Here is a 56,048-nt window from a genome sequence, read left to right as displayed (position 1 = left end):
ACATGAACCGGATCACCGTGCCGGTGCTGATCACCTGCGGTGAGCATGACGAGCTGACGCCCGCCTGCGCGCTGCGCATGAAGCTGGCGCTGCCGAATGCCCGGCTGCACGTCTTTCCGAACTCCAGCCACATGCCCTTCTACGAGGAGCCGCACGCCTACTACCCGGTGCTGCTGGATTTCCTCGAGCAGAACCGGGGCGCCTGATGCCCGCCCGCCGCCCGGGCTGACCGGTGATGCATCGTTTCCGATTCGTCCTGACCCGCCCGCTGCAGCTGATCCCGGTGCTGTTCGGGATCAGCGTCATCACCTTCGTGCTGATCCGCTCGATCCCCGGCGATCCGGTGCGGGTGCTGCTGGGCACCAAGGCGACGCCGGACGCGATCGCGCGGATCCGGGCCCAGTTCGGGTTGGACGAGCCGCTGTGGACGCAATACGGCCTGTTCCTGCAGAACCTGGCCCATGGCGAGATGGGGCGGTCGATCCTGTACAAGGTGCCGGTGCTGGGCCTGATCGCCGAGCGGGTCCAGCCGACCCTGCTGCTGGTGTTCGGCGCCGTGCTGCTGTCGCTACTGATCGCCGTGCCCTTCGCCGCCATCGCCGCGCGCCGCCGCGGCCGGCTGGCCGACCACGCCATCCGCATCGTCTCCACCACCGGTCTCGGCCTGCCGCCGTTCTGGCTGGGGATCATGCTGATCATCCTGTTCAGCGTGACGTTGGGGCTGTTCCCGGTGGCGGGCTATGGCGACGACTGGGCCGACCGGCTGCACCATCTGGTGCTGCCCTGGCTGACCGTCGCCCTGGCCCTGTCGGCGGTGCTGACCCGGACCCTCAGGGCCGCGATGATCACCGAGCTGCGCTCCGACCAAGCCACCGCGGCGCGGGCGCGCGGCCTGCAGGAGGGGATGGTGTTCTGGCGCCATGTCGTGCCCAACGCCATCGTGCCGACCATCAACCTGCTGGCGGTCAACATCGGCTGGCTGATCGGCGGCACCGTGATCATCGAGAACGTGTTCTCCATCCCCGGCATGGGCCAGCTGCTGGTGCGCGGCATCTTCACCCGCGACTACATGGTGGTGCAGGGTGTGGCCATGGCCTTCGCCGTGGCCAGCGTCACGGTGAACTTCCTGGCTGATATCCTGACCGTCGCCCTCGACCCGCGGGTGAAGCTGTGAGCGCCGTCGCCGGAACCGTCGCCGCCCGGCCGCGGCTCAGGGTCAGGCTGCCGCGGGTTCCGGGCGCGCTGTGGTGGGGGGCCGGCATCGTCGGCTTCTTCCTGCTGGTGGCGCTGCTGGCGCCGGTGATCGCGCCCTACGACCCGATCCAGCAGGACACGGCGAACGCGCTGCTGCCGCCCGGTCCCGGCCATTGGCTCGGCACCGACAATTTCGGCCGCGACGTGCTCTCCCGGCTGATCTGGGGCACCCGATTCGACCTGATGATGGGCGTGTTCGGCGTGCTGATCCCCTTCATCCTCGGCACGGCCGTGGGCTGCATCTCCGGCTATTTCGGCGGCTGGGTCGACATCGTGGTGATGCGCATCGTCGACATTGTCATCGCCTTCCCCTTCCTGGTGCTGATGCTGGCGATCATCGCCATTCTCGGCCCCGGCCTCGGCAGCTTCTTCATCGCCATGGCCCTGGTCGGCTGGGTCTCCTACGCCCGGCTGGTCCGCGCCCAGGTGCTGGTGCTGAAGGCCAGCGACTTCGTCACCGCCGCGCGCAGCCTGGGCTACAGCCACCTCCGCATCATGGCCCGGCACATCCTGCCGAACGCCATGGTCAGCTCGATCGTGTTCTCGATGTCCGACGTGGTGCTGACCATGCTGCTCGGCGCTTCGATCAGCTATCTCGGCCTCGGCGTGCAGCCGCCGACGGCGGAGTGGGGCATCATGGTGGCGGAAAGCCAGAACTTCATCATCCGCGCCTGGTGGATCGCCGCCTTCCCGGGCATGGCGCTGGCGGTGATCGCGCTCGGCTTCAGCCTGCTCGGCGACGGCCTCGGCGAATGGCTCGGCCAAAATGGCTCGAGGTGAAGGAATGACCGCGCCGCTGCTCGATGTCCGCGACCTGTCGGTGGCCGCGACCCGGGACGGGGTGGAGGCGATTCTGGTCGACCGCGTCTCCTTCAGCCTGGAGGCCGGGCAGGTGATGGGGCTGGTGGGCGAGAGCGGGTCGGGCAAGAGCGTCACCTGCCGGGCGCTGATCGGCCTGCTGCCCGGCGGCCTGCACATCGCCGGCGGGTCGGTGCTGCTGAAGGGCCGCAACCTCACGGCGCTCGGGCCGGAGGCGCTGCGCCGGGTGCGTGGGCGCGAGATCGGCATGATCTTCCAGAACCCGTCCAGCCATCTCGACCCGGTGATGCGCATCGGCGACCAGATCGCCGAGGGCATCCGCCTGCATCGCGGCGCCTCGAAGCGCGAGGCGCGGTCGGCGGCGGTGGAGCTGCTGCGCCAGGTCGGCATCCCGGATCCGGAGCGGCGGGCCGGCGGCTATCCGCACGAATTCTCCGGCGGCATGCGGCAGCGGGCGATGATCGCCACGGCCCTGGCCTGCGACCCGGAGGTGCTGATCGCCGACGAGCCGACCACCGCGCTGGACGTCACCGTGCAGGCCCAGATCCTGCGGCTGCTGCTGGAGCTGCGCGACCGGCGCGGCCTGGCCATCATCCTGATCACTCATGATCTCGGCGTGGTGGCGCAGAGCTGCGACCGCGTCGCCGTGATGTATGGCGGGACCCTGTGCGAGGCCGGCGGCAAGCGGGCGGTGCTGGCGGCGCCGCGCCACCCCTACACGGCGCGGCTGATCGCCTGCCAGCCGGCGTCGCATGCCGATGGCGGCCACCTGCTGCCCTTCATCCCCGGCCAGCCGCCGGCCCTGGCCGACCTGCCGACCGGCTGCCGCTTCCACCCGCGCTGCGATCGCGCCTTCGACCGCTGCAAGGCGGCGCGGCCGGAGCCGTCCTGGCCCGAGCCGGGGCACATGGCCGCCTGCCACCGGGCGCTGGGGGACGCGGCATGACCCTGCTCGACGTCCAGGACCTGGAGGTGCATTTCCGCGCCGGCGGGGGGCTGCCGCTGCCGGGCCGCCAGCCGCGTCTGGTGCGGGCGGTCAACGGCATCTCCTTCACCCTGGCGCCGGGCGAGGCGCTGGGCCTGGTCGGCGAATCCGGCTGCGGCAAGAGCACGCTGGGCCGCGCCATCCTGCGGCTGGGCGAGATCACCGGCGGCGCCATCCGCTTCGGCGGCGACGACATCGCCGAAGGCGGCCGGGCCGGCCTGGCCCGGCTGCGCCGCGAGACGGCGATGATCTTCCAGGACCCGTACAACGCGCTCAATCCGCGTATGGCGGCGGGCGAGGCGATCGCCGAGGTGCTGCGGGTCCACCGCAAGGTGCCGCGCGATCGCGTCCCGGCCCGGGTGGCGGAGCTGCTGACGCTGGTCGGCCTCGGGCCCGAGCATGCTTCCCGCCGCCCGGCCGAGCTGTCCGGCGGCCAGTGCCAGCGCGTCGGCATCGCCCGCGCCCTGGCCGTGGAGCCGAAGCTGATCATCGCCGATGAATGCGTCGCGGCACTCGACGTCTCGATCCAGGCGCAGATCATCAACCTGCTGATCGAGCTGAAGGCCCGGATGAACCTGGCCCTGATCTTCATCGCCCACGACCTGGCCGTGGTGCGGCGGCTCTGCGACCGGGTGGCGGTGATGTATCTCGGCCGGATCGTGGAGGAGGGGGCGGCCGAGGCGGTGTTCGCCGCGCCGCAGCACCCCTACACTCAGGCGCTGATCCGCGCGATCCCGGAGATCGACCCCGACCGCGCGCTGCCGGCGGACCTGCTGGGCGGCGAGCCGCCGAGCCCGCTGGACCTGCCGCCGGGCTGCGCCTTCCATCCGCGCTGCGCCTTCGCCATGGCGGAGTGCCGGGCCGGGGCGCCGCCGGCGCTGCGGCCGGTCGAGGGGCGCTTCACCGCCTGCCATCTCTATCCCGCAATCCCCGCCCGCAGCTGAGGCGGGGCAACAACCGGAGGCTCACGATGACACGGAAACATCTCGGTATCGCCACGGCGGCGTTCCTGGCGGCGCTGGTGGCCGGCGGCGCCGCGGCGGAGGCGGCGGGCGTGCTGACCATCGGCCGGCGCGAGGATGGCACCACCTTCGACCCGATCAAGACCTCGCAGAACGTCGACTACTGGGTGTTCTCGAACGTCTATGACGTGCTGGTGCGGGTCAGCAAGGACGGCACCAAGCTGGTCCCCGGCCTGGCGGAGAGCTGGACCGTCTCCGACGACGGCACGGTCTACACGCTCAAGCTGCGCGACGCGAAATTCTCCGACGGCAGCCCGGTCACCGCCGCCGACGCCGCCTTTTCGCTGCTGCGGGCGCGCGACAACCCGGGGTCGCTGATCGCCGACAACTACAAGGTGATCAAGACGGCGGAGGCCAAGGACGACCACACGCTGGTGATCACGCTGAACCAGCCGGCGGCGCCGTTCCTGGCCAGCCTGGCGCTGCCGGGCGTGGCAGTGCTGCCGCAGAAGATCGTGACCTCGATGGGCGAGGACGCCTTCGCCGAGAAGCCGATCGGCTCCGGCGCCTTCACCATGGAGGAGTGGCGCCGCGGCGAGAAGGTGGTGCTGAAGAAGAACCCGAATTTCTGGGAGGCCGACAAGGTCAGCCTCGACGGCGTCGAATGGATCTCCGTCCCCGACGACAACACCCGGATGCTGAAGGTCCAGGCGGGCGAGCTCGACACCGCCATCTTCGTGCCCTTCGCCAAGGTCGCGGAGCTGGAGAAGGACCCGAACCTGACCATGCACAAGGACCCCTCGACCCGAGAGGACCACCTGCTGATCAACCATTCGCACCCGCCGCTGGACAAGCTGGAGGTGCGGGAGGCGATCGACTACGCCATCGACAAGAAGGCGATCGTCGACACCGTGACCTTCGGCATCGGCACCGTCGCCAACTCCTACATCCCCAAGGGTGCGCTGTTCCACACCGACGACAACGGCGCCCGGCCCTACGACCCGGAGAAGGCCAAGGAACTGTTGCAGAAGGCCGGTGTCGGCCCGATCACCCTGACCTATCTGGTGCAGACCGGCGACACGGTGGACGAGCAGGTGTCGGTGCTGGTGCAGCAGCAGCTGGCCAAGGTCGGCATCACCGCCAACCTGCAGAAGGTCGACCCGAGCCAGAGCTGGGACATGGAGGTCGCGGGCGACTACGACCTGGCGATGAACTACTGGACCAACGACATCATCGACCCGGACCAGAAGACCACCTTCGTCCTCGGCTATGACGCCAACCTGAACTACATGACCCGCTACAAGAACGACGCGGTGGTGGCGCTGGTGGCCAAGGCCCGGGTCGAGACCGACCCGGCCAAGCGCGAGGCGATGTATGTCGACCTGCAGAAGATGGCCAAGGCCGACGTCAACTGGATCGACCTCTATTACATCCCGTATCTGACGGTCTCGCGGAAGACCATCGAGGGCTTCGGCCAGACCCCGCTCGGCCGGTTCTATCTCGAGGACGTCAAGAAGAACTGAGGATTGTCGGAATGGCTTCCATCATCGTGATCGGCGCGGGCGTCATCGGCGCCTCGGTGGCGTACCGTCTGGCGCAGGCCGGCCTGGCACGGGGCGGCGCGTCGGTCACGGTGCTGGAGGCGACGCGGATCGGCGCCGGCACCTCCGGCACCAGCTTCGCCTGGGTCAACTCCCACGGCAAGACGCCGCGGGCCTATCACGACCTCAACGTCGCCGGGATGAAGGCGCATGCGGCGCTGCGCGGGGAGTTCGCGGCGACGCCCTGGCTGCACCTGAACGGCAGCCTGGAATGGGCCGATGAGGCGGGACAGGCGGCGCAGCGGGAGCGGCTCGAGCGGCTGCGCGGCTGGGGCTACGCTGCCGAATGGATCTCCCCGGCCCGGCTGCGCGAGCTGGCGCCCGACATCGATCCGGCTGCCGTGGGCGACGCGCCGGTGGCCTGGTTCCCGGAGGAGGGCTGGGTCGATCCCGTGGTCTACGCCCAGGCCATGCTCGCCGCCGCCCGCCGGCTCGGTGCGCGGGTCGAGATCGGCGCCCGGGTGGCGCGGGTGGCGCTGCGGTCCGGCCGTGTCGGCGGCGTGGTCACGGCGGATGGCCGGACCTACGGCGCCGACATCGTGGTCAACTGCACCGGCCGCTGGGCCGATGATGCCGGCCTCGACCCTGCTCTGCGCATCCCGTTGGCGCCGACCGCGGGGCTGCTGGCCTTCACCCCAACGGTCGCGGTCGGGCTCGAGCGCCTGCTGAAGGCGCCGGGCTGCGACATCCGGCCGGACGGTGCCGGGCGCCTGCTGGTCTGCCGCAACGATGACGAACGCGATCCGGCCACGGCACCGGCGCCGAGCCCCGATCTGCCGGAGATGCGTGAGCTGGTCCGCAAGGCGCAGGCGATTCTTCCCGCCATGGGGCCGGTGGAGCCGGAGGCGGTGCGCCTGGGCATCCGCGCCATCCCGAAGGACGGCTACTCCGCCGTCGGGCCGCTGCCGCAGGCTCAGGGCTACTACGCCGTGGTGACCCATAGCGGCGTCACCCTGGCCGCCTTCCTCGGCGCCGCGGTGGCCGACGAGGTCTTGCACGGCGCCGTCCGGCCTGAGCTGGCAACGTTCCGCCCGGCACGGTTCTTCGCTTAGTTGCGTTGCCTCTCCCGCCCGCGAGACTTTTTCATAGCGCCAACCCCTTGCCGTCATTGCGAGGAGGCGAAGCCGACGAAGCAATCCAGGGGCCGGCTCGCATTGGCCCCTGGATTGCTTCGCTGCGCTCGCAATGACGGTTCTGGGAATTCTGAAAGAGTCTCGCAAGCGGGTGATGCCACGCGAAGCGGGACCGAGATGTAAGCAAGCAGCTTCTCCGAAACACTCGGCGCGCGGCTCCGGCCGTCTTATGCTGCCTCCATGACGGGGAGGAACGAACGCGTGGCGCCGGGAGCGGGCGGTGGCTGACTGGCTGCTGTGGCTGATCGCGCTCGGCTATCTCGGCCTGCTCTTCGCCGTCGCCTTCCTCGGCGACCGCAGCCCGGCCTATTGGCGCTCCGGCCTGCGCGAGCCCGCGGTCTATGCCCTGTCGCTGGCGGTCTACTGCACCTCCTGGACCTTCTATGGCGGCGTCGGCCGCGCCGCGTCGCACGGGCTCGACTTCACCCTGATCTATGTCGGGCCGATCCTGGTGATCACCGTGGGCTTCCCGATGATGCGGAAGATCACCCGGGTGGCGCGCGAGCAGAACATCACCTCAGTCGCCGACTTCATCGCCGCCCGCTACGGCAAGAGCCGGGTGATCGCCGCGGCGGCGACCCTGATCGCGCTGGTCGGCGTGCTGCCCTACATCGCGCTGCAGCTGCAGGCCGTCTCGCTCAGCTTCGGCGCGCTGGCGACCGGGCTGGACGGGCGGGGCAGGGCACCGGTGTGGACCGACACCGCCCTGCATGTCGCCCTGACCATGGCGGTCTTCGCCATCCTGTTCGGCGTCCGCCACGTCCAGGCGAACGAACGTCACCAGGGCATGATCCTGGCAATCGCCTTCGAATCCCTGGTCAAGCTGGGGGCGATCCTCGCCGCCGGGGCTTTCGTCACCTTCGGCATCTTCGACGGGCCGGGCGACCTGACGGCGCGGCTGCTGTCGGTGCCGGCGCTGCAGGCGCGACTGGAGGGCTTCTCGGTCGGGCCCGAATGGGTGTCGATCACGGTGATGTCGGCCCTGGCCTTCCTGTGCCTGCCGCGGCAGTTCCATGTCGGCGTGGTCGAGAGCGGCCGGCCCGCCGACCTGCGCACGGCGCGCTGGCTGTTCCCGGCCTATCTCGGCGCCATCAACGTGTTCGTGCCGGCCTTCGCCGTGGCCGGGCTACTGCTGCTCGGCACGGCCGCCGACCCCGACCTGTTCGTGCTGTCGCTGCCGATGGCGGCGGGCGACCCACTGCTGTCTCTGGCCGTGTTCCTGGGCGGGCTGTCGGCCGCCACCGGCATGGTGATCGTCGAGACCGTCGCGCTCAGCACCATGATCAGCAACGAGCTGGTGCTGCCGCTGCTGCTGCGCGGCGGCATGGCCGCGCGGGGCGACGGCGCCCTCGGCCCCACCGTGCTGCGCATCCGGCGGATCGCGATCTTCGGCATCCTGCTGCTGGCCTATGCCTATCATGCCGTGATCGGCGGCAGCCTGCCGCTGGCGTCGATCGGCCTGATCGCCTTCTGCGCCGTGGCCCAGCTGGGGCCCGCCCTGATCGCCGGTCTGTACTGGCGCCGCGCCCATCGCCACGGCGCCTTCGCCGGCATGGCGGGCGGCTTCCTGGTCTGGGTCGTGGTCTTCCTGGCGCCGACCCTGACCGGGGTGAACTGGGCATCCTCGGTGCCGCTGTTCGGGGTCGAGGGCGCGTTGTGGGGGATCGGCGACGATGTCGACACCCTGACCCGCGGCGCTTTCTGGAGCCTGGTGCTGAACACCGCGCTGCTGGTCGTCGTGTCGCGGCTGGCCTGGGCGGGCGAGCGCGACCGGGAGCAGGCGGAGGCCTTCGTCGGCCCGGTGGCCGAGGCCCGGCAGAAGCCGCAGGCGACGCATCGCGCCGCCGCCTTCGACGACCTGAAGACGCTGGTCGCCCGCTTCATCGGGCCGGACCGGGCGGAGCTGGCCTTCGGCGGGGCGGCGGCGGCGTTGCGCGACCGCGACCTGGCCGACCACACCGAAAAGCTGCTGAGCGGCGCGATTGGCACCGCCTCGGCCCGCATCATGGTCGCCGCGACGATGCGCCGGCACCGCACCGCCATAGGCCGGTCGCAGACGCTGCTGCGCCAGGCGTCGGAGGCGATCCTCTTCAACCGCGACCTCTTGAGCGCCACGCTGGACAATATCGGCCAGGGCATCGGCGTGTTCGACCGCGACCTGCGCCTGGCCGGCTGGAATCGTCGCTTCGTCGAGATCCTGGGCCTGGCCGAGCCGCAGGTCGGGATCGGCATGCCGCTGCAGGCGCTGACCGGACCGGGCGGCGGCCTCGGCCTGTCGGTGCTGCTGGAGGAGCAGCGCGACCCGGACCGGCGGCGGCGCCCGCACAGCCATGAGCGGCGGGGCGCCGACGGGCGGGTGCTGGAGCTGCAGACCAACCCGATGCCCGACGGCGGCTTCGTCCTGGTCTGCACCGACGTCACCGAGCGGGTGAAGACGCTGGATGCGCTGCGCGAGAGCGAGCGGCGCATCCGCATCTACACCGACAACGTCCCAGTGCTGATCGCCTATGTCGATCGCGAGCAGCGCTACCGCTTCACCAACCGGCCCTATGAGCAGGCGCTGGGGCTGGAGCGCGGCGAGACCGACGGCCTGTCGATCCGCACCGCTTTGGGCGAGCAGCGCTATGGCCGGCTGAGGCCCTATATCGACGCGGTGCTGGCCGGGCGGCACCAGGTGTTCGAGATCGAGTTCGCCGCGGCGGGGGCCGAGCTGGCGCGCGGCACCTACATCCCGCACCGCGACGAGCAGGGGCGGGTCGTCGGCTTCTTCACCCTGTACCAGGACATCACCGAGCAGCGCCGGGCCGAGGCCGTGCTGCGCGAGACCGCAGAGACGCTGGAGCGGCGCGTGGCCGAACGCACCAGCGAGCTGACGGCGCTGAACGAGGCGCTGGCGGCGGCCAAGGCGGCGGCCGAGGCGGCCAATCTCGGCAAGACCCGCTTCCTGGCGGCGGCGAGCCATGACCTGCTGCAGCCCTTCCACGCCGCTCGACTCTTGACCGCCACCCTGGCGGAGCGGCTGGGCCGGAAGGCCGAGGCCCCGCTGGTCGGCCATATCGACAGCTCGCTCGCCACGGTGGAGGAGCTGCTGCAGGCGCTCCTGGAGATCTCCAAACTCGATGCCGGCGCGATCGAGCCGCAGATTCGGGCGGCCCCGGTGGCCGAGATCCTGCGGCTGGCGGTGCTGCCCTTCGAGCCGATCGCCCGCCGCCGCGGCCTGCGCCTCAAGGTCGTGCCGTCCAGCGCGGCCGCGCTGACCGACCCGGCGCTGGTCCGGCGCATCGTCCAGAACCTCGTCTCCAACGCCGTGCGCTACACGCGCGAGGGCACGGTGCTGGTCGGCTGCCGTCGGCGCGGCGACGCCCTGGCGATCCAGGTCTGGGACACCGGGCCCGGCATCCCGCCCGAGCAGATCTCCGCCATCTTCGAGGAGTTCCGGCGCCTCGGCTCCGGCGGCGAGGACGAGCCGGCCGGTCTGGGCCTTGGCCTCGCCATCGTCGAGCGCATCGCCGCTCGGCTCGGCCACCGGGTGTCCGTGCGCTCCCGCCTCGGCCGCGGCAGCGTGTTCGAGCTGGTGCTGCCGCGGGCGCGGGGGCAGGCCGCGGCGCGGCCGTCCGAGGCGCCCCGGCGGCGGTCGCCGGGCACCGACCTGGCCGGTCGCCTGGTGCTCTGCGTCGACAATGATCGTGCCATCCTGACCGCGACCCGGCTGCTGCTGGAAGGCTGGGGCTGCACCGTCCTGACCGCCGCGGAGGCCGGGGCCGCGCGGGAGGCGCTGTCGGTCGCCGGACGGGTGCCGGACATGGTGCTGCTCGACTACCACCTCACGGGGGCTGAGACCGGGCTCGACGTCCTTGACGCGCTGGAGGCTGGGATCGGCCAGCGCCTGCCCGCGGCGCTGGTGACGGCGGACCGCACCGACTCGGTCAAGGCGGCGGCCCGCGCCCGCGGCCTGCCGCTGCTGCACAAGCCGCTGAGGCCGGCGGCTCTGCGGGCACTGCTGGTGCAGCGCCTCGCCGCCGCTCGGCAAGCGCCCGCCGCCTAGTGGCTGGCGGGGTCGAGCAGGCCGCTCTGCCGCACCGCGATCACCGCCTGGGTGCGGTTCTGCACCCCGAGCTTGCGGAAGATCTGCGACAGATGGGCCTTCACCGTCGCCTCGGTGATCGACATCTCGAAGGCGATCTGCTTGCTCAGCTTGCCCTCGGTCAGCAGCACCAGGACGCGCAGCTGCTGCGGCGTCAGCTCGGCCACGCGGCGGCTCAGCTCGCTGCGCTCCGGCGCGTCGGCGGCCGGGCCGGTCGCCGCCTCGGGGAACCAGACGCTGCCGCCCAGCACGCTCTCGATGGCGTCGCCGATCTCCGCCAGCGGCGTCGATTTCGGCAGGTAGCCGGAGGCGCCGAACTCCATCGCCTGGCGCATCACCGCCGGGTCTTCATTGGCCGAGACCATGATCACCGGCACGGCGGGGAAGGCGGCGCGCAGCGCGGCCAGGCCGGTGAAGCCGTTCATCCCCGGCATCGACAGGTCCAGCAGCAGCAGGTCGACCGTGCGGTCGCCGAGCAGGGCCAGCACCTCGGGGAAGCTGCCGGCCTCGATCACGGCGGGGGCGGGCGACATCACCTCGGCCAGGGTCTCGGCCAAGGCGCGCCGCACCAGCGGATGGTCGTCGGCGATCAGGACAAGGGTGGCGTCTGTCATCTTCCGCCAAAGCAAAGGCCGCGCCCATTCTGGGCGCGGCCTCGCGGTGGATACAAGCTCCAGCGTCAGTGGTTCTTCTGGATGTCGATGTGCCGGGTGTCCTTCAGGAACAAGGTGCCGATCACCAGGCAGATGCCGGCGATGATGATCGGGTACCACAGGCCGCTGTAGATGTTGCCGGTGCCGGCGACGATGGCGACGGAGATCGCCGGCAGGAAGCCGCCGAACCAGCCATTGCCGATGTGGTAGGGCAGCGACATCGAGGTGTAGCGGATCCGGGTCGGGAACAGCTCCACCAGCATCGCCGCGATCGGGCCGTAGACCATGGTGACGTACAGCACCAGCACGAACAGGATCAGCCAGACCATGAAGTGGTTGATCTGCGCCGGGTCGGCCTTGGGCGGGTAGCCGGCGGACTTCAGGGCATCACCGAGGGCCGCGTCGAAGGGCGGCTTCAGGACCTTATCGGCATCCGCCGCCGCGCCGTCATAGGAGGCGATGCGGGTGCTGCCGACGTCGATCTCGGCCTTGGACCCCGCCGGCCCGGCCTGGTTGCTGTACGGCACGCCGGCCTTGACCAGTGCCCCCTTGGCGATGTCGCAGGAGGTGGTGAACTTGGACGTGCCGACCGGGTTGAACTGCACGCTGCATTCGGCCGGATCGGCGATCACCGTCACCGGCGACGACGCCTGCGCCGCCTCCAGCGCCGGGTTGGCGTAGTGGGTCAGGGCCTGGAACAGCGGGAAGTAGGTCAGGACCGCCAGCAGGCAGCCGGCCATGATGATCGGCTTGCGCCCGATCTTGTCGGACAGGGCGCCGAACACCAGGAAGAACGGCGTGGCGACCAGCAGCGCCGCGGCCACCAGCAGGTTGGCGGTCTGGGCGTCGACCTTCAGGGTCTGGGTCAGGAAGAACAGCGAGTAGAACTGGCCAGCATACCAGACCACGGCCTGGCCCATGGTCAGGCCGAACAAGGCCAGGGCCACGATCTTCAGGTTGCCGCGGTGGGCGAAGGCCTCGGTCAGCGGCGCCTTGGATCCCTTGCCTTCGGCCTTCATCTGCTGGAACAGCGGCGATTCGTTGAGCTGCAGCCGGATCCAGATCGAGACGATCAGCAGGATGATCGAGACCAGGAACGGGATGCGCCAGCCCCAGGCGTCGAAGGTCGCCGTGTCCATCGACATGCGGCAGGCCAGGATGACAATCAGCGACAGGAACAGGCCCAGCGTCGCGGTGGTCTGGATCCAGGCGGTGTAGAACCCGCGCTTGCCCTGCGGCGCATGCTCGGCGACATAGGTCGCGGCGCCGCCGTATTCACCGCCCAGCGCCAGGCCTTGAGCCAACCGCAGCAGGATCAGGATCGCCGGCGCGGCGATGCCGATCGACTCATAGTTGGGCAGGAAACCGACCGCCGAGGTCGACACGCCCATGATCACGATGGTGACCAGGAAGGTGTATTTGCGGCCGACCAGGTCGCCCAGGCGGCCGAACACCAGCGCGCCGAACGGCCGGACGAAGAAGCCGGCGGCGAAAGCCAGCAGGGCGAAGATGAAGCCCGCGGTCGGATTCACGCCGGAGAAGAAGTTCTTGGCGATCGACGCGGTCAGCGCGCCGTAAAGATAGAAGTCATACCACTCGAACACCGTCCCAAGCGACGACGCGAATATGACCTTGCGCTCCTCGCCTTTGCTGAGCGTTCGCAATGGTGCTCGAATTTCGGCGCCTGATGCAGCAGTCATCGACGCATCCTCCCCCTGATCATTGTTGCCGGCGCGCCGATTTTGTGAGGGCGGACGCCCCTATAGTACGACGCGCTATCGTGCAACTTTAACAGCGGCGCCGTCGCGGGACGTATTCGACGTTCGTCTATGCGCCGGGGCTGCCGGTCTCCAGCACCTGTTTCAACGTCGCCAGGTCGCGCCCGACCCAGTCGGCATCACGGGCGAAGCGGGCGTCATCCATCTCCGGCTGGCGGAACAGGTGGAACGTCACCTCGCTGCCGCCGCCATTGGCCAGCACCCGGATCGGCAGAGAGATCTCCGGCCCGCTCGACGGGATCACCCAGTGGTCGGCGACGCGGAACGGGTTGGGCGGTGTGAAGCGCACCCGCATCGTCCCTTCCGGCGTGTCGGCGATCCAGCCGTCGCCGTCCCGCTTCAGCGAATCGGCAAGGCCGCTGGCCCATCGCATGAAGTTCTCGGGAACAGACAGGAAGGCATAAACGGCGTCGGGCTCGCGATCGATCCAGACGCTGAGGGTGCGGGAAGGCAGGGCTCGGCTCATGACGGACCTCCATGATCGGAACCCGCGCAGTCTGCGCCAGGTTCCGCCCCGAGCCTTGAACGGAACGGCCAGTTCCTGAATTGTTCCTTTTGCTGGACTCCTGCGAATGTTCCCTCTATGTTCCGATCATGTCGGGTCGCGGACTCGCCGCGGCCCTGGGCAGAGGAGAACCGGGAATGGCGGTCACGCGCGAGGTCCGGGAACGGGACGGCCTGAAGCTCTATCGCAACACCCTGTCGCGGCGGGTCCTGGCGGCGGAGGGCTCGGCGCCGATGCTGCAGGCGGCGATGCGGGAGTTCCCCGACCTGCTCGGCTTCGACCTGTGGCAGCACCCCTCCGGCGCCCTGATGCTGTGCCGCACCGACAACCGGCCGGCAACCCTGGCGAAGGACAAGGCCTGGGCCGCGGCGCGCCCGGACCTGCTGTTCGCCCCGGCGCCGGTGATGCCGGTCGCGGCGTTGCCGCGCGGGTTGGGCGAGGGCGCCCGGCCGGCTTTCGCCTGACGCTGTCGGGGGCTGGTCAGCCGCCCTCGGCGGCGCGCCTGCGGTCCAGGCTGGCCTTCGGCCACAGCGCCTGCGGGTCGTAAAAGACCTCGAAGGCGGGCGTGCCCTCCGGCAGCACCACCCAGGGCAGCTTCGACCGGGTGTAGATATGCGCGTCGGGCGGCAGCGCCGCCGGATCGTCCAGCGTGCCGACGCGGATGAAGCGGACCTGCGTGCGGCCGTTATAGGTGCTCCACAGCGCCGTGCGGCAGGCGGGGCAGCGATGGATGAGATGCGGGGCGCCGCTGTCGGTGGGCACGGCGACCGGCTCCGGCTCGCCCGACAGCAGCGCGACCCGGTCGGCTTCGATCAGGGCGTTGATGACGAAGGCGCTGCCGGTCTGCCGCTGGCACTCGCGGCAGTGGCAGCAATTCACGAACATCGGCGGCGACAGCAGCTGATAGCGAATGGAACCGCAGGCGCAACGGCCGTCCAGAGTGTCGGTCATCTCAGCCTCCTATCGCGCAGGGCGAGCTGTTCCTTTGTCCTTACAAGGGTATCAGGCCTCGAACCATCAGCGGTACGCCTGGTCCAGCCCGTGGCCGATCGTCAGAGGTTCCTGATCGAGCTCAGCTGCCGGCTCCAGCCTCGCCGCCATAGCCGCGCAGGAAGACGCGCACGGCCGCCGCGATGGCTGCATCGACGTCTTCTTCTGACAGAGGCGTGGCTGCAAAAGGCTCGACCGCCGTTGCGATCAGTGCCAGCAGATGCACGGCCGCTCGATCCGGATCTTCCAACCGCAGCAACCCCTGCTCGCCCAGGCGGGAGAGGTATCGGGCCAGCGCGCTCCGCACACGGAGGGGGCCGGCTTCCTGCCAGCGCTCGATCGCCGGCCGGGGAATGTGGTGCTGGTCCGCCCGGATCTGCCGGATCAGGGCGAAATGCTCCGGATGGTCGGCCCGGGACGCCAGAAGTGCCTTGCCGAAGGCGACGAGGTCGGCGTCCAGGTCGGTCACGGCGCTCAGCTGTCGCTCCATCATGGCGATCTGGGATCGGGCAACGCGGGCTGCGCTGGCCTGGATGACGGCCTCGAACAGCCCGGCCTTGGAGCCGAAATGATTGTAGAGGGTGCGGGTGGACACGCCGGCCTCGCGGGCGATGTCGTCGATGCTGGCGCGGGCGTAGCCGTCCCGGGCGAAAACGCGCAGCGCGCCGTCGAGCAGCGCCTGCCGCTTCTCCTCCAGCCGGCCCGACGGTTGGTTCCGGTCCGCGACGGTCACGGGCTTCTCACTTGGTCTGCAACGATCGTTTTACCTGAATGCAACGACCGTTGTAATCTATCCGCCGGACATCGTTTGCGGGAGCCTTCAATGATCAGGCTGGGGATCGTCATCGGCAGCACCCGGCCGGGCCGTCGGGCGCCCGTCGTGGCCCGCTGGGTTGCGGAGGCCGCCGGCCGGCACGCGGCGGCCGGATCGGGAGAGGCGAGCGTCGGAATCATCGACATCGCGGATCACGCCCTGCCGCTGTTGGACGAACCGGTGCCGGCCATCCGGGGCGACTACCGACACCCGCACACCCAGGCATGGGCGGCGGCGATCGATGCCTGCGACGGCTTCGTCTTCGTCACGCCGGAATACAACCATTCCTTCCCGGCCGCGCTGAAGAACGCGGTCGACTTCCTCTATCGTGAGTGGAACGACAAGGCGGCGGGCTTCGTCGGCTATGGTGCGCTCGGCGCGGCCCGGGCGGTCGAGCAGCTCCGCCCCGTGCTGGCCGAGGTGAAGATCGCGACGGTCCGGACGCAGGTTTTGCTCTCGAAATACACCGACCGGGCGCTCTTCACCGACCCTGAGGCGTGGTCGCCCTCGGCCGAGCAGGAGGCGGCGCTGGCCACCATGATTGGCGAGACCGTCGCCTGGTCGAGGGCGCTCCGGACGGTGCGGGCTGCGGCTGCTGCATAGACCGGACGGCGCTGATCTTGTGGCCAGCCCCGTTGCAGATGGCATGTCACCGGACGTCTGCGGGACGGCGCAAAATGGCGGTCCGGGAACGATGAAGATGGGCACTATTCCTACGCCATAGCCACCTAAGATACTCAAAAGCTCTCTTACGCCGTGGCTTTGCCAGAGCCGTCCCCGCCTTACGCCTTGGCGGCGTTCTGTGCAGCCTCGAATACATCGCGCGCGGACGTCGTGCCCGCTACGTGCTCCGTACCTTCGACTCCGAGGTCCATCCATCCTGCGTTCACGGCCTCAAACATTTCTTCGGCAGGTCCGGTGTGGCCCTTCGGGATGCCGAATTGTTCGAACGCTTCCGCCCACCCTGCACGCGGAACTGCAAAGGCTTTCACGTCGAGATTCAGGACTTCACCCAATTGCTCCGCGACTTCATCCGCGCTGACCATCGAACCAAGCTCGACGACGCGCTGTCCTGACCAGGCTGGCCCGGTCAAAAGGGTTGCGACTTCAGCACCGATGTCGTTCGTCGCGACCATGGTCGATTTCCGGTTTGTCGGATTGTAGTAGACCGGCAGCGATCCGCCCTGGGCGGCCTGCAGGCCGTAGAGGAAGTTCTCGAGGAAGCCGCCTGCGCGCACAAATGCGATTGGGGATGTCAGGTTGCGAAAACCTTGCTCCAGAAGCGATAAGGCCGTGATCATCCCGAGCCCGCCGGTCCTGTTCGCACCCATCGACGAAAGCGCAACCACTCGCGGCGGCTCTGCCTTGGTGAGCGCTTCGACATAGTTTGCAATCAGGCCCTTTGCTTCTTTGTAGTCGGGCGAGGGCGCCCAGACAGCCGGCAACATGACGAACGCGCCTTCGGTGCCTTTGAGCGCTTGTTCGATGGCTGCGGAATCATTCCAATCACCGTCTACCAGTTCCACGCCTTGGTTCGACCAGTTGGCCGCCTTCTCGCGATTGCGGACGAGCGCGCGTACCTCCTTGCCGCGCGTCAGCAGATGTTTTGCCGTAGCGCCGCCAACATTTCCCGTGATTCCCATAACTAAAAACATGCGTTTTCTCCTGATCTTGAGGGGCAGAGCACTGCCGCTGTTGGTTCAACGGATGAGCGGCAGAATGGCCCGGATTCGGGGATGGCGCGCGTAGAGGCCGCCCCATGTCATCGCGCCCAGAAGCAGGGAAACGATTTCCGGCGGCGACCCCAACTCACCAATGCGGACATGGGCGCAGATGGCGCCTCCCAGAAAGCCCGTCACTAGGATCGCGCCGAGGACAGAGGTGACTGGAATGGCGTAAAGGATGGCGCAGGCGAGGATGGTCGGACCCACGACGCGGGTCATCTCCATCGCGAACCCGGTTTCCTGCAACATGCTCGCGATCTGCGCCGGCGCGAAAAGCTGAACAGTGCCGTCTACCACCAGAGCGATAACGACAAACGCGCTCATTATTCGGCCGGCCCACAGGGCGCGATGTAAGGTCATGGTTTCAGGCGCCTGATGCAGGTTCATAGTTTCGGACACGTGTTGTCCTCCGATGAGGTCCCAATTCGGAGGCTTACTGTGTCTCTTGCGTATGATAAATGCCGGCAAAGGGAACGCACTGTTCTCTCTTTTGTGAACAATACCGAGGCACGAAAATGCGGAATCTCGAACCCATCCTCATTTTCGTGACGGTCGCGGAAATGGGGAGCTTCACCCGCGCGGCCGATAGCCTGGGCACCCAAAAGGGAAGAGCCTCAACAGCGATCCGGAAGCTGGAAGAGGATGTCGGTGTCAGGCTTCTGCACCGGACGACGCGCAGCGTGCAGTTGACGGAGGACGGACGCGCATTTCATGCCCGTGCCCGCGATCTGCTTGCTGAAGTCGATGACCTACACTCAATGTTCGCGGACGATCGTGTGGCACTTCGCGGGCGTTTACGGGTCGATCTTCCGACCGAGGTGGCGCGCACAACGATTGTGCCGGCCTTGCCGGATTTCATGGCGACCTACCCCGGGTTGGAGCTGGAGGTGTCGAGTACGGATCGGCAGGTCGATCTGGTTCAAGAGGGGTTCGACTGTGTATTGCGCCTTGGACCCATACGGGACGAGACGCTGATTGCCCGCCCGCTGGGCCTGTTGCGCATGGTCAACGCTGCCAGTCCCGCCTACCTGGCGCGCCATGGCGTCCCTCGATCGCTAGAAGATCTCCAGCGTCAGGAACATCGGACAATTCATTTTTCGACAATGCTGGGCGCAAGACCCTATGGATGGGAATACCCGGACGGCGACAGCTACGCCACGCTTCAGTTGCCAGGTGCGTTGCATGTCAACAGCGCACAGACCTACGACGCGGCTGCCGTCGCCGGCCTTGGCCTGATTCAGGCGCCACTCTTGGGGATTGGCCAATACTTGGAGAGTGGAGCGCTTGTGGAGATCATGCCCGAATTTCGTCGCCGGGCGATCGCCGTGTCCTTTGTCGTGGCGCATCGGAGCAATTTGTCTCGTCGAGTCCGAGCATTCATGAAATGGATCGAAGGTGTGTTGACGCCCTATCTGGAATAGCCAGACGAACATCTGCCGGTCGGTGGTCCGGCGATCCAACAAAATGCGACACTGAAACCGATGAGCTTTGCCTGAGAACGGCGATAACGGCGCAATGTTGCCAAAGATTCTCATCAGCAAACAGCGTAGAAAACGCCAATTCTACGATCTGGTCACCGCCGGCACGCTATATTACGCAAGAACTTGCTGGCGGAGGGGAAGGGATTCGAACCCTCGATACGGCTCAACACCGTATACCCGCTTTCCAGGCGAGCGCCTTCAACCACTCGGCCACCCCTCCGCTGGAGGCGCGACAATAGCGATGAGGGTCGGGGTCGGCAAGCGGAGTTGTATGCGGCTTCGTACGTCGCTTCCGGCATGGCCGGCGGCCAGGCCGCGGGATAGACTCGGCACCGCAGAAGACAGGGAGCGGAGACGAGAATGGCCGAGGTGTTCCGGTTCGATCGCGCCTTGGCGCGCCAGCCCGCCGCGTCCGCCGTGGACGGGTTGCGCGCCGTCGACCGGGGTGCGCCGGACATGGCCCGGTTCCGGGCCGAGCACGCCGCCTATGTCGCGGCGCTGGAGCAGGCGGGCGTGGCGGTCGAGGTGCTGCCGCCGCTGGAGGGTTTCCCCGATTCCGTCTTCCTCGAGGATCCGGCGCTGACCTTCCCCGAAGGCGCCATCCTGCTGCGCCCCGGGGCGCCGTCGCGACTGGGCGAGGCGGCGGAGCTCGCCCCCGCCCTGGCCGCGCGCTTCGGGCGGGTGCTGGCGATGGAGGCCGGATTCGCCGAGGGCGGCGACGTGCTGGTGACGCCGCGCGCCGTGATGATCGGCCTGTCCGCCCGCACCGACGCCCGTGGCGCCGGCGCGCTGGCGGCGCTCCTGGCCGAGCTCGGCCGCAAGGCGGAGATCGTGACGCCGCCGCCCGGTGTGCTGCATTTCAAGACCGCCTGCTCGCTGCTCGACAGCGAATCGGTGCTGGCTACCGAGGCCCTGGCCGGCTTCTTCCCCGGCATGCGCGTGGTGCGGGTGCCGGAGGGGGAGGAGGCGGCGGCCAATGCGCTGCGGGTCAACGACGTCGTCCTGGTCGGTGCCGCCTTTCCCCGCACCGCCGAGGCGCTCGACCGGCTCGGCTATCGGGTCGTGCCGCTGCAGGTCGCGGAGACCGGCAAGCTCGATGCCGGGCTGTCCTGCATGTCGCTGCGCTGGGGCAACCCTGCCTGACCATCCGGGCGATGGCGCGCACCCGGCCGCTGATGTAGGGTGCGCGCCCCGATCCGTCCGGTACACTCGCTGCTCGTGACCACGCATCCTCTGCCGCCCGAGACCGACGCGCTGCCCATCGACTTGGTCGATCTGCGCGGACGCACCATCCTGCAGGTGCTGCCGGCCCTCGGCACCGGCGGGGCGGAGCGCGGCTGCGTCGATGTCGCCGCGGCGATCGAGGCGGCGGGCGGCAAGGCGTTGGTCGCCTCGGCCGGGGGCGCCATGCTGCGCGACCTGGCGCGGACCGGCGCGGAGCACGTCACCCTGCCGCTCGCCGGCAAGAACCCGGTCACGATGTGGCGCAATGCGCGCCGGCTCGAGGCGCTGATCCGCGACCGCAGCATCGACCTGGTACACGCCCGCAGCCGCGCCCCGGCCTGGAGCGCGCATGCCGCCTGCCGGCGCGCCGGCATCCCCTTCGTCACCACCGTGCATGCGCCCTACAACCAGCACAATGCTGCCAAGCGGCTGTACAACTCGATCATGGGGCGCGGCGACCGGGTGATCGCCATCTCAGACTATGTCGCTCGCTATATCATCGACGGCTGCGGCGCCGACCCGGCGCGGGTCCGCACCATCCCGCGCGGCGTCGACCTGCGGCAATTCGCGATCGAGGCGGTCTCGGCCGAGCGGATGATCGCGCTGGCCCGCGCCTGGCGCGTTCCGGACGACCGGCCGGTGGTGCTGATGCCCGGGCGCCTGACCCGCTGGAAGGGCCAGACCGTGGTGATCGACGCCCTGGCCCGGCTCGGCCGGCAGGATCTGTGTTGCCTGATCGTCGGCAGCGACCAGGGCCGCAGCGGCTACCGGCAGGAGCTGATCGACCGGATCGCGGCCAAGGGGCTGGCCGGGGTGGTGCATCTGGTCGATCACTGCGACGACATGCCGGCCGCCTACATGCTGTCCGATGTGGTGGTGCATGCCTCGACCGATCCCGAGGGCTTCGGCCGGGTGGTGGTGGAGGCGATGGCGCTGGGGCGGCCGGTGATCGCCACCGATATCGGCGCCCCGCCCGAGGTGGTGGCCGAGGGCGAGACCGGCTGGCTGGTGCCGCCGGGCGATGCCGACGCGCTGGCCGCCGCCATCGACCGGGCGCTGTCGCTGACGCCCGAGGCGCGGGAATGGATGGCGGAGCGCGCGATCGCCACGGTCGCGGCGCATTACACCAAGGAGGCGATGACCGGCTCGACCCTGGTGGTGTACCGGGAACTGCTGGGCACGCCGGCGGGCTAGGGGATCCGGATGCTGCCGCTGCTTGCCAAGAGCTATGCCCTGGCCGGGGCTTTGGCCGCGCCGGGCCGCACGCGCCGGATCATGGCGCTGAAGGACCGCCATCGCGGCGAGCGCTGCTTCCTGCTCGGCAACGCGCCGTCGCTGCTCGATTTCGACCTGTCGAAGCTGGCCGGCGAGCAGTTCTTCGTGGTCAAGAAGGGCTACAAGGCCCTGGAGCGGGGGCTGCCGGCGCCGATTCCCTATTATGTGCTCAGCGACCTGCGCGGCTGGGACCGGATCAAGGCCGATGTCTCGACCCTGCCGGTCGGGACCTATCTGGTGCGCGACACCATCGCCGCGAAGCCGGAGTTCCGGCCGCCGGCCGAGCGCGTCGTGACATTCCCCAGCTATCGCGGCGGCCTGCGCAAGCAGGGCTTCCGGCGTCACCCCTGGCAGGGGTTGGGCAATGATTCGACGGTGATCCTGTTCGCCGCCCAGATCGCCTGGTACATGGGGTTCGCCGAGGCCTACATCCTCGGCGTCGATCTCGATTACTCCCAGGACACCACCTATTTCTACGCGGCCGGGCAGACCGAAACGAATCAGTATGCCCGCCCCGAGGACGAGATCTATGCGCGGGAGTTCGGCGTGCTGCGCCAGGCCTTCGAGGCGGATGGCCGGATCCTGCGCAATGTCGGCCGCGGCGGCGCCGTTATGGGGCTGGAGCGGGCCGGCTACGACGCGGTGCTGGCGACACCGCGGCCGTCGCGTGACGGGGGGCGGCCCCGGCGGTAGGACGCCGTTCTTGGCGATGCGGCGCGGGCCATCGGCTGCGATGATGGTGGCTATACTGAATTGCCACGCATCTCGACTTGGGCCCGAAAGAAACCGGCCGCAAGATTGGAATCGCTGACGCTTCATGAACCCGCTATGCTCCGCCCCGGTCGGGGAGAGGTTCAGAACAAAAGCATGGATTTTCGTCCAGCCGGGCCCGCGCGTCGGTTCGCCGTGGTCACGACCTGCAGCGCTGCAGGATATGAAGCCTATGGGCGGCGCATGGTCGAGAGCTTCGATCGGCATTGGCCGGCCGAGGTGCCGCTTCTGCTGTATTGCGAAGGCTTCGAGCCCCGGCTTCCCGAGGGCCGGATCGTCGCCCGCGATCTGATCGACAGCTCGCCTGAGCTGGCGGCGTTCAAGCGCCGTCACGCCGACAATCCGCTGGCCCATGGGCTGACGCGGCGTCCGCGCTTCCGGCTGAGCTACGACCTGGCGAAGATGCGCTTCAAGCTCGGCGAGAAGCGCTGGGGCGAAGGCTATCGCTGGAACGCGGTGCGATTCGCGCATAAGAGCTTCGCCATCTTCCACGCCGCCGCGATGGCGGATGCGGACGTGCTGATCTGGATCGACGCCGATACCCGCTTTTTCGCCGATGTCGGGTGGGAGGAGATCGAGGGCTTCGTCCCGGCCGACTGCTTCGTCGGCTATCTGCGCCGCCGGATTCATTCGGAATGCGGCTTCGTCGCTTACAATCTGAAACATCCGGCGACACGGGGAATGCTGGCGGAGTTCGAGCGGCTCTACACCCGCGACGAGATGTTCCGCGAATACGAATTCCACGATTCCTACCTGTTCGACATCGTCCGCAAGCAGACCGAGCGCCGGGGCCATCGATCCTACGACATCGCCGGCGGGCTCGGCCTCAAGGTGCCGCATGTCCTGATCAACTCCCGCCTCGGGAGATTCATGGATCACCTCAAGGGCGGACGGAAGGAGGAAGGCCGCAGCCGGGTTGCCGATCTGGTGCTAGAGCGGCGGGAGACGTACTGGCACGAATCCGGCTGATCCCGGATCCGCAGGCTGCCGCGATCATGCCGCGAGCAGCCGCGGCTGTGCCATGATATTGCCCTGCTGCTCCGCCACATCTGGGTGGTCCGGCCCCTGAAAGGCCGGAAGCCGCAAAGCGGATGTGATGCCGGGCACAGTGTGGTATTTCTCATGCCGCTAACCTGCCGGTGAGTGGTCGACCAGCAGCGGGAGATGACAGACAATCGCCGAGCTGCGCCAAAGAAAATGGGTTCCGGGCAAGACGTCATGAGCGGTCATTCACTCAAGAGATTGTCCCGATGGTTCTTGAGACGGCTGTCCTACTCTGTTCTTCTAGAGAATTTGGCTGACACCCGGGCAAAGTCCGCCGTCAAGAATTATCGCTTGAGCATTCGTGGCAATACGCCGGACATGGGGACGCCGGGAGTTCTGTTCTGCGGTTGTGACGACGGCTACTACAAGAAATTCGCGTCGAGCTTCCTGCTGTCCGCCGAGAAGCTGGCCGAACCGCTCCACATCCACATCCATCTGTATGGGCCCTGCCAGGAGACGCTCGATCACATCGACCGCATGCGCCGGTCCCTCGACCATGTGAGATTGTCGTTCACCTGGGAGGATGAGTCGTACCGCCGGCTTTCGCTCCCCGGGCCGGTCTATTTTTCGGCGGCGCGGTTCCTGGTCCTGCATCACCTGCTGCTGGCCTGCAAGGCCCCGATCCTCTGCGTCGACATCGACGGCATCGTCCGCCGGCCGCTGGACGAGGTGTTCAGGATGATCGAGCGGGCCGACGTGACGCTGCATTTCCGGCTCGGCGAGCGCAGGGTCTGGCGGCGGGTGATGGCCGGCGCTGTCGGCGTCAGCCATTCCAAGGCGTCGCTGGGTTTCTGCGAGAAGCTGGCGAACGCCATCTGGCGGGCGCTGCACATGCGGCCCACCGACCATGTCGACCAGCCGGTGATCTACTATCTCTACGTCATCCGCCGTCGGCTGAAGCGGCGGATCCGGTGGCAGCACATGCCGGCCGGCGTCGTCGATGTCGCGTTCGGCGACGACAGCTTCATCTGGTCGGCGAAGGGGGCGCTGAAGGAGGGAGTCGTCTTCTCCCGCGCGACCTCGGCGCTCGAGGCGACCTATGCGCTGAACCTCGAGCAGAGCCACGCCATCTATGCCGAGGCCCGCGGCGACGGCACGAATGGCTAGAATTTTTGTCTTCTGGGGCGTCTCGATCGGCAAGCCCGGGGCGGCGCTCGCCGAGGGCGCGGCGCGCCTCGGCACCGTCCATATGAGCACGCCGACCCGATTCGAGCCGGACGACATCGCCATCCTCTGGGCGCCGTTCCGCGGCACCTTCCGCAGCGACATCTACCGCCAGATCCGGGCGGTGGGCGGGCGGGCCATCATCGGCGAGAATGGCTGGCTGTCCCCGATCCAGGGGCGGAAGTACTTCCAGCTGGCGCTGCATGGCTGGAACGGCACCGGCGACTTCCCGGCCGGCGACGCCAGCCGCTGGCAGGCCTGGGGCGTGCCGCTGCGCGACTGGCGCCGCGACGGCGAGAGCATCCTGGTGGTCGAGCAGCGGCCGAAGGGAATCAATCTCGACCCCCGCGCCATGCCGCCCGGCTGGGCGCAGAGCGTCGCGCCGCAGACCGGCCGCAGGGTGGTGCGGCGGACGCGCTTCACCGAGGCGCCGCTGGAGCGCCAGCTCGACGAGGCCTTCGCGACCCTGACCTGGACCAGCACGGTCGCGATCAAGTCGCTGATCCGCGGCGTCCCGGCCTTCTATTGCGGGCCGCACATCAATTGCGGCGAGCTGATGCGGCGCGGCCTCGACGTCGACAACCCGATCTATCCGGACCGCGAGCCGGTGTTCCAGCGCTATGCCTGGATGCAGTGGACCGAGGAGGAGATCCGGTCCGGCGAGCCTTTCGCGCGGCTGCTGTCGCTGCCGCATGACGGCCGGCCCGAGCTGCTGCTGGACCCGGATCCGGTGCCGTCGGCCTGGACCATGGCCGGGCGGATGCGGGCCGCCATGGCCGGCCGCGGTCCGCTGGCCGGCCTGGCGCAGCGCCTGATCGGGTAGGGGGCTTGCCATTCCGCCGGTCCCGGCGGATCAATCATCCCATCTGTGCGTTATCAGGCCGCCCGTCTCGCCGAGCATTGGATGAGCCAGGGCCCTTCGAGGTTTCCTGCCGTCCATGTTGTTCAATTCATACGTCTTCATTCTTCTCTTCCTGCCGCTGACCTATGCGCTGTGGACGGTGGCGCGTCGGTTTGCCGGGGTTTCCTGGGCCATTGCTGCCCTGCTGGCCGCCTCGCTGGTGTTCTATGGAGCCTCGGCGCGGTTCGAGTTGCTGCTGCTGGTCGCGGCGATCGTCCTCAATCACCATCTTGCCGGGGTGATCCACCGCCACCGCCTGACGCCGCCCGGGCGACGCTGGATGCGGCTGGCCGTGGCCGGCAACCTGCTGTTCCTGTTCGTGTTCAAATACACCGGCTTCGTCACCCAGACGGCGGCGGACATGCTGGGCTGGCCGGCGATGGCGATCCATATCGCCCTGCCGATCGGCATCTCCTTCTACACTTTCCAGCAGATCGCCTATCTGGTCGACGTGGCCCGCGGCGAGGGCGAGCCCTGGCCGCTGCCGCGTTACGCGCTGTTCGTCGTCTTCTTCCCGCATCTGATCGCCGGCCCGATCGTCCATCACCGCGAGCTGATCCCGCAATTCGCCAGCGGGGCCAGGACGGCCCGGATCGGCGACCTGGCCCTCGGCCTGTCGATCTTCACCATCGGCCTGGCCAAGAAGGTGCTGGTCGCCGACAGCTTCGCCCTGATCGCCTCGCCGGTGTTCAATGCCGCGGCGCAGGGCGCGCAGCCCGGGCTGCTCGACGCCTGGGCGGCGGCGGTGGCCTATGCGCTGCAGATCTATTTCGACTTCTCGGCCTATTCCGACATGGCGATCGGCCTCGGCCGGATGTTCGGCATCCAGATGCCGATCAACTTCGCCTCGCCCTACCGGTCGCTGTCGATCATCGAGTTCTGGCGGCGCTGGCACATCACCCTGTCGCGCTTCCTGCGCGACTATCTCTACATCCCCCTCGGCGGCAACCGGCACGGCCCGGCGCGGCGCTATCTCAACGTCTTCACCACCATGCTGCTGGGCGGGATCTGGCACGGCGCCGGCTTCACCTTCATCCTGTGGGGGGCGCTGCACGGCGGGCTGATCGTCGCCTGCCAGGCCTGGCGCGCCAGCCGGTTCCACCTGCCGCTGCCGGCCGCCCTGGCCTGGCTCCTGACCACCGCGACGGTGATCCTGGCCTGGGTGCCCTTCCGCGCCGCCGACATCGCCACCGCCGGCCGCATCTATGCCGGCCTGTTCGGCCTCGCCGGGGAGCTGCACATGCCGGCCCTGGACTATGCCCCCTCGGCGACGCTGGAGATGATCCTCGGCGCGCTGCGCCCCGGCATCGCCTGGAATGTCTGGCTGTCGCTGGGCGCCGGGGTCGCCGGGCTGCTGGCATGTCTCTGCCTGCCCAATGTCCAGACGTTGTTCCGGCGCTACGGCGTCGGCCTGCCGACCCGCGGCTATGCCGACGGGGTCGAGCCGCCGGCGCTCGGCCGCCTGGGCGCGGCCTGGCGGCCCCATCCGGTCGCCGCGGCCGCCATCGGTCTCCTGCTCGCCGCTTGCATCCTGAAGCTGAACGATGTCTCCGAATTCATCTATTTCCGCTTCTGACGCCCGGCGCTACCTGCTGACCGGCGCCGCGGCCGCCCTGGCGCTGGTGGCCGTGATCTGCGCGCTGTCCCTGTGGGGCATGCAGCGCGGCCTGTCGGAATGGCGGGAATCCGAACTGCTGCGGTACCAGATCGACAAGATCGACGACATCTCCCAGGTCGACATCCTGCTGGTCGGCGACAGCTCGCTCGGGAATTCGATCGACGCGCGGGACTGGAGCCGGCGGCTCGGCCTTTCGGTCGTGTCGGTGCCGCTGGTCGGCACCTATGGCTTCGAGGGCACGCTGAACATGCTGCGGCGCGCGGTGCGCGAGACCCGGCCGCGCGTCGTCGTGGTGATGCAGACGCTGGACATGATGCGCCGCAAGCCGTCCTGGCCCGGCGCGCTGTATACGGCGGAGACTCTGGGCGACCTCGCTGACGTGCCGCCGCAGGAGATGCTGTCCTCGCTCGCCACCTGGGATATCCCGGCCGGCATGCTGCAGGCCGCGGCGACGGGAGGGGCCATCGACCCCGCCATCGTCCGGCTCGACTATGTGCCGCAGAACCCGGCCCGCTTCGGCGGCCCGCTCTACCCGCGGACCTATGAGCCACGCGCGGTGCGCCGGGACGCCGCCGCATCGCTGCGCCGCATCGGCGATTTCTGCCGCGGCCAAGGCCTGACCTGCCTCTATGCCAGCGGCCCGTATCTGAACCCGCAATGCAAGGAGTCCCGGGGCTACGCCGCGGCGGTCGCCGAGGTGGCGCGTGAGGCCGGGCTGATCCCGGTGGCCGGAACGCCCGTCTGCATGCCACGCTTCGATGTCGGCGATTCCGAGGACCATGTGATCCCGTCGCGCCGGCCGCAATACAGCGAGATCCATCGGGCGCTGATCATGGCGGCGATCGAGCGCACCGATGTCGGGCTCCGCCGCCGCCCCGTGTCCGGACCGGGCACCTGAGCGCCGCCGGGCTTGCCCCGGCGGGCGAGTTGTCGGATACCGGACGGTCCAATATGACAATCCGGTAAAGTCGGCGTGACGCCTCGCTTCTTCGTCTATCTGCCCCAGGGCGACCGCAAGCCGTGGCGGGAATGCATCGCCGCCTGCGAACGCTTCGGGCCGACCGCGACGGAGCTGCCGGAGCGGTTCGGGCCCGGCGACGTGCTGGTCACCTGGTCGCCCTTCCGGCTGTCCAAGCGCTGGGCGGCGTATCGCGACGTGCGGGCGGCCGGCGGCCGGGCGGTGATCCTGGAGAATGGCTGGCTGTCGCCGCCGGGCGGTGTCCGCCACTTCCAGTTCGCGCTCGACGGCTGGAACGGCACCGGCCGCTTCCCCGAGGGAGGGCCGTCGCGCTGGGCATCCTGGGGTGTGCCGCTGCAGGACTGGCAGCGGCAGGGTGGGCATGTCCTGGTCCTGGGGCAGAAAGCGCAGTCGATCGGCGATGCCCGGCGCATGCCGCCGGGATGGGCGCAGAGCCTGCGGCTGCCGACCCGGCGGCCGGTGCTGCGCCGGATGCCGGGGGCGGCGCGCCCGCTGGCGGACGATCTGCGCGGCGCCTGGTGCACCGTGACCTGGACCAGCACGGCCGCGATCCAGGGGCTGGTCGCCGGCATCCCGGCCTTCCATTGCGGCCCCAACACGCTGTGCCCGGAGCTGTCCAGGCCCGGGCTGGATGTCGAGGCGCCGATCACCCCCGACCGCCAGCCGGTGTTCGAGCGCCTGGCCTGGTGCCAGTGGAGCGCCGCCGAGATCGCAACGGGCGAACCGCTGGCGAGGCTGCTCGACCTGCCGCATGACGTCACCCCGGTGACGCTGCCGGACCCCGACGCGGTCCGCCCGCAATACACGCTGCTCGGCCGGATCCGCGACCTCGCCCTCCGCCTGCCCGGGGACCATCCGGTCCGCCGGCGGCTCGGCATGTCCTGAGCCGGGGGGCAGCCCGCATGCGCATCTTCATCGTCCTCGGCGACCCGCCGTCTCCCGGGCAGGCCAACGTCAAGCCCTATGACGAGGTGGCTGCCGGCGCGCGCCGGCTCGGCCCGGTCACGATCGGCATGCCCGACCGGGATGCGGGGCCGGACGACGTTCTGATCTGCTGGTCGCCGTTCCTGGGCACCGACCGCCTGGCGGCGCTGCGCACGATCAAGGCGGCCGGTGGCCGCGCGATCGTGATGGAGAATGGCTGGCTGTCGCCGATCGGCCCGCGGCGCTTCTTCCAGGTGGCGCTCGATGGCTGGAACGGGGAGGGGCGCTTCCCGCAGGACGGACCGGAACGCTGGCGCGGCTGGGATGTGCCTCTGCAGGATTGGAACCGGGACGGCCGCCATGTCCTGGTCATCGGCCAGAAACTGAAGGGTGCCGACCAGGACGCCCGGCGGATGCCCGAAGGCTGGGACCACAGCCTGACGCTGCCGACCCGGCGCCCGGTGCTGCGGCGCACGCGCAAGACCACGGTGCCGCTCGACGACCAGCTGCGCGAAGCCTGGTGCACCGTGACCTGGACCAGCACTGCGGCGGTGAAGGGGCTGATCGCCGGAGTGCCGGCCTTCTATTGCGGCCCGACCCTGATCTGCCACGAGCTGTGCCGGCGCGGCACCGATGTCGACCGTCCGGCCTACCCGGAGCGGGAGCCGGTGTTCGAGCGGCTGGCCTGGTGCCAGTGGACGGCGGAGGAGATCGCGACCGGCGAGCCTTTCGCCCGGCTGCTCGACCTGCCGCACGACCGGGTGCCGGTGGCGATCGCCGAACCCTTCACCCTGCCGGCGGCGGTGACGCCGCGCGGCATGCTGCGCGAGCAACTGGACCATGCGCGCCGGCGCTGGCGCCGCCGCGTGGCCCGTTGGAAGGTCTGATTAGGGACGCCGCGGCCGGGCGGCGAGACGGTCGCGGATGATGCCGGCGATGCGGCCCGCCTCGTCCAGCGGCGTGTAGGCATAGGGCTCGATCACCCCGGCGAAGGGCCGGGTGAGCCCCAGCGTCTCCTGCATGTCGCGATGGAAGCGGTGGAACTTCTCGAGATAGGGGCCGGGCGTCTCGTCCAGCGGGATCGAGAACACCGGCAGGCCGGTCGAGGCGGCCTCGCAGGTCATGGTGATCGAATCCACCGTCACCAGCACGGCATCGGCGATCGCCAGGTACTGGAAATAGGGGCTCTCCCCGGTGCGGTCCCAGACGAAGCCGCGGTCGCCGGCCAGCGCCTGCTGCAGCCGCGGCAGCACGGCGGGGTCGGACCGGCGCGAGGTCGTGACCAGCAGGCTCCACCCCTCCGCCTGCAGCCCGCGCAGCTGGGCGATGATGGCGTCGATGCGCTCCGGCGAATAGCCGTAGCCGGGGTTGGGCCCGCCGATCATCACCGCCGCGCGGCGGCCGGGCAGGGCGCCGAAGCGCTGTTCCGCCGCGGCGCGATGGCCGGCAACCGTCGCCGCGTCGACGCGATGCGGCGCGCCGACCATGGGCAGCACATCGTCGCGGCCGTCGAAGTCCGGCCGCCAGTCGTGCCGGCCGACGAAGCACAGGTCGAAGCGGTCGAAGCCGACGGTCGGGACCTGCAGATGCACCGTGAAGATCGAGCCGCCGGAGCGCCGCGTCGCGGCCATCACCGCAGGCTCCGCCTGGCGGCCGCAGGAGATGGCGAGCTCCGGCCAGGGCGGCCGGATCCGGTTGAGATGGACGTTGCGGATATGGGTCCAGCGGCGGTTCAGCCGGCGCGCCAACCCGGACTTCGCCGGGTCCGGCCGCTGCACCAGGCGCGTCTCGGCCGCGACGCCCAGCTTCTCGGCGACGCCGCGGCACTGGGCGATGGTGCCGGCCTTGCTTTCGCTGACGATCCAGCAGCGGATCGCGGACAGGTCGGCCGGGTCTGTCATCGCCGAAGGCGCCGGAGCGGTCCGAGAGATCGTTTGGAAACGGGGTGGCGTGAGTCGGCTGGTGGTGGCTTCGAGAACCGGAGCGCAGCGCACATTTGGTGCGTGAGCACCGGAAGCGGAGAAGCCGCCATCAGACGGCCGCGCCGGCCTGTTTCCAGACGGTCTCTCAACCCCAGTGCTCGGCCACCCAGGGGGTGGGCCGCACATGCTTCGACCAGCGTCCCGGCCAGTGCCCGCTGATCGCGTATTCCGGCTTCGGGTCGCCGTGGAACACCACGATGCGGGATCCCTCCGGCCGGCGCGGGGTCATGAACCAGTTGAACAGGCCCAGGGGGCCGCCGGGCATGCAGTGCTTCTTGAAGCTCACGCACCAGGCGTCCGGCCACCAGGTGATCTCGCCGATATGGTCGGAGACATAGGTCTGCGAGTTGCGGTACCGGGCGAAGATCTGGCGGTGGTTGGCGACCAGGTTGTCCAGCACGTCCTGATGCGCCCCGATGTCGAAGCGGTACACCGAGGTGTTGCCCACGCGGCGGTCCGGATGGGTCCAGTTGTGGATCACGCAGAACCGGCCCGGATGATCGAAGAACGGGTCCAGGCTGTCGACGATGACGATGTCGAGGTCGAGGAACAGCGTCGGCCCCTCGAGGTCGCCCAGCGGCTGGCCGAACAGCGTCACCTTGCGCCAGGGCAGGTTGCAGTGCGGCTCCGGCACCGGCAGCACCGGCATCGGGAAATGCTCGACATCGGGGTCGAGCCCGGTCGGGTCGTCGGTGAAGCAGACAAAGCGGTGCGGCCGCGCCAGGTTGCGGCTGACCATCGCCTTCAGCCGGTTGACGTATTCGGGGCCGTATTTCGGGCCCCATTTGGCGCAGATGACGTTGACCATCGGGAGCGTATTTCCGTTGCTTGTCCGCCGAGTTAGCATGCAGGTCCGGTCCGGCTCAAGCGACGTGCCGCCGCGCCCGGCGGGCCGGCCTCCCGCGCATGGCTGATCCTCGGGTCTGCCTTGAACTTGCCTTTGTCCGGCAACATTCCCAATTTTCGCGTAGAGCCATTCCCGATTCCCCGATTTCTTGCTGATGAGCGGACTGCCCAACAGACTGAAACGACTGCAGAAGGCGTGGCCGCGCCTGGTGCGGAGCTATGTCGTGCATCCGCTGCAGGCGGCGCTGGCCTACACCGCCTATGGCGTGCTGCGCTGCGTGCCGATCGACGTCGCCTCGGACATCGGCTCCTGGGTGGCGCGCACCATCGGCATGCGCATCGGCGCCACCCGGCACGGCGACCGCAACCTGCAGCTGGTGATGCCGGAGCTGACGGCGAAGGAGCGGCGCAGGATCCTCACCGGCATGTGGGACAATCTCGGCCGGGTGCTCGGCGAGTATCCGCATCTGCGGTCGCTCGCCCGGCGGGAGGCGCGCCGGGCCGACCGGATCACCGTCGACGGGATCGAGAACTACGAGGCCGCGCGCGCCGACGGCCGGCCGGTGATCATGGCGCTGGCCCATTTCGGCAATTGGGAGGCCGGGCCGATCGTCGCCACCCGCCACGGCGCGCCGCTGACCATCTTCGTGCGGCCGCTGAACAACCGGCTGGTCGACCGCCTGGTCCGCGGTGTGCGCCTGTCGCTGGGCACCGGCCTCCTGGAGAAGCGGATGGCCGGCAACGACGCGCGCCGCGCCCTCGGCCTGCTGCGCAACGGCGGGGTGCTGGGCGTCATGGTCGACCAGCGCTACACCGGCGGGCTGAAGGTGCCGTTCATCGGCCAGGACGCGCTGACCTCGCCGGCGGCGGTCGAGATGGCCTACCATTTCAACTGCGCGCTGCTGCCGATGCGGGTGGAGCGCACCCGCGGCGCCCGCTACCGCGCGGTGATCGACCCGCCGCTCGACATTCCCCGCACCGGCGACCGCAAGGCCGATGTGGAGGAGGGGGTGGTCCGGCTGAACCGCGTGGTCGAGGCCTGGATCCGCGCCCGGCCCGAACAGTGGCTGTGGCTGCACAAGCGCTGGCGCCTGACGCCGAAGCGGCCGATCAAGCCGCCGCGGGTGATGCGCCAGCCCGCGCCGCCGTCGCAGGCGGCATGAGCCGGCTGCTCTCCGGGCCGCTTGACAGGTCTCGCCTGCCCCTTACAGTGCCTCGCCTTCTCCGGACGACTGAACGTGGATAGACAAATGGCCGAGGTGTCGAGCCCTGGCGGCATCGCCATCACCCTGCCCGACGGCGCGGTCCGCCGCTTCGACCGCCCGATGACGGGCGCCGACATCGCCGGCGACATCTCCAAGAGCCTGGCCAAGGCGGCGATCGCCATGACCTTGGACGGCAAGCTGATGGACCTGTCGACCCTGGTCGACCGCGACGCCAAGGTCGGCATCGTCACCCGCAGCTCGCCCGAGGCGCTGGAGCTGATCCGGCACGACGCCGCGCATGTCATGGCCGAGGCGGTGCAGGAGCTGTATCCCGGCACCCAGGTGACGATCGGCCCGGCGATCGAGAACGGCTTCTACTACGACTTCGCCCGCGACGAGCCGTTCACGCCCGACGATCTGGAGAAGATCGAGGCGAAGATGCGCCAGATCATCGGCCGCAACGCCGCCTTCACCCGCGAGGTGTGGGACCGGACCGAGGCGATCGAGTTCTTCAAGGCCAAGGGCGAGAAGTACAAGGCCGAGATCATCCAGGACCTGCCGGAGAGCGAGAGCATCTCGGTCTACCGCCAGGGCGACTGGCTGGATTTGTGCCGCGGTCCGCACATGCCGACCACCGGCGGGGTGGGGCAGGGCTTCAAGCTGACCAAGGTGGCCGGCGCCTATTGGCGTGGCGACCACCGCAACGCCATGCTGCAGCGGATCTACGGCACCGCCTGGCGCGACCAGAAGGAGCTGGACGCCTATCTGCACCAACTGGCGGAGGCGGAGCGCCGCGACCACCGCAAGCTGGGCCGCGAGATGGACCTGTTCCATCTGCAGGAGGAGGCGGCCGGCAGCGTGTTCTGGCATCCGAAGGGCTGGACCCTGTACCGGACGCTGGAGAACTACATCCGCGAGAAGCTGGCCCGCGCCGACTATGTCGAGGTGAAGACGCCGCAGCTGGTCGATTCCAGCCTGTTCAAGGCGTCCGGCCACTGGGACATGTATGGCGACAACATGTTCAAGGTGGCGATCGGCCAGAAGGAGGACGGGTCGCCCGAGCGCCTGGCCGGCATCAAGCCGATGAACTGCCCCTGCCATGTGCAGATCTTCAACCAGGGCATCGTCAGCTACCGCGACCTGCCGATCCGCATGGCGGAGTTCGGCAGCTGCCACCGCAACGAGCCGTCGGGCGCGCTGCACGGGCTGATGCGGGTGCGCGCCTTCACCCAGGACGATGCCCATATCTTCTGCACCGAGGAGCAGTCGGTGTCGGAGGCGGCGCGCTACATCGCCCTGCAATACGAGGTCTATCGCGACCTCGGCTTCCCCGACGTGGCGGTGAAGCTGGCCCTGCGCCCCGACGTCCGGGCCGGGTCGGACCAGCAATGGGACATCGCCGAGCAGGCGCTGCGCGACGCGCTGGTCGCGGCCGGGCTGGAGTTCGAGGAACTGCCGGGCGAGGGCGCCTTCTACGGCCCGAAGATCGAGTTCCACCTGACCGACGCGATCGGCCGGACCTGGCAGTGCGGCACGCTGCAGTTCGATTCCGTGCTGCCGGAGCGGCTGGACGCCACCTATGTCGGCGAGGACGGGGCCAGGCACCGGCCGGTGATGCTGCATCGGGCGATCCTCGGCTCGCTGGAGCGCTTCATCGCCATCCTGATCGAGAACTATGCCGGCAAGCTGCCGCTGTGGCTGGCGCCGGTGCAGGCGGTGGTCACCACCATCACCAGCGAGGCCGACGGCTACGCGCAGGAGGTCCATGCCGCCCTGCGGCAGGCCGGCATCCGGGCCGAGATCGACCTGCGCAACGAGAAGATCAACTACAAGGTGCGTGAGCACAGCCTGACGAAGGTGCCGCTCATGCTCGTGGTCGGAAAGCGCGAGGCCGAGAACCGCAGCGTCGCCCTGCGGCGGCTCGGCGGCGAGGCGCAGGAAGTCCTTGCCCTTGGCGAGGCGCTTCATAAACTTGTGGAAGAGGCGCGATCACCGTTGACATCCGCGAGGGGGGAGGTGCAGACGGGGTCGCAGCAATTAACGGAGGCTATCCATAGCTAGACTACCTGCAAATGCCCTGCCGACCCGCGACGGGCCGAGGGTGAACCGCGAGATCGATACGGCACAGGTCCGGCTGGTCGGCGCGGATGGTGAGATGATCGGGGTCGTGCCGCTGCGCGAGGCGCTTTGGGCTGCCGAGCAGGCCGGGCTGGACCTGGTCGAGATCTCGCCGAACGCCGTGCCGCCGGTCTGCAAGATTCTCGATTACGGCAAGTTCAAATTCGAAGCGCAGAAGAAGAAGAACGAGGCGCGAAAGCGTCAAAAGGTCATCGATGTCAAGGAGATCAAGCTCCGGCCGAACATCGACGACAATGACTATAACGTGAAGATGCGCAGCGCGCGGCGCTTCCTCGAGGAAGGCGACAAGGTCAAGGTGACCATGCGCTTCCGCGGGCGCGAGCTGGCGCACCAGGAAATCGGCATGAACGTGCTGGTCAAGGTTCGGGACGAGCTGCAGGACCTGTCGAAGGTCGAGCAGATGCCGAAGATGGAAGGCCGGCAGATGATCATGGTGCTCGCGGCGAAGTAGCCGCGGGCGCGCATGATGCCTGTGTGGGTCCTGCAGCCTAGCGTGCGGGACTTTTTTCGTGACTTGACGGCCCTCGGGGGCCTGAAGACGGGCGGAGGCGGCTATGCGGATCGGCATCGATCTCGGGGGCACGAAGATCGAGGCGATCGCCTTGGATGATGCCGGGACGGAGCTGCATCGCCAGCGCATCCCGACGCCGCGCAGCTATGACGGCACGGTCCAGGCGATCCGCGACCTCGTCGGCGCGGTCGAGTCCGCCGTGGGCGAGCGCGGCACGGTCGGCGTCGGCATGCCCGGCGTGCTGTCGCCGCAGACCGGCCTGGTGAAGAACGCCAATTCCACCTGGCTGATCGGCAAGCCCTTCGACAAGGACCTCAGCGCCGCCATGGGCCGTGAGGTGCGCTGCGAGAACGACGCCAACTGCCTGGCGGTGTCGGAGGCGACCGACGGCGCCGCGGCCGGCAAGGGCGTGGTCTTCGCCGTCATCATCGGCACCGGCACCGGCGCCGGCATCGCCGTCAACGGCCGCGCCCATCGCGGCGGCAACGGCCTGGGCGGCGAATGGGGCCACAACCAGCTGCCCTGGGCCACGCCGGACGAGCTGCCGGGCCCGGACTGCTATTGCGGCAAGCAGGGCTGCCTGGAGACCTGGATCTCCGGCACCGGCTTCGGCAAGGACCATATCCGGGTGACCGGGCAGGAGATCTCCACCCATGAGGTGGTGAAGCGGGCCGAGGCGGGCGACCCGGACTCCGCGGCCACGGTCGAGCGCTACATCAGCCGGCTGACCCGCGGCCTGGCGCACGTCATCAACCTGCTGGACCCGGACGCCATCGTGCTGGGTGGCGGCATGTCGAATGTCGCGCGCCTCTATGACGAGGTGCCGAAGCGCCTGCCGCCGATCGTGTTCGGCCAGGAATGCGCCACGCCGATCCTGAAGGCGAAGCACGGCGACAGCAGCGGCGTCCGCGGCGCCGCCTGGCTGTGGCGGCAGGGCGAGGCCGGCTGACCGGCTACGGGGCGCGCGGGGGGCCGCCGGCGCGAAGGCGGTCGCCTGGGTCCCGACCAGCCCGCCCTCCGGGTTCAGCTCCGTCACCGCCGGGCGGTTCATCGGCTAGGTTTATGTTCATGAAATGTTCATGGAGGTCTCGCGGTCAGGTGCGCGGTGCAGTATGATCCGCCCCTGACTCGCCGCGAGAGACCCATGTCCCAGCCGGAACGCCGCCTGACCGCCATCCTCTGCGCCGATGTCGTCGGCTATTCGCGGCTGGTCGGGCGCGACGAGACCGGCACGCTGGCGCGGCTGGAGCAGGCCCGTGACATCCTGCGGACGGTGACGGAGGGGCAGGGCGGACGCGTCTTCAACCTCGCCGGCGACGGCCTGCTGGCCGAGTTCCCCAGCGCCCTGGCCGCGGTGCAGGCCGCGATCTCGGCCCAGGACCGGCTCGGCATCTGGGCCTCCGACCAGCCCGAGGACGACCGCATGCGGCTGCGCATCGGCGTCAATCTCGGCGATGTGGTGGTGAATGGCGGCGACCTGCTGGGCGACGGGGTCAATGTCGCGGCCCGGTTGCAGGCGCTGGCCCAGCCCGGCGGCATCTGCCTGTCCGGCGCCGTCCACGACCAGGTGCGCGGGCGGATCGAGATCGGGTTCGCTGATCTCGGCCCTCAGGCGATGAAGAACATCGCCGATCCGGTCAGGGTCTATGCCCTGCGGGTCGGGCCGGACGCCCATCGCGTGGAGGCGATGGCGCCGGCTCCCGCCCCGGCGCCGAGGTCCCGGCATGGGGTCTTCGACCAGCTGCGCCGCCGCCTCCTGGGCGCGTTGGTCGTGGTCGCCGTGCTGCTGGTCATCAACCTGATGACCAATCCCCGCGACCTCTGGGTGCAGTGGCCGGCGCTGGGCCTCGGCATCGCGGCGCTGCTGCCGCTGGTCCGCCGTCTGCTCTGGGGCCGGCCGCTCGACGCCGAGGGCAAGTAGCCGGCTTCAGAGGCCTCTCAGGCCAGTAGCAGGCTGTCGTCGTCCAGCTGCTCGCCGCGGACCTTGCTGAACAGCTTCAGCAGGTCGGGAACGTCCAGCCCCTTGCGCTCGTCGCCGGCGACGTCGAAGGCGACCTGGCCCTCATGCAGCATCACCGTGCGGGTGCCGTGGTCGAGGGCATGGCGCATCGAATGGGTGACCATCAGCGACGTCAGCTTCTGCTCCTCGATGATCCGGCAGGTCAGCTGCAGCACGAAATCCGCGGTACGGGGGTCGAGCGCGGCGGTGTGCTCGTCCAGCAGCAGGATCTTCATGCCGGTCAGCGTCGCCATCAACAGGCTGACCGCCTGGCGCTGGCCGCCGGAGAGCAGGCCCATCGAATCGCCCAGCCGGTTCTCCAGCCCCAACCCCAGCACCGCCAGCTTGTCGCGGAACACGGCGCGGCGCGGCCCGTCGATCGACGGGGCGAAGCCGCGCGACCGGCCGCGGGCATAGGCCAACGCCATGTTCTCCTCGATCGACAGCCCCTCGCAGGTGCCGGCCATCGGGTCCTGGAACACGCGGGCGACCAGGCCGGCGCGCTTGGGCGACGGCCAGCGGGTGACGTCGATGCCGTCGATCTCGACCCGACCGCGCTCGGGGCTGGCGTCGCCGCTCAGCACGTTCAGCAGGGTCGACTTGCCGGCGCCGTTCGAGCCGATGACGGTGACGAACTCGCCGACCGGGATGGACAGGGTGAGGCCGCGCAGGGCCTTGTTCTCCAGCGGCGTGCCGCGGCCGAAGGTGACGTGGGCGTCCTGGACCGAGATCATCTCAGGCGCTCCGCCGGAACAGGGATTTCAGGGGGTTGCGCATGCCCGGCAGCATCAGGGCGATGCCGACCAGCAGCGCCGTCACCAGGTTGAGGTCGGAGGATTGCAGCCCGAGCCAATTGGTGTTCAGCGCCAGGGCGATGACGATGCGGTAGATCACGGCGCCCAGCACGCAGGCGGCCAGCATCACCACGATCCTGCGGGTGCGGATCATGGTCTCGCCCAAGATGACGGCGGCGAGGCCGACCACGATGGTGCCGGTGCCGACGGTCACGTCGGCGAAGCCGGCGGTCTGGGCGAACAGCGAGCCGGCCAGGGCCACCAGCGCGTTCGACAGCGCCATGCCGACATAGATGTGCAGCTTGGTCGAGATGCCCTGCGCCCGCGCCATCCGCGAATTGGCGCCGGTGGCGCGCATGGCCAGGCCGAACTCCGAGGTCAGGAAGCGGCCGAGGGCCAGCCCGACGATCACGACGATGATCGCCAGCACCACCACCTTCAGCGTCGCCCGCGCCGGCAGGCCGGTGCCCTCGATCGCCGGCATCAGCCAGGTGAACAGGTTGATCACCGTGTCCTGGTTGATCAGTGCCACGTTCGGCTTGCCCATGATCCGCAGGTTGATCGAGAACAGCGCGATCATGGTCAGGATGCTGGCCAGCAGGTGCAGGATGCCGAAGCGGACGTTGAGCCAGGCGGTGACGAGGCCGGCCAGCGCGCCCGCCGCGACCCCGACCAGCGTCGCCAGCACCGGGTCCATGCCGGCGACGATCAGGGTGGCGGTGGTGGCGGCGCCCAGCGGGAAGCTGCCGTCGACGGTCAGATCGGGAAAGTTCAGGACCCGGAAGGACAGGAACACCCCGAGCGCGACGAGGGCAAAGATCAGCCCGATTTCGATCGCGCCGAGAAAGGCGATCAGACTCATCAACACATCCTGCGGGGCGGCCGGAGGCCGCGAACACGAGAAGGCCCCGGTATACGGGCTGCGGCCGGATCTGTCATGTCCGGTCGGCCCGGTCGGGGCGGAGAAGCGGAAACCCCCTCTCCCGGGCGGGAGAGGGGGTCAGGACGCTTACTTGATCACCTTCTTGGCACGGCTCAGCACCGCCTCGGGGATGGTGACGCCCATCGCCGCGGCCGATTTGGTGTTCACGAACAGGTCGGTGCCGCTGGCGTTCTTGACCGGGATGTCGCCCGGCTTCTCGCCCTTCAGGATGCGGGCCACGACCGCGCCGGTCTGGCGGCCGACCTCGAAATAGTCGAAGCCGACCGAGGCGATGGCGCCGCGCGAGACGCTGTCGGTATCGCCGGAGAAGACCGGGATCTTGTTCTCGGTGCCGACCTGGATCACGGCTTCGAGCGCCGAGACCACGGTGTTGTCGGTCGGGACATAGATCACGTCGACCTTGCCGACCAGGCTCTGCGCCGCGCCCTGGACGTCGGCCGATTTGGCGGCGGCGGCGGTGACGATCTCGACCTTCCACTCCGGCGCCATCTCCTGCAGCGCCGCGATCAGTGCCGCCGCGTTGGCCTCGCCCGGATTATAGGGCACGCCGATGGTCTTCACCTTCGGCACGATCTCCTTGATCAGGTTCAGGTGATCGGCCAGCGGCGACAGGTCGGAGATGCCGGTGACGTTGCCGCCCGGATGGTCGAGGTTCTTGACCAGCTGCGCGCCGGCCGGGTCGGTGACCGCGGTGAAGACCACCGGGATGTCCTGGGTCGCCGCGACCACGGCCTGGGCCGAGGGGGTGGCGATCGGCACGATCACATTCGGGTTCTCGCCGATGAACTTCTGGGCGATCTGGGCGGCGGTGGCCGGGTTGCCCTGCGCCGATTCCCACTGGAAGACGAGGTTGTCGCCGTCCTTGTAGCCGGCTTCCTCCAGCGCCTTCTTCACGCCGTCGCGGGCGGCGTCCAGCGCCGGATGCTCGACGATCTGGGTGACCGCCACGGTCACCTTGTCGGCGGCGACGGCCGCCGAGGACAGAAGCGCCAGCGCCGCGCCGGCCGCCAGTGCCAAACGGCTGATCTGCATGAGGAACCCCCCGTGTTTGTCTCCCCGGCTGACGTCGCCGGGCGTCTGTTGCGCATTAGCGCAGGCGGCCGGTGACCCGTCAAGGAACCGCCGCCCGCCTGCGTTTTGTCGGATTTTTCGGCCGACATAGGGTGTCTTGAACAACAGCTGAACCCAACACTGTCATGCCCGGGCCTGACCCGGGCATCCAGAGTCTGTCGAGACCTTCTGGACTGCCGGGTCAAGCCCGGCAATGACAATGGGGAATTGACCTGGGTTCGGTGCTGATCCGTGAGCGAGGCTTAACCCAGGTCGAACACGATGCCCTGGGCCAGCGGCAACTCGCGGCTGTAGTTCACCGTCGCGGTCTGCCGGCGCATATAGGCCTTCCAGGCGTCGGAGCCGCTCTCGCGCCCGCCGCCCGTCTCCTTCTCGCCGCCGAAGGCGCCGCCGATCTCGGCGCCGGAGGTGCCGATGTTGACATTGGCGATGCCGCAGTCGCTGCCCGCCGCCGACAGGAAGGTCTCGGCCTCGCGCATGTCGGTGGTGAAGATGCAGGAGGACAGGCCCTGCGGCACGTCGTTGTGCTGCATCAGCGCCTGGCCGAACTCCCGGTACTTCATGACGTAGAGAATCGGCGCGAAGGTCTCGTGCTTGACGATGTCGCTCTGCGCCGGCATCTCGACGATCGCCGGGCTGACATAGAAGCCGCCGGCCGGGACGCCCGCCGTGACCTGCACCCCGCCGGTGACGGTGCCGCCCTGGTCGCGCGCGGCGGCCAGCGCCGTCTGCATGCCGTCGAACGACGCCTTGTCGATCAGCGGCCCGACCAGCTTGCCCTGCTCCAGCGGGCTGCCGATGCTGACCGCCCCATAGGCCTGTTTCAGGGCCGGGACCAGCTTGTCGTAGACGCTCTCATGCACGAACAGCCGGCGCAGCGTGGTGCAGCGCTGGCCGGCGGTGCCGACGGCGCCGAACAGGATGGCGCGCACCGCCATGTCGAGATCGGCCGACGGGCAGACGATCATGGCGTTGTTGCCGCCGAGCTCGAGCAGCGAGCGGCCCAGGCGCTGGGCCACGCGCGGCCCGACCTCGCGGCCCATCCGGGTCGACCCGGTGGCCGAGATCAGCGGCACCTTCGGGCTGTCGACCAGCGTCTCGCCGATGGCGCGGCCGCCGATCAGGATCTCGGCCAGGCCGTCCGGCACGCCGCCGAAGCGCTCGGCCGCCTTGCGGAAGATCGCCATGGTGGCCAGCGCCGTGACCGGCGTCTTCTCCGACGGCTTCCAGATCACCGGGTCGCCGCAGACCAAGGCCAGCGCCGCGTTCCAGGACCACACGGCCACCGGGAAGTTGAAGGCCGAGATGACGCCGACCGGGCCGAGCGGGTGCCAGGTCTCGGCCATGCGGTGGCCGGGGCGCTCCGACGCGATGGTCAGGCCGTAGAGCTGGCGGGAGAGGCCGACCGCGAAGTCGCAGATGTCGATCATCTCCTGCACCTCGCCCAGGCCTTCCTGCAGGATCTTGCCGGCCTCGATCGAGACCAGCCGCCCCAGCTCGGCCTTGTGGGCGCGCAGCTCCTCGCCGAACAGGCGCACCAGCTCGCCGCGGCGCGGGCCGGGCACGGTGCGCCAGTTCAGGAAGGCGTTCGACGCGCGCTCGATCGCGGCGGCGGCATCGGCCTCGGTATTCTCGTGCAGGCGGGCGATCTCGGTGCCGTCGACCGGCGACCGGACGACCAGCGTGCCGCCGGTCAGGGCGTCGGGATCGAGCCCGAGGCTGCGGATGAGATCGTGCAACTCCATGAAACACAACTCCGGAGAACTTGAAGCGCCGAAGGCGCTGATGGGCGGCATTCGTATCGTTGCGCGGTCCGCGGGGCAAGCGTAGCGGCGACGGGAAGAGGTTGCGGGATACACCACCAAAAATGGTATTGCCTTCGATATAAAATAGTGCTTATGGTTTGTTCGTATCCCATAAATGGTGGTGAGGACGATGGGCGCGGCATTCCTCGAGGCGCTTCATGCCGAGGCGGTGGCCATGGTCGCGGCGGTGCGGCAGATCCGCAGCGCCCGCAGCCTGCTCGACGGGTCGGCGGGGATCGCGACCTACGCCAACACGCTGCGGGAGGCCTATCACTACCAGCACGCGCTGCAGCCGACCCTGGCCCTGGCGGCGGAGCGGATGCTGGACCACGGCCGCCACATGCCGCTGGCCCTGCTGCTGCAGGAGAAGGCGCGGGAGGTGGCGGGGCTGGACCAGCGGGTGCTGGACGATCTCGAGGCGCTCGGCTTCAGCCGGGCCGATGTCGCCACCTCGGTGCCGGCGCCGCCGACCCAGGCCTGGATCGCTTGGTTCCGCTTCCTCGGCCGCAGCGACCATCCCGCCGGCTTTCTCGGCGTCGCCTATCTGCTCGAATACCTTGCCGCCACCTGCGCCGGGCCGACGGTCGACGGGATGCAGCGGACGGCGCGGATCGCCGGCATCCGCCGCGCGCTCGGCTTCCTGCGCAACCGGGTCGAGTCGCGGGAAGGCCATGTGCGGACGCTGGCCGCGGCGCTGCCCGCCCTCGACGACCCGGCGGAGATCGATGCGATCCTGACCTCGGCCCGGATGACCCGGATGCTCTATGCCGGGATGCTCCGCGCCGTCGACGGCATGTCGGCGATGCCGGCGCGCCGAATGGCAGGCTGACCCGTGATCGGCCATGGCGTCCGACGCCCGGACATCGCCCGTTTCCGCATCGGCTCCGCCGCGGCAAGATACATCGTCGCAGCGGTTCTGAGGGAGGAGGGGCGGGGGATGGCCATCGCCGTGCGGGGCATGACGCCGCTGCTGCAGGTCCACGACATGCCGCGGTCGCTGGGCTTCTACCAGGAACTGCTGGGCTTCGCGGTTATCGACGCCTCGCCCATGGTCGAGACGCCAGAAGGGCGGTTCCCGCATTGGGTGTGGCTGGCGCTGGGACCGGCCCAGCTGATGCTGAACACCGCCTATGACGACGGGCAGCGCCCGGCGGAGCGGGTCGAGGCCCGGCAGCGCTGGCACGCCGACACCTGCCTGTATATCGGCGTCGACGATATCGATGCGGTCTATGAGGAGCTGCGGGCCGGGCTGCCGGATCTGGCGCCGCCGGCCGATGCACCCTACGGCATGCGGCAGCTCCATCTCCGCGATCCGGACGGCTACGGCCTGTGCTTCCAGGCCCCGATCCGGGAGAGTCCCCACCCTCGGGCTTGATCCGGCCCTGTCCGCCCATTGCACCTTTTGGTAGAAACCGGGCCGGATATGAAGAGCGGGAAGGGGAGGAACCGATGCACGAGGGCGTTGCCGTCAACCGGGCCAACTGGGACGAGCGGGTGGCGGTGCATCTCCGCTCCGCCTTCTACGATGTCGACGGCTTCCGCCGCGGCGAGACCGATCTGGGGCCGATCGAGGCGGCTGAGATCGGCGACATCGCCGGGCTGCGCGTGGCCCATCTGCAGTGCCATTTCGGCATGGACACGATGTATCTCGCCCGGCGCGGCGCGCGGGTCACCGGCCTCGACTTCTCCGCCGCCGCGATCGCCGCGGCCCGGGCTCTGGCGGCCGAGACCGGCAGCGGCGCCGAATTCGTCGAGGGTAACGTCTATGACGCGCCACACCTGCTCGGCGAGGGACTTCACGACCTCGTCTTCACCAGCTGGGGCACGATCATCTGGCTGCCCGACATCGTCCGCTGGGCGCAGGTGGTGGCCGGGCTGCTGAAGCCCGGTGGTCGGCTCTATTTCCTCGACGGCCATCCCCTGGGCATGGCCTTGGAACAGGCCGGCGCGGACGCCCAGATCCTGCCCACCTACAGCTATTTCCGAGATACGCCGCTCGAATTCGAGGGGCAGGGCAGCTACGCCGATCGCGATGCCGTCTTCACCCACACCCGCTCGGTCGAATGGACCCATCCGATCGGCGCCATCGTCGGTGCGCTGCTGGCGGCCGGGATGCGGCTGACGGCGCTGCCCGAGCATGACGCCGCCGCCTGGCAGATGTGGCCGTGCCTGATGCAGGGACCGGACGGGCTGTGGCGGATGCCGGTGGACCGGCCGAGCCTGCCGCTCAGCCTCACCATCGAAGCCGTGAAGGGCGAGGCGGTGAAGGGCTGAGGCGCGCCGTCGGGCTGCATGGGAGGGAAACCGGCCGGATCGGCTGAGCCGTGGCCGGGCGGCGTCTCACCGGGGCCTTCCGCATTGCCCCTTCTGGGTGAGACCGGCGGCGATCAGCCCCGTGCCGCGATCCGGGCCGGGCCCGAGGGGGTCGGGATCTCGATGTCGACCTCGAGCGTCGACACCGAGTCACCACGGTCGAGCTTGACCTGCACCTTCTCGCGGTCGACCGCGATGTGCTTGGCGATCACCGCCAGGATCTCCTCCTGCAGCGTGGCGATCAGGTCGGAGCGTCCGCCGATCACCGACCGCTCATGGGCCAGCAGGATCTGCAGCCGCTCCCGCGCCACCGGGGCGGAGTTGCGCTTGGTGAAGAAGCTGAACAGGCTCATGCAACCCTCCGGCCGAACAGCTTGGCGAAGATGCCCTTCTTGTCGCTGGGCACCGACATCTCGACCGTCTCGCCCTTCAGGCGCTTGACCGCGTCGAAATAGGCGCGGGCCGGGGCGCTCTGCGGCGCGTTCAGCGTGACCGGCGCGCCCATGTTCGAGGCCCGCAGCACCTCCTCGCTCTCGGGGATGATGCCGAGCAGCGGGATCGACAGGATCTCCAGCACGTCCTCGGTCTTCAGCATCTCGCCGCGCTCGGCCCGGCCGGCGTCGTAGCGGGTCAGCAGCAGGTGCTTCTCGACACGCTCGCCCTTCTCGGCGCGCTCGGTCTTGGAATCGAGCAGGCCGATGATACGGTCGGAGTCACGGACGGAGGAGACCTCGGGGTTGGTCACCACCACGGCCATGTCGGCGTGGCGCATGGCCAGGACGGCGCCCTTCTCGATACCGGCCGGGCTGTCGCAGATCACCCAGTCGAACTTCTCCTTGAGCTCGCCGATGACGCGGGACACGCCCTCCATGGTCAGGGCGTCCTTGTCGCGGGTCTGCGACGCGGCCAGCAGCGACAGGGTGTCGACCCGCTTGTCGCGGATCAGCGCCTGCGGCAGCTTGGCGTCGCCCTGGACCACGTTGATCAGGTCGAACACCACGCGGCGCTCGGACCCCATCACCAGGTCGAGGTTGCGCAGGCCGACGTCGAAATCGACGACGACGACGTTCTGCCCGCTCTGGGCCAAGGCCGCGCCCAGCGCCGCGGTGGAGGTCGTCTTGCCGACCCCGCCCTTTCCGGATGTCACGACCAAGACCTTGGCCATATTCGCTATTCTCCTCTGATGCCTCAGTCCAGGGCTGCCAGAACCATGGCGTCGCCGTCGAGCCAAGCCTGCACCGCCCTGCCGCGCAGCTTCGGCTCCATGTCGTCCGCGGTCTTGTAGAGACCGTCGATGGCCAGCAGCTCGGCCTCGAGCTTGCGGCAGAAGATGCGGGCCCGGCCGTTGCCGGTCGATCCCGCGATCGCCCGGCCGCGCAGCGTGCCGTACACGTGGATCGACCCACCGGCGATGATCTCGGCACCCGAGGCGACCGAGCCGACGACCGTCACGTCGCCCTCGGGGAAGATCACCGACTGGCCGGAGCGCACCGGCCGGTCCAGCAGCAGCGAGGCGGCGGGCCGCGCCTCGGCCGCCGCCGGTGTCGCGGCCTCGGCCCCGTCCGGCACCTCGATCATCCCGGCGGGGCGGCTGCCGGTCATCATCGGCGGCAGGCCCCAGGCCTCGGAGCCGAGCCAGGACGGGTCGGCACCCTCGATCCCGATCAGACGGATATCGCGCTGCTGCAGGTCCTCGATCAGCGCCGTCAGGTCCTGCTTGCGCATCGGCAGGGCCGACAGGTCGACCACCACGGGGCGGCCCTGGAAGAAGGCCGGCGAACGCTGGATCTGGGCGTCGAGCTCGGTGAGCCAGTCCGTGATCGGCGGTTCCGGCGCCAGGACGAGCGCCATGAAGGAACGACCACGGAAGCGGATGGCGGGGCGGGTGCGGGCTGCTGTTGTCACGGTCAGGGGCGTAGCCGGGCGCGATCCGGCCGTCAACACAGGGGTTCTCGACCATTGAACCCGGTTCGATCCGGATATGCAACAGGTTGTGGTTCCCAGGGATGTTCGCCGCCATGTGTTGTGTCTCGGCGGATCCTGTCGCGGCCGGTTTGCGGAGCTTTCGCCGCCCGCGCCGGCGGCCGGGGCCACGGACCTACGGACGGCCTGCGGCCCACGGGATGACGGCAAGCGAGACGGAGTGCGGGGCGACTCGGAGCCGGGCGCCGATGTGTCGGCCGCAACCGCAGCGGCGACTCAGCCGGCGGGCCTCGGATCGAATCGCCGCAGGGTCTCAGCGAGATGCGGTGGCGCCGCCGCCTCGGCCGCGACCGGCGGCTTCTTGGGGTAGAGCGGCACCGACACGGCATGGGCGTGCAGGTGCAGCGGTGGCGCCTCCGGCCCGCGGCCGGCGGTGCCGTAGATCGCATCGCCCAGGATCGGGAAGCCGGAGGCGGAGCAGTGCAGCCGCAGCTGGTGGGTGCGCCCGGTCAGCGGCCGCAGCTCCAGCCAGGCCAGGCCGCCGGCGCGGCCCAGCACGCGGAACTCGCTCTGCGCCGGCTGGCCGGCGGGGTCGACCTTCATCCACCAGCCGCGCTGCGCCGACCGCTTGGCCAGCGGCAGGTCGATGCGGCCTTCATCCTGGGCGGGGCCGCCCTCGACCACCGCCCAATAGGTCTTCGAGACCTTGCCGGAGGCGAACAGCTCGCCCAGCGTCGCCGTGGCCTTGCGGTGCCGGCCCAGCACCAGGCAGCCGCTGGTGTCCTTGTCCAGGCGATGCGCGAGGGCGGGCGGGTGCGGCAGGCCGAAGCGCAGCGCGTCGAGATGGTGGTCCAGCACCGGGCCGCCCTTCGGCCCGGCATGCACCGGCAGCCCGGCCGGCTTGTCGAGGATCAGCATCAGCCCATCCCGGTACAGCAGGCGGGCCAGGATCTCGGCGTCGGTCAAGACGGGTGTCGGGGCGGCGATCATTCCGGCGTCATCGCACCGGGGCGGCCGGAAGGCAACAGCGGCCGGGGGCGGGGCCAGCCCGCAGCAAACAGGCCCCGGCCGGGTGGGCGGCAGGGGCCTGGAATCATCGGTCAGCGGTGACGGGCGCGCTGCCAGTCATGGGCGATGCGGGCCTCGCAGCTGTTGCGCGCCTTGTGGGAGTGGATATGGCCGCAGGCCGCCTGCTGCCGGTGCTGCAGCGTCTCGCGATGATGCTGCCGGTGGCCGTCATAGGCCTGCGCCGAGGCGAAGGTCGCCGGCACGGCGACGATCACGGCGCTCGCGAGCAGGAGGGTGCGGGTAAGCTTCGAAATCATTTGAGACCTTCAACCGAAGTCATGCCTGGGTGGCATGAACACTTCACGGGAAGGGTCTCGCCTTCCGTCGCGCCTGGTCGGCGCCGGGCGATGCGGGCAGGGGGCGACCCTGCCATCCTGCTGCCCTGAGGTTGCCGCATCGCTCCGCGACGCTGGCCTGAACGCTGTGGGTCGCCGGGAGGCGACGATGCCCATCACCCTTGCTTCGCGCCGCCTGTCGACAGCGGTTCTGGTCGGCGTCTGCGCCTGCGCGCTGGCCCTGGTGGCGATGGCGTGGGGCGAGGTCACTGCCCGGAACCAGCGCCGGGCGATCGATGCCACGCTGGGGGCCATCGTGGATCGAGGCACCCGGGGGCTCGACCCGGCCGATGAGGGGCGGATGGTCCGCATCGTCGGCCGGCTGGCGGCCGACGGGCCTGTCACGGATGGTGACACGGGGTTCTCCGCTCCCGGCCTGGCGCTCGAGCGCGAGGTCGAGATGTGGCAGGACTTTCGGCTGTTGCGCAGCCCCGGCGACCGCAGCGGCCCGGACCTTCGCTGGAGCGCGATCCGGATCCCGACCTGGCGTCTCGAGGACAGCAACCGGCCGGCGCCGGACAATCCGGAATTCCCCTTCGCCAGCCATGTCTTCTCCAATACGACGGCGCGAATCGGCGGCGTTCCCGTCGATGCCGGCCTCGCCCGCGCCGGCGGGTTCGACAGCAGCGTGGTCTCCGCCGATGCGCTGCCGGCGCTGGCCCGGCGCCTGCCGGAACTGGCGGCGGGTCTGGACCGAGACTGGGTGGTGCTGTCGGCCACCCCTGCGGTTCGCCGCATCGGCGATCTGCGGGTCAGCTATCGGACGCGCGGCGGTGACCGGATCGTCACCGCGATCGGGCGGCAGCGGGAGGGGCGGCTGTACCGGGAGGCATTCGGGCTCCTGCAATCCGCAGTGTTGTCCGGAGATGAGCCGGCAGAGGCGTTTCTCGGCTTCGGCGTTCTCGAAGGGCCCTCCAACGCCCAGCTGTGGGGTCGGGGTGTCGGCATCGCGATCCTGGCCGGCGCCCTGGCTTTCTTTTTCCTCGGCGGCTTCAGGCCGCGCGACCCCGACGCACAGTCATCCGAGGGAACGGGCTGGCCGCTCGCAGCATCGGACGCGTTGGGATACCTGCCCGGCCCGGCTCTGGTGGCGGTTCTCATCCTGCTCCTGCTGCCGTTTGCGATGATGGCGCTTCCGGCCGCCGTCGCCCTCGGCTTCATGGCGTATTGGATGGCCCAGAACTGGGTCGCCATGCTGGCCGGAACGGCTGCCGCGCTGGCCCTTGCCGTGGCCGCGCTGTTCGTCACGGCCCGCCCGCCCGACACGCCGCCGAAGACAAGATGTGAGAAATTCGATCTAATGCTTTGATATAAAGCCGTTTTGATCGATGGTCGTCCATCCCGACAGCAACCGCCGGTCAGTCGCCGAGAAGGCGTAGTAGTTGCCGCCATTGGTCGGCGGCTGGTCGGCGTCGCGGCCGATCGGGTGCCCCTGCAGATGGCAGAGATACAGCGCCCCGACCCCGCCATGCGAGACGACTGCGACGTCGCCCTCGACCGGCGCGCGGCGCAGCACCTCCTCCATCGCCGCGACGATCCGGCGCTGGGCGTCGATCGCGCGCTCCCAGCCGCGCACGCTTTCCTGCGGCCGGGCGAAGAAGGCATCGGCCATCGTCTCGAACTCGAGCTTCGGCAGATAACCTGTTGAGGATCGGTCATTTTCACCCAGATCTGCGATCTGCGTGATCGGCAGGTCCAGCGCCGCAGCCAGGATCTCCGCGCCGTCGACCGCCTTCCGCTCGGTGCTGCTGAACAACGCCCGCACGCCCGCCATCCACGGCAGCCGGAGGGATGCCCGCATGCGCTCGCGGCCGCGCGGTGACAGCGGCCAGTCCGGCACCGGCACGGCCGGGTCGATCAGCACATCGGGATGGGTGATGACATAGACGTGCCGGGCCATGCGGTCCTCGTTCCGTACGATGCGGCATCATCTCCGATTTGCCAGACCGGTGAAATTCCTGCATCGATCGTGGTTCATCGGCGCGTGGGCGCATCGACCGGGGAGGGGGACGGATGGGCAAGCTGGCGAAGCGGTACCGGATCGAGGATGGCGAGGGCTTCCGCCTGAAGGACTGGGACCCGGGCGACACCGCCTGGCTGGACGACAAGGTGGTGGCGCAGGAAGCACTGGCCGACAGCGTCGCCAGGCTGGCGGAGATGCAGGACAAGCTCTACGCCCAGGACCACTGGTCGGTGCTGCTGATCTTCCAGGCGATGGACGCGGCCGGCAAGGACAGCACCATCAAGCACGTCATGTCCGGCATCAACCCGCAGGGCTGCCAGGTCACCGCCTTCAAGCAACCCTCGGCGGAGGAGCTGGACCACGACTTCATGTGGCGCACCACCCGCCATTTGCCGGAGCGTGGGCGGATCGGTATCTTCAACCGCTCCTACTACGAGGAAGTGCTGGTCGTCCGGGTCCATTCCGGCGTGCTGGGCAACCAGCGCATCCCGCCGAAGCTGGTGACCAAGAAGATCTGGAAGGAGCGGTTCGAGGATATCGGCGCCTTCGAGCGCTACCTGGCCCGCAACGGCACGCTGGTCCTGAAGTTCTTCCTCAACGTCTCGCGCGAGGAGCAGAAGAAGCGTTTCCTCGACCGGCTGAACGAGCCGGAGAAGCACTGGAAGTTCCAGCCCTCGGACGTGGCGGAGCGGCAGCTGTGGCCTGATTACATGAAGGCCTATGAGGAGATGATCCGGGCGACCGCCGCGCCGCATGCGCCCTGGCACGTCATCCCCGCCGACAACAAGTGGTTCACCCGCCTGGCCGTGGCCGCCGCGGTGGTCGACGCGATGGACGGGCTCGACCTCGCCTACCCGAAGGTCGAGCCCGGGATCAGCGAGAAGCTGCAGGCCGCCCGCGCGGCGCTGGAGAACGAATAGCCGATCGTGGCCGGACCGCTGTCGATCGCCGTCTGCGGCGCCGGCCCGGCCGGGCTGGCCGCCGCCTGCTTCCTGCACGATGCCGGTCACCGGGTGCGGCTGCTCGAGCGCGTGCCGGAGCCGCGGCCGATCGGCGCCGGGCTGATGCTGCAGCCGGCCGGGCTGGCCGCGCTGGGCCGGATCGGCGCGCTCGATGCCGCCCTAGCCCATGGCCAACGCATCGACGGGCTGTATGCCCGGTCGCAGCCATCGGGCCGGGTGGTGTTCGACCTCAGCTATGCCGCGGTCGACCCGGCGCTGCATGGCCTGGCGATCCACCGCGCCGCGATCTTCGACGTGCTCTGGCAGGCCGCCGCGTCCCGCCGCATCCCGGTGGAGACCGGGGTCGAGATCACCACGCTGGCGGCCGATGCGACGGGCCGGCCGGTCCCGGTCACCGCCGCCGGGCACCGGCTGGAGCCCGTCGATCTCGTGGTCGACGCGACCGGCAGCGGCTCGGCGCTGCGCCCGCTCGCCCGTGACCCTGTCCGGCCGCGCCCCTACGCCTATGGCGCGGTCTGGGCCACGGTGCCGGCCACGGGGCTGCGCCTGGACCGCCTGGAGCAGCGCTTCCGTTCGGCGCGGGAGATGCTGGGGCTGCTGCCGGTCGGGCGGGTGCCGGGCGACGATGTCCCGCGCGCCATCCTGTTCTGGAGCCTGCGGGTGGCGGAGCATCCGGCCCTGGTGGCGGCGGGGATCGCGGCGTGGCGGCGCCGCGTGCTCGACCTGTGGCCCGAGGTCGAGCCGACGATCGCCGGCATCACCGACATGGCGCAGCTGACGCTGGCCCGCTACGCCCAGGCGACGCTGCCCCGGCCGTTCGGCGACCGCATCGCCTTCATCGGCGACGCCGCCCATTCGACCAGCCCGCAGCTCGGCGCGGGGGTGACCATGGCGATGCTGGACGGCGCCGCCCTGACCGATGCCCTGGCGGCGGCGCCGGACATTCCCGCCGCCCTGGCCGCCTATGGCGCGCGGCGCCGGCGGCACATCCGCTTCTACCAGCGCATGAGCGCGTTGCTGACCCCGGCCTTCCAGTCCGACAGGCGCTGGATCGGGCCGCTGCGCGACCTGACCTTCCATCCGTCGACGCGGCTGCCCTGGATGCGCCGCCGGATGGTCGAGACCTTCGCCGGCCTCGCCCTCGGCCCCTTCGCCCGGACGCATCCCACGGCCCTGGCCGGCATGCCCGCACCGGTCGCGGAGAACGCCTCGCCGGATCGAGAAATAATACGATAACTCAGATAGTTGCAGTCTGATCTTGAATCGTGATCCGGCTCGCTCCGGCGGCGCGGATCCCGCGCCTGCAGTGGAAATAGGCGGATACGCCAACGCATGAGCGAATCCGCCTAGTCGGCGCTGACGGGCCGGCCTAGGATCACCCTGCCCATCAAACAGGGGGTGCATCGAATGAGAACAATATTCCGCGGCGCCATCGCCGCGATCCTGCTCGGCTGCGCCGTATTGCCGGCCCGGGCCGAGACGCCGAAGGACACGCTGGTCCAGGCCTACCGCATCGACGACATCATCAGCCTCGACCCGGCGGAGGTGTTCGAGTTCTCGACCACCGAGTACATCAACCAGGTCTATGACCGGCTGATCTACTACAACGCCCAGGACCCGGCGAACTTCCTGCCCGGCATCGCCGAGAGCTGGACCGTCGCCGATGACGGGAAGAGCTACAGCTTCAAGATCCGCGACGGGGTCAAGTTCCACTCCGGCAACCCGCTGACGGCGGAGGACGCGGCCTATTCGATCCGCCGCGCCATCAAGCTGAACCTGTCGCCGGCCTTCATCGTCGGCCAGTTCGGCCTGACGGCGGAGAATGTCGACACGATGGTCACGGCGCCGGACGCGCGGACGCTGGTGTTCAGGACCGACAAGGCCTACGCGCCCAGCTTCGTCCTCAACTGCCTCAGCGCCACCGTCTCCTCGGTGGTCGACAGCAAGGTGGTGGAGGCGAACGCCAAGAACGGCGATTTCGGCCATGAATGGCTGAACACCCATTCCGCCGGCTCCGGCCCCTACGAGCTCGGCGGCTGGAAGCCGAATGAGAGCCTGGTGATGAACCGGTTCGACGACTACTGGCGGGGCAAGCCGGGCTTCAAGCGGATCTTCTTCCGCCATGTGCTGGACCCGACCTCCCAGCTGCTGCTGCTGCAGAAGGGCGATGTCGACATCGCCCGCGGCCTGACCGGAGAGCAGCTGGACTCGCTGAAGTCGAACCCGGACGTGACGGTGCAGGAGGTGCCGCGCGGCACCCTCTGGTACCTGTCGATGAACACCCAGACCGAGCCGCTGAAGAAGGTCGAGGTGCGGCAGGCGCTGAAGAACCTGATCGACTATCAGGGCATGGCGGACAGCTTCATGAAGGGCCTCGCGGTCCCGCATGAGAACTTCCTGCCCAAGGGCTTCCTCGGCGCCCTCGACGACATGCCGTTCAAGCTCGACGTCGACAAGGCCAAGCAGCTGCTGGCCCAGGGTGGCTATCCCAACGGCTTCCAGATCAGCATCGACGTGCCGAACGGGTCGCCCTATCTCGAGATGGCGCAGTCGATCCAGGCGACCTTCGCCAAGGCGGGGGTGGAACTGCAGATCATCGCCTCGGACGACAAGCAGCAGACCAGCAAGATCCGCAGCCGCAAGTATCAGACCGCGATCGGGCGCTGGGGGCCGGACTATCAGGACCCGCACACCAACGCCCAGAACTTCGGCATGAATCTCGACAACGGCGAGAACCCGCCGATGAAGACCACGGCCTGGCGCACCTCCTGGGACATCCCCGAGCTGACCAAGCAGACCGAGGCCGCGGTGCTGGAGACCGACACGGCCAAGCGCCAGGCGATGTATGCGGACCTGCAGCGCCAGATCCGCGACACCGGGCCCTACGCCTTCATGTTCCAGCAGGTGGAGGCTGTTGCCGCGCGGAAGAATGTCCAGGGCCTGGTCTGGGGGCCGGGCACGGAGAACGACTTCTTCTGGCAGGGCGGCAAGCAGTGACCGTCGGGCCGGCCGGTCCGACGGGGCCGGCCGGCCTGCCCGGTCTCAGTATCCGAGCTGCAGCAGGTTGTTCATGCCGAATTGCGGCAGGAACAGCCATTCGACCTCGACGATGTTGTTGGTCGGCACGCCCCAGTTCACCAGGTCGCCGAGCGTCTGCTGATAGCCCTGATCCGTGGCGTTCTGGTGGGCATAGGCGACATAGACGGCGTTGTAGGGCGGCCCGGCCGCGCCGATCGCGGCCATCGCCGCATTGAAGCTGCCATTGGGGATGGCGCCGGCATTGGCGTGATAGACATAGCCGGTGGTGCTGGCCGTGGTGACGTAGCAGACCGAGGCGCAGGTGATCAGGCCGAACGACCGGACGACCTCCGGCGCCAGCCCCGCCTGGATCGTGACGCCCTGGCCGGGGCCGAGATTGGTGACCGCGCCCGGCGGGCTGCCGAGCGTGGGAAAGGGCACGTTCGGCGGCGGGTTGGTGCCGCTGACGAGCTGCAGCAGGCCGGTGACCGTCAGGGCCTGCTGGCCGACGATCTGGGCGGCGGGAACGGTGTAGACCACGGGCGCCTCCTGGGGATGGGGCGGACGAACGTCCGAATCCGAATCCCAGGACGCGGCGGCGCGGAAGTTGTGAAACCGGGGCCGGGGGTCAGGCCGCCTCCCGCGCCACCAGGTGGCCGCCGCCGATATCGGCCAGGTCGACCAGCACCGGCGCGTAGCCGACCGGCCGCACCGGGCTCGGCACCTCGCCGGACAGGCGCTGGAAATGGTCGCGGCGGCGGCGGGGATCGGCGATCGGCACCGCCTGCATCAGCTTCTTCGTGTAGGGGTGGCGCGGATCCTCGAAGATCTGGCGGCGGGTGCCGGTCTCGACGATCTGGCCGAGATACATCACCGCCACCCGGTGGCTGATCTGCTCCACCACCGCCATGTCGTGCGAGATGAAGAGATAGGCGAGGCCGAGATCGGCCTGCAACTCGTGCAGCAGGTCCAGCACCCGGGCCTGGACCGAGACGTCGAGGGCGGACACGGATTCGTCGGCGATGATCGCCTTGGGCGACAGGCTCAGCGCCCGGGCGATGCAGATGCGCTGGCGCTGGCCGCCGGAGAATTCATGCGGGTGGCGGTGGCGCAGCTCCGGCGCCAGCCCGACGCGGCGGAACAGCCATTCGACCCGGTCGGCCAGCTCGCCGCCCTTGGCCAGGCCGTGGATCACCAGCGGCTCGGCCACCAGCTCGCCCACGGTCATGCGCGGATCGAGCGAGGCGTAGGGATCCTGGAACACCATCTGGATGTTCCGGCGCAGCGGCTTCAGCGCGGCCGGGCCCAGCCCCGCGGCCTCAGCCCCGGCGATGCGGATCGAGCCGCGCCAGGGCACCAGGCCCATCAGAGCCTTGCCGGTGGTGGACTTGCCGCAGCCGCTCTCCCCGACCAGGGCCAGGGTCTCGCCGGCGGCCAGGGCGAAGGACAGGCTCTCCACCGCGTGCACGCGCTTGACCGTGCGCTGCAGCAGCCCGCCGGCGATGTCGAAGCGGACGGTCAGGTCCTTCACCGCCACGACCGGTTCATTCGCTGCAGGGGACAGGGCAGGGGCGTCGGCGCGCAGCGGCGCGTCGCGGCCGGCCATCTGGCCCAGCTTCGGCACGGCGGCCAGCAGCGCCCTTGTGTAGTCCCGGGCCGGCGCCTCGAACAGCGGCACCACCGGTCCGCTCTCCACCACCTTGCCCTGGCTCATCACCACCACCCGGTCGGCCATCTCGGCCACCACGCCCATGTCGTGGGTGATCAGGATCAGCGCGGTGCCGAACTGGCGCCGCAGGTCGCGCATCAGCTCCAGGATCTGGGCCTGGATGGTGACGTCCAGCGCCGTGGTCGGCTCGTCGGCGATCAGCAGCTTGGGCCGGCAGGCCAGGGCCATGGCGATCATCACCCGCTGCCGCATGCCGCCCGACAGCTCGTGCGGATGCTGCCGCAGCCGCCGCTCGGGCTCGGAGATGCGCACCGCCTCCAGCGCCTCCAGCGCCAGCCGCCGGGCCCCGGCGCCGTCGACCTGGCGATGGGCGCGGATCGCCTCGGCGATCTGGCGCCCGACCGACATCACCGGGTTCAGGCTGGTCATCGGTTCTTGGAAGATCATCGCGATCTCGCCGCCGCGCACCCGCCGCATCTGCCGCTCGGGCAGCGCCAGCAGGTCGCGGCCCTCCAGCAGCACCCGGCCGCCGGCGACCCGGGCCATGGGCTGCGGCAGCAGCCCCATGATCGACAGCGAGGTCATCGACTTGCCGCTGCCCGATTCCCCGGCGATGCACAGCGTCTCGCCGGGGTTCAGGTCGAAGCTCAGATCCTCGACCACCAGCTTCGGCCCCGCCGGCGTCGCCACCTGCGTGCTGAGGTTGCGGACCTGGAGGAGGGGGGAACTCGAACCGCTCATGGTGCCCCGATCCTGTCGATGCGGTCTCGGGGCGACTCACTCCTGGTCCCCCCTCCCCCTGCGGGAGGGGGGTAGGGG

54 protein-coding genes and 1 tRNA gene (1 of these 55 running past the window's edge) are annotated in these 56,048 nt (G+C 69.3%); 33 read left to right on the top strand and 22 right to left on the bottom strand.

The genetic code is table 11. The features are described from left to right. From BWR60_RS11030 to BWR60_RS10995, 8 genes are all read left to right on the top strand, one after another. Window positions 1-206 carry the 3' end of a proline iminopeptidase-family hydrolase gene (locus BWR60_RS11030; RefSeq protein ID WP_218823443.1) on the top strand. The gene continues 643 nt to the left of window position 1, outside the view, so only the last 206 of its 849 coding nucleotides appear in the window; its start codon lies off the left edge, out of view; it ends in the stop codon at window positions 204-206. Between the two features lie 29 nt (window positions 207-235). Continuing rightward, window positions 236-1,174: an ABC transporter permease gene (locus BWR60_RS11025; RefSeq protein WP_088151069.1), complete on the top strand. Its 939-nt coding sequence runs from the start codon at window positions 236-238 to the stop codon at window positions 1,172-1,174. Beyond that, window positions 1,171-2,034, top strand: a complete 864-nt coding sequence (locus BWR60_RS11020; protein WP_230983020.1) for an ABC transporter permease — start codon at window positions 1,171-1,173, stop codon at window positions 2,032-2,034. The genes BWR60_RS11025 and BWR60_RS11020 overlap by 4 nt, the downstream gene beginning before the upstream one ends. Before the next feature lie 4 nt (window positions 2,035-2,038). Then, window positions 2,039-3,019 carry an ABC transporter ATP-binding protein gene (locus tag BWR60_RS11015; RefSeq protein WP_088151068.1) on the top strand — a complete coding sequence of 327 codons (981 nt, stop codon included), beginning with the start codon at window positions 2,039-2,041 and terminating at the stop codon, window positions 3,017-3,019. Then, window positions 3,016-4,002, top strand: coding sequence for an ABC transporter ATP-binding protein (locus tag BWR60_RS11010; protein ID WP_088151067.1), 987 nt, complete (start codon window positions 3,016-3,018; stop codon window positions 4,000-4,002). Before BWR60_RS11015 ends, BWR60_RS11010 begins: the two co-directional genes overlap by 4 nt. A gap of 26 nt (window positions 4,003-4,028) precedes the next feature. Further along, window positions 4,029-5,543, top strand: coding sequence for an ABC transporter substrate-binding protein (locus BWR60_RS11005; protein WP_088151066.1), 1,515 nt, complete (start codon window positions 4,029-4,031; stop codon window positions 5,541-5,543). Window positions 5,544-5,554: 11 nt separating this feature from the next. After that, entirely contained in the window at window positions 5,555-6,673 is a 1,119-nt protein-coding gene (locus BWR60_RS11000; protein WP_088151065.1) for an NAD(P)/FAD-dependent oxidoreductase, read from the top strand. Between the two features lie 301 nt (window positions 6,674-6,974). Continuing rightward, window positions 6,975-10,799 (top strand): NahK/ErcS family hybrid sensor histidine kinase/response regulator, encoded by a 3,825-nt coding sequence (locus BWR60_RS10995; RefSeq protein ID WP_088151064.1) that lies wholly within the window; start codon window positions 6,975-6,977, stop codon window positions 10,797-10,799. On the opposite strand, the gene BWR60_RS10990 is transcribed toward BWR60_RS10995, so the two are convergent. The 3 genes from BWR60_RS10990 to BWR60_RS10980 all read right to left on the bottom strand — a co-directional run bounded on the left by BWR60_RS10990 (window position 10,796) and on the right by BWR60_RS10980 (window position 13,735). Further along, the gene (locus tag BWR60_RS10990; RefSeq protein ID WP_088151063.1) at window positions 10,796-11,452 is read right to left on the bottom strand and encodes a response regulator; all 657 of its coding nucleotides are present in this window, start codon (window positions 11,450-11,452) and stop codon (window positions 10,796-10,798) included. The genes BWR60_RS10995 and BWR60_RS10990 overlap by 4 nt on opposite strands. 65 nt (window positions 11,453-11,517) lie before the next feature. Then, window positions 11,518-13,191 (bottom strand): MFS transporter, encoded by a 1,674-nt coding sequence (locus tag BWR60_RS10985; protein ID WP_088151062.1) that lies wholly within the window; start codon window positions 13,189-13,191, stop codon window positions 11,518-11,520. Window positions 13,192-13,318: 127 nt separating this feature from the next. Beyond that, window positions 13,319-13,735 (bottom strand): SRPBCC family protein, encoded by a 417-nt coding sequence (locus tag BWR60_RS10980; protein WP_088151061.1) that lies wholly within the window; start codon window positions 13,733-13,735, stop codon window positions 13,319-13,321. Between the two features lie 176 nt (window positions 13,736-13,911). Between BWR60_RS10980 and BWR60_RS10975 the strand changes: the two genes are divergently transcribed. Continuing rightward, entirely contained in the window at window positions 13,912-14,238 is a 327-nt protein-coding gene (locus BWR60_RS10975; RefSeq protein ID WP_088151060.1) for a hypothetical protein, read from the top strand. 16 nt (window positions 14,239-14,254) lie between these two features. Here the strand turns inward: BWR60_RS10975 and BWR60_RS10970 are convergent, their stop codons facing one another. Together BWR60_RS10970 and BWR60_RS10965 are read right to left on the bottom strand one after the other, a co-directional pair. Then, entirely contained in the window at window positions 14,255-14,725 is a 471-nt protein-coding gene (locus BWR60_RS10970) for a GFA family protein (RefSeq protein ID WP_088151059.1), read from the bottom strand. A 121-nt stretch (window positions 14,726-14,846) separates the two neighbouring features. Continuing rightward, complete coding sequence (locus tag BWR60_RS10965) at window positions 14,847-15,497, bottom strand: TetR/AcrR family transcriptional regulator (RefSeq protein ID WP_218823442.1); 651 nt, start codon at window positions 15,495-15,497, stop codon at window positions 14,847-14,849. A gap of 90 nt (window positions 15,498-15,587) precedes the next feature. Here BWR60_RS10965 and BWR60_RS10960 point away from each other — a divergent pair, with 90 nt between their 5' ends. Next, complete coding sequence (locus tag BWR60_RS10960; RefSeq protein ID WP_088151058.1) at window positions 15,588-16,181, top strand: NADPH-dependent FMN reductase; 594 nt, start codon at window positions 15,588-15,590, stop codon at window positions 16,179-16,181. A 179-nt stretch (window positions 16,182-16,360) separates the two neighbouring features. On the opposite strand, the gene BWR60_RS10955 is transcribed toward BWR60_RS10960, so the two are convergent. Continuing rightward, window positions 16,361-17,233, bottom strand: coding sequence for an NmrA family NAD(P)-binding protein (locus BWR60_RS10955; RefSeq protein ID WP_088151057.1), 873 nt, complete (start codon window positions 17,231-17,233; stop codon window positions 16,361-16,363). 45 nt (window positions 17,234-17,278) lie between these two features. Then, complete coding sequence (locus BWR60_RS10950; protein ID WP_230983019.1) at window positions 17,279-17,689, bottom strand: DoxX family protein; 411 nt, start codon at window positions 17,687-17,689, stop codon at window positions 17,279-17,281. Between the two features lie 128 nt (window positions 17,690-17,817). Between BWR60_RS10950 and BWR60_RS10945 the strand changes: the two genes are divergently transcribed. Next, complete coding sequence (locus BWR60_RS10945; protein WP_088151055.1) at window positions 17,818-18,723, top strand: LysR family transcriptional regulator; 906 nt, start codon at window positions 17,818-17,820, stop codon at window positions 18,721-18,723. Between the two features lie 187 nt (window positions 18,724-18,910). On the opposite strand, the gene BWR60_RS10940 is transcribed toward BWR60_RS10945, so the two are convergent. After that, window positions 18,911-19,003, bottom strand: a tRNA-Ser gene (locus BWR60_RS10940). A gap of 140 nt (window positions 19,004-19,143) precedes the next feature. Between BWR60_RS10940 and BWR60_RS10935 the strand changes: the two genes are divergently transcribed. The 10 genes from BWR60_RS10935 (at window position 19,144) to BWR60_RS10890 (ending at window position 29,570) form a co-directional block, all read left to right on the top strand. Next, the gene (locus BWR60_RS10935) at window positions 19,144-19,926 is read left to right on the top strand and encodes an arginine deiminase family protein (RefSeq protein WP_088151054.1); all 783 of its coding nucleotides are present in this window, start codon (window positions 19,144-19,146) and stop codon (window positions 19,924-19,926) included. Window positions 19,927-20,001: 75 nt separating this feature from the next. Beyond that, the gene (locus BWR60_RS10930) at window positions 20,002-21,201 is read left to right on the top strand and encodes a glycosyltransferase family 4 protein (RefSeq protein WP_230983018.1); all 1,200 of its coding nucleotides are present in this window, start codon (window positions 20,002-20,004) and stop codon (window positions 21,199-21,201) included. Window positions 21,202-21,210: 9 nt separating this feature from the next. Then, complete coding sequence (locus BWR60_RS10925) at window positions 21,211-21,975, top strand: hypothetical protein (protein ID WP_088151053.1); 765 nt, start codon at window positions 21,211-21,213, stop codon at window positions 21,973-21,975. A 105-nt stretch (window positions 21,976-22,080) separates the two neighbouring features. Further along, on the top strand, window positions 22,081-23,022 hold the full coding sequence (locus BWR60_RS10920; RefSeq protein WP_144445585.1) for a hypothetical protein: 942 nt from the start codon (window positions 22,081-22,083) through the stop codon (window positions 23,020-23,022). A gap of 366 nt (window positions 23,023-23,388) precedes the next feature. Continuing rightward, entirely contained in the window at window positions 23,389-24,204 is an 816-nt protein-coding gene (locus BWR60_RS10915) for a hypothetical protein (protein WP_144445584.1), read from the top strand. Continuing rightward, the gene (locus BWR60_RS10910; RefSeq protein ID WP_088151050.1) at window positions 24,197-25,084 is read left to right on the top strand and encodes a hypothetical protein; all 888 of its coding nucleotides are present in this window, start codon (window positions 24,197-24,199) and stop codon (window positions 25,082-25,084) included. The genes BWR60_RS10915 and BWR60_RS10910 overlap by 8 nt, the downstream gene beginning before the upstream one ends. A gap of 115 nt (window positions 25,085-25,199) precedes the next feature. Beyond that, entirely contained in the window at window positions 25,200-26,738 is a 1,539-nt protein-coding gene (locus BWR60_RS10905) for an MBOAT family O-acyltransferase (RefSeq protein ID WP_088151049.1), read from the top strand. Beyond that, window positions 26,707-27,678: a hypothetical protein gene (locus BWR60_RS10900; RefSeq protein WP_144445583.1), complete on the top strand. Its 972-nt coding sequence runs from the start codon at window positions 26,707-26,709 to the stop codon at window positions 27,676-27,678. The genes BWR60_RS10905 and BWR60_RS10900 overlap by 32 nt, the downstream gene beginning before the upstream one ends. A 75-nt stretch (window positions 27,679-27,753) precedes the next feature. Then, window positions 27,754-28,644, top strand: coding sequence for a hypothetical protein (locus tag BWR60_RS10895; protein ID WP_088151047.1), 891 nt, complete (start codon window positions 27,754-27,756; stop codon window positions 28,642-28,644). Between the two features lie 17 nt (window positions 28,645-28,661). After that, entirely contained in the window at window positions 28,662-29,570 is a 909-nt protein-coding gene (locus tag BWR60_RS10890) for a hypothetical protein (RefSeq protein WP_088151046.1), read from the top strand. On the opposite strand, the gene BWR60_RS10885 is transcribed toward BWR60_RS10890, so the two are convergent. Next, window positions 29,571-30,584: a mitochondrial fission ELM1 family protein gene (locus BWR60_RS10885; RefSeq protein ID WP_179221715.1), complete on the bottom strand. Its 1,014-nt coding sequence runs from the start codon at window positions 30,582-30,584 to the stop codon at window positions 29,571-29,573. It abuts the gene before it with no gap. 166 nt (window positions 30,585-30,750) lie between these two features. Continuing rightward, window positions 30,751-31,473: a glycosyltransferase gene (locus BWR60_RS10880; RefSeq protein WP_218823441.1), complete on the bottom strand. Its 723-nt coding sequence runs from the start codon at window positions 31,471-31,473 to the stop codon at window positions 30,751-30,753. Window positions 31,474-31,666: 193 nt separating this feature from the next. Here BWR60_RS10880 and BWR60_RS10875 point away from each other — a divergent pair, with 193 nt between their 5' ends. The 5 genes from BWR60_RS10875 to BWR60_RS10855 all read left to right on the top strand — a co-directional run bounded on the left by BWR60_RS10875 (window position 31,667) and on the right by BWR60_RS10855 (window position 37,287). Continuing rightward, a complete protein-coding gene (locus BWR60_RS10875) occupies window positions 31,667-32,674 on the top strand; it encodes a lysophospholipid acyltransferase family protein (RefSeq protein ID WP_088151043.1) in 1,008 nt (335 codons plus the stop codon). Window positions 32,675-32,761: 87 nt separating this feature from the next. Then, complete coding sequence (thrS, locus tag BWR60_RS10870; protein WP_088151042.1) at window positions 32,762-34,777, top strand: threonine--tRNA ligase; 2,016 nt, start codon at window positions 32,762-32,764, stop codon at window positions 34,775-34,777. 40 nt (window positions 34,778-34,817) lie between these two features. Further along, window positions 34,818-35,306 carry a translation initiation factor IF-3 gene (gene infC / locus BWR60_RS10865; protein WP_230983017.1) on the top strand — a complete coding sequence of 163 codons (489 nt, stop codon included), beginning with the start codon at window positions 34,818-34,820 and terminating at the stop codon, window positions 35,304-35,306. Window positions 35,307-35,409: 103 nt separating this feature from the next. Continuing rightward, window positions 35,410-36,315, top strand: coding sequence for a fructokinase (gene mak, locus BWR60_RS10860; protein WP_088151041.1), 906 nt, complete (start codon window positions 35,410-35,412; stop codon window positions 36,313-36,315). Window positions 36,316-36,510: 195 nt separating this feature from the next. Continuing rightward, a complete protein-coding gene (locus BWR60_RS10855; RefSeq protein ID WP_088151040.1) occupies window positions 36,511-37,287 on the top strand; it encodes an adenylate/guanylate cyclase domain-containing protein in 777 nt (258 codons plus the stop codon). A gap of 17 nt (window positions 37,288-37,304) precedes the next feature. Here the strand turns inward: BWR60_RS10855 and BWR60_RS10850 are convergent, their stop codons facing one another. From BWR60_RS10850 to amaB, 4 genes are all read right to left on the bottom strand, one after another. Further along, window positions 37,305-38,099: an ABC transporter ATP-binding protein gene (locus BWR60_RS10850; RefSeq protein WP_088151039.1), complete on the bottom strand. Its 795-nt coding sequence runs from the start codon at window positions 38,097-38,099 to the stop codon at window positions 37,305-37,307. Between the two features lies 1 nt (window position 38,100). Then, window positions 38,101-39,021, bottom strand: coding sequence for an ABC transporter permease (locus tag BWR60_RS10845; protein ID WP_088151038.1), 921 nt, complete (start codon window positions 39,019-39,021; stop codon window positions 38,101-38,103). Window positions 39,022-39,168: 147 nt separating this feature from the next. Beyond that, on the bottom strand, window positions 39,169-40,134 hold the full coding sequence (locus tag BWR60_RS10840; protein WP_088151037.1) for an ABC transporter substrate-binding protein: 966 nt from the start codon (window positions 40,132-40,134) through the stop codon (window positions 39,169-39,171). A gap of 281 nt (window positions 40,135-40,415) precedes the next feature. Beyond that, window positions 40,416-41,918: an L-piperidine-6-carboxylate dehydrogenase gene (gene amaB, locus BWR60_RS10835; protein ID WP_088151036.1), complete on the bottom strand. Its 1,503-nt coding sequence runs from the start codon at window positions 41,916-41,918 to the stop codon at window positions 40,416-40,418. Window positions 41,919-42,108: 190 nt separating this feature from the next. Here amaB and BWR60_RS10830 point away from each other — a divergent pair, with 190 nt between their 5' ends. The 3 genes from BWR60_RS10830 to BWR60_RS10820 all read left to right on the top strand — a co-directional run bounded on the left by BWR60_RS10830 (window position 42,109) and on the right by BWR60_RS10820 (window position 44,252). After that, window positions 42,109-42,807: an iron-containing redox enzyme family protein gene (locus BWR60_RS10830; RefSeq protein WP_179221714.1), complete on the top strand. Its 699-nt coding sequence runs from the start codon at window positions 42,109-42,111 to the stop codon at window positions 42,805-42,807. A gap of 108 nt (window positions 42,808-42,915) precedes the next feature. Beyond that, window positions 42,916-43,353, top strand: a complete 438-nt coding sequence (locus BWR60_RS10825) for a VOC family protein (RefSeq protein WP_088151034.1) — start codon at window positions 42,916-42,918, stop codon at window positions 43,351-43,353. Between the two features lie 74 nt (window positions 43,354-43,427). Then, window positions 43,428-44,252 carry a class I SAM-dependent methyltransferase gene (locus BWR60_RS10820; protein ID WP_088151033.1) on the top strand — a complete coding sequence of 275 codons (825 nt, stop codon included), beginning with the start codon at window positions 43,428-43,430 and terminating at the stop codon, window positions 44,250-44,252. A 113-nt stretch (window positions 44,253-44,365) separates the two neighbouring features. On the opposite strand, the gene minE is transcribed toward BWR60_RS10820, so the two are convergent. The 5 genes from minE to BWR60_RS10795 all read right to left on the bottom strand — a co-directional run bounded on the left by minE (window position 44,366) and on the right by BWR60_RS10795 (window position 47,539). Next, window positions 44,366-44,644, bottom strand: a complete 279-nt coding sequence (gene minE / locus BWR60_RS10815) for a cell division topological specificity factor MinE (RefSeq protein ID WP_088151032.1) — start codon at window positions 44,642-44,644, stop codon at window positions 44,366-44,368. Continuing rightward, window positions 44,641-45,456, bottom strand: a complete 816-nt coding sequence (minD, locus tag BWR60_RS10810; protein WP_088151031.1) for a septum site-determining protein MinD — start codon at window positions 45,454-45,456, stop codon at window positions 44,641-44,643. The genes minE and minD overlap by 4 nt, the downstream gene beginning before the upstream one ends. A 23-nt stretch (window positions 45,457-45,479) precedes the next feature. After that, window positions 45,480-46,196: a septum site-determining protein MinC gene (minC, locus tag BWR60_RS10805; RefSeq protein WP_088151030.1), complete on the bottom strand. Its 717-nt coding sequence runs from the start codon at window positions 46,194-46,196 to the stop codon at window positions 45,480-45,482. 294 nt (window positions 46,197-46,490) lie between these two features. Next, window positions 46,491-47,204 carry an RluA family pseudouridine synthase gene (locus BWR60_RS10800; protein WP_088151029.1) on the bottom strand — a complete coding sequence of 238 codons (714 nt, stop codon included), beginning with the start codon at window positions 47,202-47,204 and terminating at the stop codon, window positions 46,491-46,493. Window positions 47,205-47,314: 110 nt separating this feature from the next. After that, window positions 47,315-47,539 (bottom strand): hypothetical protein, encoded by a 225-nt coding sequence (locus BWR60_RS10795; RefSeq protein ID WP_088151028.1) that lies wholly within the window; start codon window positions 47,537-47,539, stop codon window positions 47,315-47,317. 187 nt (window positions 47,540-47,726) lie between these two features. On the opposite strand from BWR60_RS10795, the gene BWR60_RS10790 reads away from it, so the two are divergent. Further along, window positions 47,727-48,926 (top strand): TMEM43 family protein, encoded by a 1,200-nt coding sequence (locus BWR60_RS10790; protein ID WP_088151027.1) that lies wholly within the window; start codon window positions 47,727-47,729, stop codon window positions 48,924-48,926. On the opposite strand, the gene BWR60_RS10785 is transcribed toward BWR60_RS10790, so the two are convergent. After that, window positions 48,915-49,517: a histidine phosphatase family protein gene (locus BWR60_RS10785; RefSeq protein ID WP_088151026.1), complete on the bottom strand. Its 603-nt coding sequence runs from the start codon at window positions 49,515-49,517 to the stop codon at window positions 48,915-48,917. The genes BWR60_RS10790 and BWR60_RS10785 overlap by 12 nt on opposite strands. Window positions 49,518-49,630: 113 nt before the next feature. Between BWR60_RS10785 and BWR60_RS10780 the strand changes: the two genes are divergently transcribed. The 3 genes from BWR60_RS10780 (at window position 49,631) to BWR60_RS10770 (ending at window position 53,539) form a co-directional block, all read left to right on the top strand. Then, a complete protein-coding gene (locus BWR60_RS10780; protein ID WP_088151025.1) occupies window positions 49,631-50,500 on the top strand; it encodes a polyphosphate kinase 2 family protein in 870 nt (289 codons plus the stop codon). Between the two features lie 6 nt (window positions 50,501-50,506). After that, a complete protein-coding gene (locus BWR60_RS10775; RefSeq protein ID WP_088151024.1) occupies window positions 50,507-51,778 on the top strand; it encodes an FAD-dependent oxidoreductase in 1,272 nt (423 codons plus the stop codon). Between the two features lie 171 nt (window positions 51,779-51,949). Next, window positions 51,950-53,539, top strand: a complete 1,590-nt coding sequence (locus BWR60_RS10770) for an ABC transporter substrate-binding protein (protein ID WP_088151023.1) — start codon at window positions 51,950-51,952, stop codon at window positions 53,537-53,539. 45 nt (window positions 53,540-53,584) lie between these two features. Here BWR60_RS10770 and BWR60_RS10765 read toward each other — a convergent pair whose 3' ends face one another. Beyond that, window positions 53,585-54,100 carry a hypothetical protein gene (locus BWR60_RS10765; protein WP_088151022.1) on the bottom strand — a complete coding sequence of 172 codons (516 nt, stop codon included), beginning with the start codon at window positions 54,098-54,100 and terminating at the stop codon, window positions 53,585-53,587. Window positions 54,101-54,188: 88 nt separating this feature from the next. Further along, window positions 54,189-55,970 (bottom strand): ABC transporter ATP-binding protein, encoded by a 1,782-nt coding sequence (locus BWR60_RS10760; RefSeq protein WP_088151021.1) that lies wholly within the window; start codon window positions 55,968-55,970, stop codon window positions 54,189-54,191. Window positions 55,971-56,048 lie beyond the last annotated feature (78 nt).

Origin of the sequence: Inquilinus limosus (assembly GCF_002195995.1) — a bacterium.
Taxonomy (GTDB): Bacteria; Pseudomonadota; Alphaproteobacteria; order DSM-16000; family Inquilinaceae; genus Inquilinus; species Inquilinus limosus_C.
The sequence above is the reverse complement of the archived record's forward strand: the minus strand, read 5'-3'. Positions and strand labels throughout refer to the sequence as shown.

Bases quoted from the DNA above. Each gene is read 5' to 3' on its own strand.
- BWR60_RS11025 (WP_088151069.1), top strand. From the start codon at position 236: ATGCATCGTTTCCGATTCGTCCTGACCCGCCCGCTGCAGCTGATCCCG.
- BWR60_RS11015 (WP_088151068.1), top strand. From the start codon at position 2,039: ATGACCGCGCCGCTGCTCGATGTCCGCGACCTGTCGGTGGCCGCGACC.
- BWR60_RS11010 (WP_088151067.1), top strand. From the start codon at position 3,016: ATGACCCTGCTCGACGTCCAGGACCTGGAGGTGCATTTCCGCGCCGGC.
- BWR60_RS11005 (WP_088151066.1), top strand. From the start codon at position 4,029: ATGACACGGAAACATCTCGGTATCGCCACGGCGGCGTTCCTGGCGGCG.
- BWR60_RS11000 (WP_088151065.1), top strand. From the start codon at position 5,555: ATGGCTTCCATCATCGTGATCGGCGCGGGCGTCATCGGCGCCTCGGTG.
- BWR60_RS10990 (WP_088151063.1), bottom strand. From the start codon at position 11,452: ATGACAGACGCCACCCTTGTCCTGATCGCCGACGACCATCCGCTGGTG.
- BWR60_RS10985 (WP_088151062.1), bottom strand. From the start codon at position 13,191: ATGACTGCTGCATCAGGCGCCGAAATTCGAGCACCATTGCGAACGCTC.
- BWR60_RS10980 (WP_088151061.1), bottom strand. From the start codon at position 13,735: ATGAGCCGAGCCCTGCCTTCCCGCACCCTCAGCGTCTGGATCGATCGC.
- BWR60_RS10975 (WP_088151060.1), top strand. From the start codon at position 13,912: ATGGCGGTCACGCGCGAGGTCCGGGAACGGGACGGCCTGAAGCTCTAT.
- BWR60_RS10970 (WP_088151059.1), bottom strand. From the start codon at position 14,725: ATGACCGACACTCTGGACGGCCGTTGCGCCTGCGGTTCCATTCGCTAT.
- BWR60_RS10960 (WP_088151058.1), top strand. From the start codon at position 15,588: ATGATCAGGCTGGGGATCGTCATCGGCAGCACCCGGCCGGGCCGTCGG.
- BWR60_RS10955 (WP_088151057.1), bottom strand. From the start codon at position 17,233: ATGTTTTTAGTTATGGGAATCACGGGAAATGTTGGCGGCGCTACGGCA.
- BWR60_RS10950 (WP_230983019.1), bottom strand. From the start codon at position 17,689: ATGAACCTGCATCAGGCGCCTGAAACCATGACCTTACATCGCGCCCTG.
- BWR60_RS10945 (WP_088151055.1), top strand. From the start codon at position 17,818: ATGCGGAATCTCGAACCCATCCTCATTTTCGTGACGGTCGCGGAAATG.
- BWR60_RS10935 (WP_088151054.1), top strand. From the start codon at position 19,144: ATGGCCGAGGTGTTCCGGTTCGATCGCGCCTTGGCGCGCCAGCCCGCC.
- BWR60_RS10925 (WP_088151053.1), top strand. From the start codon at position 21,211: ATGCTGCCGCTGCTTGCCAAGAGCTATGCCCTGGCCGGGGCTTTGGCC.
- BWR60_RS10910 (WP_088151050.1), top strand. From the start codon at position 24,197: ATGGCTAGAATTTTTGTCTTCTGGGGCGTCTCGATCGGCAAGCCCGGG.
- BWR60_RS10905 (WP_088151049.1), top strand. From the start codon at position 25,200: ATGTTGTTCAATTCATACGTCTTCATTCTTCTCTTCCTGCCGCTGACC.
- BWR60_RS10900 (WP_144445583.1), top strand. From the start codon at position 26,707: ATGTCTCCGAATTCATCTATTTCCGCTTCTGACGCCCGGCGCTACCTG.
- BWR60_RS10890 (WP_088151046.1), top strand. From the start codon at position 28,662: ATGCGCATCTTCATCGTCCTCGGCGACCCGCCGTCTCCCGGGCAGGCC.
- BWR60_RS10885 (WP_179221715.1), bottom strand. From the start codon at position 30,584: ATGACAGACCCGGCCGACCTGTCCGCGATCCGCTGCTGGATCGTCAGC.
- BWR60_RS10880 (WP_218823441.1), bottom strand. From the start codon at position 31,473: ATGGTCAACGTCATCTGCGCCAAATGGGGCCCGAAATACGGCCCCGAA.
- BWR60_RS10875 (WP_088151043.1), top strand. From the start codon at position 31,667: ATGAGCGGACTGCCCAACAGACTGAAACGACTGCAGAAGGCGTGGCCG.
- thrS (WP_088151042.1), top strand. From the start codon at position 32,762: ATGGCCGAGGTGTCGAGCCCTGGCGGCATCGCCATCACCCTGCCCGAC.
- mak (WP_088151041.1), top strand. From the start codon at position 35,410: ATGCGGATCGGCATCGATCTCGGGGGCACGAAGATCGAGGCGATCGCC.
- BWR60_RS10855 (WP_088151040.1), top strand. From the start codon at position 36,511: ATGTCCCAGCCGGAACGCCGCCTGACCGCCATCCTCTGCGCCGATGTC.
- BWR60_RS10850 (WP_088151039.1), bottom strand. From the start codon at position 38,099: ATGATCTCGGTCCAGGACGCCCACGTCACCTTCGGCCGCGGCACGCCG.
- BWR60_RS10845 (WP_088151038.1), bottom strand. From the start codon at position 39,021: ATGAGTCTGATCGCCTTTCTCGGCGCGATCGAAATCGGGCTGATCTTT.
- BWR60_RS10840 (WP_088151037.1), bottom strand. From the start codon at position 40,134: ATGCAGATCAGCCGTTTGGCACTGGCGGCCGGCGCGGCGCTGGCGCTT.
- amaB (WP_088151036.1), bottom strand. From the start codon at position 41,918: ATGGAGTTGCACGATCTCATCCGCAGCCTCGGGCTCGATCCCGACGCC.
- BWR60_RS10830 (WP_179221714.1), top strand. From the start codon at position 42,109: ATGGGCGCGGCATTCCTCGAGGCGCTTCATGCCGAGGCGGTGGCCATG.
- BWR60_RS10825 (WP_088151034.1), top strand. From the start codon at position 42,916: ATGGCCATCGCCGTGCGGGGCATGACGCCGCTGCTGCAGGTCCACGAC.
- BWR60_RS10820 (WP_088151033.1), top strand. From the start codon at position 43,428: ATGCACGAGGGCGTTGCCGTCAACCGGGCCAACTGGGACGAGCGGGTG.
- minE (WP_088151032.1), bottom strand. From the start codon at position 44,644: ATGAGCCTGTTCAGCTTCTTCACCAAGCGCAACTCCGCCCCGGTGGCG.
- minD (WP_088151031.1), bottom strand. From the start codon at position 45,456: ATGGCCAAGGTCTTGGTCGTGACATCCGGAAAGGGCGGGGTCGGCAAG.
- BWR60_RS10800 (WP_088151029.1), bottom strand. From the start codon at position 47,204: ATGATCGCCGCCCCGACACCCGTCTTGACCGACGCCGAGATCCTGGCC.
- BWR60_RS10795 (WP_088151028.1), bottom strand. From the start codon at position 47,539: ATGATTTCGAAGCTTACCCGCACCCTCCTGCTCGCGAGCGCCGTGATC.
- BWR60_RS10790 (WP_088151027.1), top strand. From the start codon at position 47,727: ATGCCCATCACCCTTGCTTCGCGCCGCCTGTCGACAGCGGTTCTGGTC.
- BWR60_RS10785 (WP_088151026.1), bottom strand. From the start codon at position 49,517: ATGGCCCGGCACGTCTATGTCATCACCCATCCCGATGTGCTGATCGAC.
- BWR60_RS10780 (WP_088151025.1), top strand. From the start codon at position 49,631: ATGGGCAAGCTGGCGAAGCGGTACCGGATCGAGGATGGCGAGGGCTTC.
- BWR60_RS10770 (WP_088151023.1), top strand. From the start codon at position 51,950: ATGAGAACAATATTCCGCGGCGCCATCGCCGCGATCCTGCTCGGCTGC.
- BWR60_RS10760 (WP_088151021.1), bottom strand. From the start codon at position 55,970: ATGAGCGGTTCGAGTTCCCCCCTCCTCCAGGTCCGCAACCTCAGCACG.